A 44,896-nucleotide genomic window follows, 5' to 3' on the forward strand; every position below is an offset into this window, starting at 1 on the left:
ACATCTTTATGACTATACTTATGAAACTTACATTAGAAAATAAATAAAAAACATCCTCTTTTTAGGGAGGATGTTTTTAAATAATTGATTTTTGAAGCCTAACTCGCTCAAGAAGAATTTTGTTTAAAAAATAACAAATGTCGAGAAACATTTGTAAAACTGAATAACATTTAATGTTATTTGAGACCTAAATCTCAAACGCCTTTAATAACAAATACCACTAAGATATTAAAGGCAGAAAATTAAAATTTCCAAAAACAAATTTAATCCTAAGAACGTATTTTGCACTTAATATTAGTATTTCCCCCCAAGAACAATACTTTACAAGACTCTTTCATGAACAAATGAATTGCCAGCGCAAAAAAAGCAATCATCTGTTTAAGTCATAGCGACATTATCAATCATTAAAACTTTAATCATTTTTACTTAAACAAAGTTGCTCATAATAGCGCTATTAGACAATACCAAGATTTAGGGATTTTACCAAAATACCTAGATTTAGGGATAGCAAAATCTGCTTTAAAATAAATCTGGCTAAACATTTATTTTACAAATTAAAAAACTCAATTACAGTTAAACTAGATTGTTTATATTTGCCTAAATAAAAAAAATGTCTGAAAAAATAACTCCGTATAAAGACTCTTCTTTAGGTAAAAAAGAGCAAGTAACCCAAATGTTCGACACCATTTCTGGGAATTACGATAATTTGAATCGCGTAATCTCTTTTGGAATTGACATTAAATGGCGTAAAAAAGTATTAAAATTAGTATCAGACAAAAAACCAAAAGTTATTCTTGATATTGCAACAGGAACTGGTGATTTAGCCATTTTACTTTCACAAACTAATGCCGAAAAAATTATTGGTCTTGATATTTCTGCCGGAATGCTGGAAGTAGGAAAAAAGAAAGTAGAAGAAAAAAAACTTTCGAATGTTATCGAACTCGTTTTAGGAGATTCTGAAAACATGCCTTTTGAAGACAATTATTTTGATGCTATTACAGTTGGTTTTGGTGTAAGAAATTTTGAAAACCTAGAAAAAGGTTTTGGAGAAATCTTAAGGGTTTTAAAACCAAACGGAATTTTTGTTATTTTAGAAACTTCTGTTCCAGATAAATTTCCTTATAAACAAGGATACAATTTTTACAGCAAAAATATACTTCCGTTAATCGGAAAATTATTCTCTAAAGATAATGATGCGTATGGCTATTTATCTGAATCAGCCGCCGCTTTTCCTTATGGAGAAGCCTTAAACAATATTTTAAGAAAAACTGGGTTTATAGATGTTGTGGCAATGCCTCAAACTTTTGGTGTCGCAACAATTTATTCTGCATCTAAAAAATAGTATGAAAAAAATTGTAATCTTATTTTTATTGGTCTTAACGACAAAAGGACATTCGCAATTTGCTAAAAATATGTTTAGCAAAGATCCTATCATTAATCTTGAAAACTGGCAGAAACAGCGTATTTACTTTGGCTATTATTTAGGCTTTAATAGTTTTGACTTTAAATTTGATTACAAAACTCCTCCGGGAGAAAACTATATTCAGGTTAAAAAAACTACTGGGTTTAATGTGGGCGTTGTGGCCGATTTAAGACTTCAGGAATATATCAATCTTCGTTTTGAACCAGGTTTGTACTATACTAAACGTGATCTTTTTTTTCCTGGTATTGGAAACACCGAAAGTGATTATTTAAGAGAAGTAAATAGTACATACATTCACTTCCCGTTATTATTGAAGTTTTCTGCAAAACGTACAGGAAACATACGCCCGTACTTAGTTGGCGGTATGTCTACAACTTTAAATTTATCAAGTAACGCAAAATCTCAAGACGATAACTTTGAGCAGAAATTTAGAGTAAAACAATGGACTGCGGCCTATGAATTAGGTTTAGGAATTGATATTTTCACTGAATACTTTATCTTCTCTCCTTCTGTTAGAGGAATGTTTGGCATAACCGACGAACTTATTAGAGACAATACTCCAGACAGCCCTTGGACAGGAAACATCGATTCAATGAAATCTAGAGCGATTTTAATAAATTTCACTTTTCATTAAAACAAAATATCAACTATTTCGTTTAAATTCACTAAGAATAATTGCGGTTGCAGTAGCTACATTTAAACTTTCGGTTTTTTGAAGCTCTCCAAATCTAGGAATTGTGAGACGGTTGGTTATGATTTTTTCAATTTCTTCTGAAATACCATTAGCTTCATTACCCATAATAATGATGCCACTCTGAGGTAATTTGGATTGATAAATATTTTCTCCGTCCATAAAAGTTCCAAAAACTGGCAGTTTAGTTTGAGCAAGAAAAAGTTTTAAATCAACATAGCTTACATTTACTCTGGTAATAGACCCCATTGTAGCTTGTACCACTTTCGGATTATAAATATCTACTGTTTCTTTAGAACAGACAATCTGCTTAATACCAAACCAATCACACAGACGTAAAATAGTTCCTAGATTTCCAGGATCTCTAATATCGTCTAAGGCTAAAATTAAACCCGAATCGACTATTTTCTTTTCGGCTGGAATTTTAAAAACCGCCAAACAAGAATTTGGAGTCGACAAAGCACTTATTTTTTTCAGTTCTTGATCATTAATAAGAGTACGTTTTGAAGCGTGAACTGTTTCAAAATCATTTAATGTGGTGTATAAATGTTCTAATTCAAAATTGGATTGCAGCAATTCTTGAATTACTTTTACTCCTTCAGCAAAAAATAATTGATTGGCAAAACGCTGCTTTTTTTGATGTAAGCCTGAGATAAGCTTTATTTGGTTTTTACTAACCATAAAATAATGTACTTTTGAATTAAATATTAAAAAACACTTGAAAAAGAATTCCACAAAAATAATAGCATTTCTTCTAATTGCAATATTAATTTGCGCTTGTAATGCCGTAAAAAGAGTTCCTGATGGAAAAAACCTTCTTGTAAAAAATAATATTCTAGTTAACGGAAAATCGACAAACGATGAAACAGCTTCTAATCAAATGTACCAAAAACCAAATGGTAAATTATTGGGTTACAAGCTTCGATTAAACCTGTACAATTTAGCCAATTTAAATCCAGATTCTACTTATCAGGCCAAATTTAAAAACAATCCAGGAAAGTATGAGCGTATGTCAAAAATATTCTCAGCAAAACAAGTAGATCGTCTTGGACAATCTTTCTATTATAAAGGAATTCATGAATTTCTAAAAAACACTGGAGAACCACCAGTAATAATAGATACTTCTAAAACTAAAAAATCATTACTACGCTTAAAATACTATTATTTTAATAGTGGCTATTTTAATGTTAAAACAGATTACACTATTGATACAGTCGGAACAAAAAGAGCCGCAATTAATTATAACATCACTACAGGGCCAGCTTACAAATTAGATACTATTAAAACTAAAATAATGACTCCTGCACTGGACTCATTATACAGAACTAATAATGAGCCTTCGCTATTAAAATCTGGTAATCAATACAAAACCACAGATTTTGAAGAAGAAAAAAATCGTATTACAACATACTTTAGAAATCACGGCGCCTACTATTTTCAGCCTACTTATGTAACTTTTGACATTGACACGATTGGTAAAAAAGCCAAAGCCGATGTAACTTTAATTATAAACAACAATACAATTCAAGAGAGAGATTCTAGCCGCACAGAACCTTTTAAATTGTATAAAATTAGCGACGTAAACATTTACACAGATTATTCTGCTGCAAATGCCAAGAAAAAACCAACAGACAGTGTAACGTATAATAATTTTAATTTATACAGCTACAAGACTTTAAAATACAAACCACGCGCTATTACCGATGCTATTTTCATTACGAAAGGAAGTACTTTTGCCGATTTCAGAACTACCCTTTCTTCTCGATATTTAAATAATTTAAGGATTTTCAACTATCCATCAATTCAATACGAAGTAGACAAAAGAGATTCTACAGCGCAATCTCTTATTGCCAATGTTTATTTGACTCCGAGAAAAAAATACAGTTTTGGAGCCACTCTTGACGTAACGCATTCTAACATTCAGGATTTCGGGATTGGAGCCAGTGTTTCTGAAACTATTCGAAATGTATTTAACCGTGCAGAAACTTTAGAAATTTCAGCGCGTTTAAACGTTGGATCATCCAGAGACATGGCAAATCCGAACAATAATTTCTTTAATGTCTCTGAGTATGGTTTGGATATGAAATTGAATTTTCCTAGAATTCTACTCCCGTTTGGAACAGAAAAGATTATTCCCAAGAGTATGATTCCCTACACCTCTATAACATCTGGTTTTTCGAAACAGCGAAATATTGGTTTGGATAAAGAAAATTTCACAGGTGGTATCTCATACAACTGGACACCAAAACGTCATAATACAGCAAAATTTGAGTTGCTAAATGCACAGTTTGTCCGTAACTTAAATCCAGACAATTATTTTAATGTATATACTTCTTCTTACGATGATTTGAATTTTATCGGGAAAGATTACAATCAAACCCTTAGCAACTGGGGAGAGACACCAGAGGAACAAGCTAGAAAAAATCTTACAATTCCAAAAGGGACTACAGGATTTACAAATGATGTATTGACAGGAAAAACAGCTTTAACTCCAGACAACTCGCAATATCAAGAAGTTGAAAGTATTGAGGAAAGAAGAGTTCGTTTGACCGAAAATGATTTTATTCTAGCAACAAGTTTTTCTTTTACCAAAACAACCAAAAAAGATCTAGCAGATAATAATTTCTATCAATTTAGAACCAAAATTGAATCTGCTGGAACATTATTATCATTAATTTCTGAAGTCGGAAATCTTCAAAAAAACGCAAAAGGAAATTACGAGATTTTTAATCTTGAATATTCAGAGTATATAAAAACTGAATTTGACTATATTAAACACTGGGATTTTGGGAAAGAGAAAGTTTTAGCAGTTAGAAGCTTCTTTGGAATTGCAATTCCGTTTGGAAATTCAAACTATATTCCGTTTTCACGAAGTTATTATGGCGGAGGTTCCAATGACAACCGTGCTTGGCAGCCTTACGCTTTAGGACCTGGAAGCACCAATGCAGTAAACGACTTTAATGAGGCCAATATGAAAATTGCGGCGAGTGCCGAATTCCGCTTCAAAGTTTTCGGAGATGTTAAAGGAGCATTCTTTGCAGACGCCGGAAATATCTGGAATGTGCTCGATAATGTCATAGATCCGAAAGCAAGATTCGACAACTTAAACGATTTAGCTGAAATTGCTTTAGGTACAGGATTCGGTTTAAGATACGATTTAAGCTTTTTTGTGATTCGTTTAGATTTAGGCTTTAAGACTTATAATCCAGCACATGAGAAGGGAGACCGATGGTTTAAAGAATACAATTTTGGGCATTCAGTTTTAAATTTTGGTATAAATTATCCTTTCTAATGCTAATTAATTCTTATTTTTGCAACCTAAAAACTAAAAACAACTATAAAAAAAATTAAAATGGCACACAACATTAAACCAGGAGTAGCTACAGGAGATCAAGTACAAGAGATCTTTAATTATGCGAAAGAGAAGGGTTTTGCTCTTCCAGCAGTAAACGTTACTGGATCAAGCACAATTAATGGAGTTCTTGAAACTGCAGCGAAACTTAACGCGCCAGTTATCATTCAATTTTCTAACGGTGGAGCACAATTCAACGCTGGAAAAGGATTATCTAATGCAGGTGAAAAAGCAGCAATCGCGGGAGGAATCGCAGGAGCAAAACATATTCATACTTTGGCAGAAGCTTACGGTGCAACTGTAATCTTACATACTGACCACTGTGCAAAAAAACTTTTACCTTGGATTGATGGTTTATTAGATGCTTCTGAAAAACATTTTGCAGAAACAGGAAAACCATTATTCAGCTCTCACATGATCGATTTGTCTGAGGAGCCAATCGAAGAAAACATCGAGATCTGTAAAGAATACTTAGCTAGAATGAGCAAAATGGGTATGACATTAGAAATCGAACTTGGTATTACAGGTGGTGAAGAAGATGGTGTTGATAACTCTGATGTTGACAGCTCAAAATTATACACTCAGCCAGAAGAAGTAGCTTACGCTTACGAAGAATTATCTAAAGTAAGCCCTAAATTTACTATTGCTGCTGCTTTCGGAAACGTTCACGGTGTTTACAAACCAGGAAACGTAAAATTAACTCCAAAAATCTTAAAAAATTCTCAAGATTTCGTACAAAACAAATTCAACACAGGACACAATCCAGTTGATTTCGTTTTCCACGGAGGTTCAGGTTCTACACTTGAAGAAATCAGAGAAGGAATTAGCTACGGAGTTATCAAAATGAACATCGATACAGATTTACAATTTGCATATACTGAAGGAATCCGTGATTACATGGTTAAAAACCTTGACTATTTGAAATCTCAAATTGGAAATCCAGAAGGTCCAGATGCTCCAAACAAAAAATATTATGACCCAAGAAGATGGGTACGTGAAAGTGAAGTAACATTCAACGCAAGACTTGAACAAGCTTTTGCTGATTTGAATAACGTAAATACGTTGTAATTAACAATTAACAATTGACAATTGATAATTAATCTTATCAATTGTCAATTATCAATTATCAATTAAAAATATGGCTTGGTTTAAAAGACAAGAAAAAGGGATTACGACCGCGACAGAAGATAAGATGGACGTTCCGAAAGGATTGTGGTACAAATCTCCTACTGGAAAAATTATTGATGCTGACGAATTAGCGAGAAATTTATTCGTTAGCCCTGAAGATGATTTTCATGTTCGAATTGGAAGCGCAACCTATTTTGAAATTTTATTCGACAACAACGAATTTGTTGAGTTAGACAAAAACATGACTTCTAAAGACCCTCTGCACTTTGTGGATACAAAAAAATATGCAGACAGATTGAAAGATGTAATGGAAAAAACTCATCTTAAAGACGCTGTACGTACGGGAGTAGGAAAATCTAAAGGAAGAGAACTTGTAATCTGCTGTATGGATTTTGCTTTTATCGGTGGATCTATGGGAGCAGTTGTAGGTGAGAAAATCGCAAGAGGAATTGATCACGCCATCAAAAACAAACTTCCTTTTGTAATGATTTCTAAATCTGGTGGAGCTCGTATGATGGAAGCTGCTTATTCTTTAATGCAATTAGCAAAAACATCCGTAAAACTAGCTCAATTAGCTGAAGCTAAATTACCTTATATCTCTCTTTGTACAGATCCAACAACTGGAGGAACAACTGCATCTTACGCAATGTTAGGAGATATCAACATCTCTGAGCCAGGCGCTTTGATTGGTTTTGCTGGTCCTCGTGTTGTTCGTGACACTACAGGAAAAGATTTACCAGAAGGTTTCCAAACTGCTGAGTTTCTTTTAGAGCACGGTTTCTTGGACTTTATCACGCCTAGAAAAGAATTGAAAGATAAGATCAACTTATATATCGATTTGATTCAAAATAATGATATTAGATAGTTTTAAAACTACTTAAAATAGAAATCCCAAGAAATTGCTTCTTGGGATTTTTTATATCTTTATTTTAAATCTGATTTTTATGATGAGAATTTTTATTGGTTTTATGATTTGTATCCTTTTTTGGAACTGCACCAAGAAAGAAACTAAAATTGAAAAAAACATTCCCTATATAATTTCGCAAGAAAACAAACCAATAATACGAAACAATGACACTGTTCCACCTCCTCCACCTATACCTGGCTGGTTGTTTTACGGAACAAATACTTTTATTATCAACTCAGATTCTACGGCTTATTATTTGCAAAATAAAGGCATAGGAATGATCTGTGGAACACCAAATACAGACACAATTCCATACTTCGCTGATTTAGATCCAAGAGATCTAATTGAAATTTCAAATAAAAATATTTATGATTTTATTAAATTGAATTATAAAGATGATTTTAGAAATGCAACTTTCATCGCATCTCAATCTGACACTTTAAATTCTAAAATATTTTTTGATTTAAATAAATCTTTAAATTACTTTAAGAAAGATAGAGATTTTATCGTTATTAGAAGAACAACACAGGAAGAAGACACGATTATTTATTATAAGAGAAATAATAAATATTACAATTCTGCCGATATTAAATGGGATAAAACAAGAATTAAATTTCCTGAACTTGTCAAATTTGTAAAAAAACCAAATAATTAGCACATATAGTTCCTACAGGATTTTTATATTTTTAGACCCTAAATTATTACCCAGCCTTTTTCAAATCCTTCTTCAATTCTTTTTCAGCGATTTTAAAAACTAATTTTTCACGCCAGATTGCATAACGTTCTCTAAAAACAACTTTAATAGCACTGTCAACTGCGCCATGCATAAATAAACTCCAAACGCTAGCCATTTTTCGAGAAATCGACGAATCCCAAGCACGAAGTGTGAGCGAAAAAGAACCATCTATATAACGCATCCAATGCCACATTCCTGTTGGCATGAATAAAGTATCTCCGTGCTCCAGAAAAACTTCATAACCTTCTACTCCTCTTAATGCTGGAAATTTTTCAAAATCGGGATTGGCGACATCATAATCTTCTAAAGCATAAGTTGTATTAGGAAGACAATACAATCTTTTTTTCCATTTGTTATCAAATAAGATAATATGTTTTCGTCCACCAAAATGAGTGTGAAAAAGATGCGGCAAATCGATATCATAATGCAGAAAAGTAATTGCCTTAGAACCGCCAAAAAACATGGCTGGCATACTTTCTATAAAACCGCCCATTAATTCTTTCGGAACTTTTACATCATCAATTAATTCGGGTCTATGCTTGAAAAGATTGAAGAAAAAAATACGCAATTGGGTTGGTTCGCGCTTTATCAAATCCAGATATTCCCCAAATTTCATACTCGCAATCGAAGCATTGATTACTTTTTTTGGATCTGCCTTAGAATTATCCACAAGTTTAACCTCTATATCTCCAGCAATCTGCTTGAGATACTCTGTTGACCATTTTTCCCTTGCTGGCCAATCTTTTGTAAGCCCCTTTATGATTAAAGGTTTTCTTTTATCTAGGTAATTCTTTTTAAAATCTTCCTTGGAAATCGACTCAACAGTATCAACAGATTTAAGATTAAAGCTCATTTATGTGGCGTTTTAATTTGTTGTCTATCAAATGTATCTAATTATTTCCACTCAACAAAATTTACAATTAAATAACACAAAAACAACATTTTACATTCCTGTTCGAATGGCTTCAACAGGGTCTAGATTTGCCGCCGAAATGGCAGGAAGAATTCCGGAAACGAGACCAATAAAAGCAGCCAAACCGGTTCCTAAAAGAATATTTCCTAAACTTAAAACAAATTCAAAGTCTAGCAGTTTTGTCAGAGCAAAAGCAATTCCCCACACCATGAGAAGACCAATAATCCCTCCAATAACCGACAAAATAACAGCTTCAAACAAAAACTGGAATAAGATAAATTTATTTTTTGCTCCCAGTGATTTCTGAATTCCGATAAGATTTGTTCTTTCTTTAACTGAAACAAACATAATATTCGCAATTCCAAAACCACCAACTAAAAGAGAAAATCCGCTGATAATCCAGCCTACAACATTCATCTGCCCCAAAATTCCATCAATAAAATCAGTAAAGCCAGAAAGCACATTAATAAAGAAATTATCCATTTCTCCTGCTTTCATTCCACGTATTGCTCTAAGTTTTTGAGCTATTTCCGCTTTATAAGCATCCATATCTACACCTTTTACGGGTTTTAAAACAATTACTGGCGTCATAGAATCGCTATCTCCGTACATTCTTCTTAAAAAATTGGCTGGAAGATAAACCGAAGTATCATTACTATCTCCAAAAAAACCGGCTCCTTGTTTTGCCATTACGCCAATTACAGTAAATCGCTGTCCGTATAAACGAATATTTTTCCCGATCGGATCGCTTGAACCAAAAAGTCCATCAGCTATATCATATCCTAAAACAATAACAGGAGTTCCCGAGTTTGATTCAGATTCATTGTAAAATCTTCCTTTATCAAAACTCAATCCGTCAATATCGACCATTTCGCTTGACGATGGAATAATATTTACATCGCTGACTGTTTTAGAATCGTATTTTAAACTTTCTCTATTTACAAAAAGTTGATATGCTACTTGATCGGTATTATTCATTGAGTTTTTCAGACCGATATACTCGTCATATTTTACATTTGGAAATTGTTCTCTCTTCCATTGTGGAATTTCAGACGGTCCAAAGCAGTATTTCATTAAATAAATTGTATTTTTATCTAAACTGCTCAAATCTTTTGAGATTTTTTTGTCTAAAGAGTCAACAGCAGCCAAAACAGCGATAATCGAAAAAATACCGATTGTTACACCTAATAGCGATAATAAAGTGCGCAATTTATTATTTCGCAAAGCATTGATGGCAAAGCTCAGACTTTCCTTTAATAATCTCAGATAAACGATCATATTTTTGTATTTTTCAATAAAGTAAAATTCAATAATTTAAATTCAAAAACCTAATAAAAGTTAACTTACTCATCAGTAGATTTTTTTAGCATTTTGTTACACTAATTTTTTTTAATATAATATATAAAAAAACTACTTTTGCAGTCTCAAAATCATAACTACACAATGAGCACAACAAAAAAAATACAATCGGCATTAATTTCTGTTTTTTCTAAAGATGGATTAGAACCAATTGTTAGAAAATTACACGAACAAAATGTAACACTTTATTCAACTGGAGGAACTGAAGATTTCATCAAAAACCTTGGTATTCCAGTAGTTCCTGTTGAAGACATTACTTCTTTCCCTGAAATTCTTGGAGGAAGAGTAAAAACTTTACACCCAAAAATCTTTGGAGGTATTTTAAATCGTCAGGATAATGAAAGCGATGTTCAGCAAATGAAGGAATTTGACATTCCTCAAATTGATTTGGTAATTGTTGATTTATATCCTTTTGAAAAAACAGTTGCTTCTGGAGCAAGCGAACAAGATATTATTGAAAAAATCGATATTGGCGGAATTTCATTAATTCGTGCTGGAGCGAAAAATTTCAAAGACACTGTAATTGTGGCTTCTGTAAACGAGTACAGTTTACTTTTAGATTTGATTACAGAGCAAGATGGAGCAACAACTTTGGAGAACAGAAGATTGTTGGCTACTAAAGCATTCCACGTTTCATCTCACTACGATGGAGCTATTTTTAATTATTTCAATACAGACGAGACTATTTACAAAGAAAGTATTGCAAACGGTCAAGTTTTAAGATACGGTGAAAACCCTCACCAAAAAGGATTCTTCTTTGGAGATTTTGATGCAATGTTCAAAAAACTTCATGGAAAAGAATTATCATACAACAATTTACTTGATGTTGATGCTGCAGTTAATTTAATTGCTGAGTTTAAAACTGACGGACCAACTTTCGCGATTTTAAAACACAACAATGCTTGCGGATTGGCTTCAAGAAAAACAATCAGTGAGGCTTATTTAGCAGCTTTAGCTTGTGATCCTACTTCAGCTTTTGGCGGAGTGTTAATTTCTAACACTAAAATTGATTTAGAAACTGCACAAGAAATCAACAAATTATTCTGCGAAGTTGTAATTGCTCCAGCTTATGATGATGAGGCTGTTACGGTATTACAAGAGAAGAAAAACAGAATTATATTAGTTCAAAATGAAGTTGAATTACCAGCTCGTCAAGTAAGAACTTGTCTTAATGGTTTGTTAATTCAGGACAGAAATAATATTACAGATAATAAAGAGCATTTAAAAACCGTTACAATTACAGAACCTACTGCTCAAGAGATCGAAGATTTGATCTTTGCTTCTAAAATCTGCAAGAATACAAAATCAAACACTATTGTATTTGCTAAAAACGGAACATTGATTTCATCAGGTACAGGTCAGACTTCAAGAGTTGACGCTTTAATTCAAGCTGTTGACAAAGCAAAAGCTTTTGGATTTGATTTAAATGGAGCTTCGATGGCAAGTGATGCATTTTTCCCATTTCCGGATTGTGTAGAATTAGCTAAAAAAGCAGGAATAACAGCTGTAATTCAGCCAGGAGGTTCGATTAAAGACGAATTAAGTATAAATTATTGCAATGAAAATAATCTTGCAATGGTATTTACAGGAACTCGTCATTTTAAACATTAATTTGTTTAACTTTGTTCGATAAATAATTTATAACATTTTAAACCCCTAAAAAACTTATGGGATTTTTTGATTTCATGACCGAGGATATTGCGATAGACCTTGGAACCGCAAACACTTTAATCATTCATAATGATAAAGTTGTCATTGATAGTCCGTCTATCGTTGCACGTGATAGAGTATCAGGCAAAATCATTGCTGTTGGTAAGGAAGCCAATATGATGCAAGGTAAAACACATGAAAACATCAAAACTATAAGGCCTTTGAAAGATGGTGTAATCGCTGATTTCGATGCTTCGGAAAAAATGATCAATATGTTCATTAAAAGTATTCCTGCATTGAAAAAAAGAATGTTTACCCCAGCTTTACGTATGGTTGTATGTATTCCTTCTGGTATTACTGAAGTGGAGATGAGAGCGGTGAAGGAATCTTGTGAGAGAGTAAACGGAAAAGAAGTTTACTTGATTCATGAGCCAATGGCAGCGGCAATTGGTATTGGTATTGACATTATGCAACCAAAAGGAAACATGATTGTGGATATTGGAGGTGGTACAACAGAAATTGCTGTTATCGCATTAGGCGGAATTGTATGTGACAAATCTGTAAAAATTGCAGGTGACGTTTTCACAAATGATATCGTTTATTATATGCGTACACAACACAACTTATTTGTTGGAGAAAGTACTGCTGAAAAAATTAAAATTCAAATCGGAGCGGCAATAGAAGATTTAGATGGCCCACCAGAAGATATGTCAGTTCAAGGTAGAGATTTGCTTACTGGTAAACCAAAACAAGTAGATGTTTCTTACCGTGAAATTGCAAAAGCTTTAGACAAATCTATTCAGCGTATTGAAGATGCGGTAATGGAAACATTATCTCAGACTCCGCCTGAATTAGCAGCAGATATCTACAATACTGGTATCTATTTAGCTGGTGGTGGATCTATGTTAAGAGGTCTTGACAAACGTATTTCTCAAAAAACAGATTTACCTGTTTACATTGCCGAAGATCCTTTAAGAGCTGTTGTTCGCGGTACAGGAATGGCCCTTAAAAACATTGCTAAATTTAAAAGTATCTTAATTAAATAAGATCAAAAAATAACAATCAATTTACTTTTATAAGGGTCAAATTTATACTTTTTGACCCTTGTAAAAACTGAAACTTTTAAGCATATCCTGAAACAAAATAACCAGACAAGAAATGCAGCAAATATTTAATTTCATTATAAGAAACAGTAATCGATTGCTGTTTTTGCTGCTTTTAGGTATATCGTTAGGACTCACGATTCAATCTCATTCTTATCACAGAAGCAAAATAATCAGCTCGGCAAATTTCTTAAGCGGAGGTGTTTATGAAAAAATCAATCGTGTTAATGAGTACATGAATTTAAGAGCTGAAAACGACGAACTTGTACTTGAGAACGCAAGATTAAAAAGTCTTTTATTTAATAAAGAAGACACATCTAAATTACCTTTACCAGATACCATTAAAGGTGTAAAACCTGCTGATATCATCGTATCAAAAGTAATCCATAACACATACAGCACACACGAAAACTTTCTTACTTTAAATTCTGGATCCAATGATGGCGTAAAACCAGATATGGGAGTAATAAACAGTTTAGGAATTGTTGGTATTGTAGATGACACATCACCAAGATATTCTACCGTTGTGAGTATTTTGAACATGAAATCTCAGATTAATGCCAAGTTAAAAAAATCAAATCATTTTGGTTCTTTGACATGGGATGGAAAAAGTACTGGATTTGTACAGCTAAGAGACGTTCCAAGATTAGCTTCAGTTAGAAAAGGAGATACAATTGTAACAGGAGGACAGTCTGTAATTTTCCCTGAAGGGATTAATATCGGAACTGTTGAAACAATTTACAAAGAAACCCAAACAAGTTTTTATGTTATAAAAGTTAAGCTATTTAACGATATGACAAACTTAGGACACGTCTATATTATCAAGAGTAAGGACAGAGAGGAACTTATTAATTTAGAAAACAAAGAAAAAAATGAATAGCGCTCTGTTAGTCAATATTTTTCGATTTATTATGTTACTGGCAATTCAGATTGTTATTTTCAACAATATGAATTTCTTAGGATATATAAGTCCCTTTCCGTATATCTTGTATATCATTCTTTACCCTGTAAACAGCAATAAAGCAGGATTAATTATTTCTAGTTTTTTCTTGGGACTAATAATGGATATGTTCTGTAATTCTGGCGGAATACACGCAACTGCCTGTGTTATTTTAGCCTATTACAGGCCTTACATTTTTAAATTTTCTTTTGGTTTAAGTTATGAGTATCAAACCATTAAACTAAATGATTCTTTAACACCAGAACGATTTTCATTTATACTGGTCTCGGTTTTAATGCACCATATTGTATTATTTGTTTTGGAAGCATTTCAGTTCAAATTCATCTGGGACATTTTGCTCCGAACATTATTTAGTTCTATCTTTACTATAATCACCTCAATAATAATAATTTATCTTATTAAGCCCAATAAACGATGAGAAAAGTCTTGCTGCCCACTATAATTATTATTGCAGCGTCTTTGCTAGTGATTAGGATTTTTTACTTGCAGATTATTGATGATTCTTTTAAACTGAAATCGGAAAATAATGCGATAAAAAAAGTATATGACTATCCTGAAAGAGGTTATATTTATGATCGTAACGGAAAACTTCTTGTTGCGAATCAGGCTTCTTATGACATCATGGTTATTCCAAGAGATATAAAAAAGGATTTAAACATTGCCGAATTTTGTGCCCTTTTAAATATTACTGAAGAAGAATATCATAAACGTATTGAAAAAGCAAAAGTCTACAGCCCAAGACTTCCTTCTGTATTTTTATCTCAGCTGAATAAAAATGAATTTGCCGCTTTTCAGGAAAAAATCAGAAAATATGATGGTTTTTACTTCCAGAAAAGATCACTTCGCGATTACGAAGTAGATTACGGAGCCAATATTTTTGGTTTTATTACACAGGTGAACGAAAAACAGATCGAAAAAAATCCTTACTACAATAGTGGTGATTTAATTGGTAAACAAGGTGTAGAACAAAGCTATGAAGAAATTTTACGAGGAATAAAAGGGGTAAAATACATTCAGAAAGATAAATACAACCGAGAAATTGGCCCATATAAAGAAGGGAAATACGACACCATTGCCGTAGCTGGGGAAGATATCAATTTAACTATCGATGCCGAACTTCAAAAATATGGAGAGGAATTGATGATTAACAAAAGAGGAGGTATTGTCGCAATTGAACCTAAATCTGGAGAAATTCTAGCATTGGTTACTGCCCCTTCTTATGATCCAGGTATTTTGGTAGGACGCCAAAGATCTAAAAATTACACACTTTTATATCACGATTCTATTGCAAAACCTTTATATGACAGAGGACTTTTAGCAGAGTACCCTCCAGGTTCTCCATTCAAAATCCTGACTGGTTTAGTTGCATTGCAAGAAGGCGTAATAAATGAACAAACTACTTTTATGTGTCATCATGGATTTAGTTATGGTGGAGGCCGATTCATGAAATGCCACGGTTTTGGTCCACATCAATTGCATAACGGAATTTACAACTCTTGTAATACTTATTTCGGACAAGCCTATATGCTTACGATCAACAAGTACAAAGATCCCGGTCAAGCTGTTGATGTTTGGAGCAGTCACGTAAAAAGTTTTGGATTAGGCCAATTTATGGGATATGATTTACCTATTGGAAAACGAGGAAATATTCCAACTTCTAAAACTTATAAAAGAATTTACCCTAACGGAGGATGGAGAAGCTCAACCATTGTATCGAATGCAATTGGTCAGGGAGAGGTTTTAATGACTCCTATTCAATTAGCCAACATGATGGCCACCGTTGCAAATCAGGGTTATTATTATACTCCTCACATCATTAAAAAAATTGAGGGAGAAAAAATAGACGAAAAGTTCACGACAAAGCACGTGACTACGATTGATCAAAAATATTTCCCGCCGGTTATCAGCGGACTATTTGACGTTTACAACAAAGGTACAGCTTACAGTCTTAGAGTAGAAGGAATCGATATTTGCGGAAAAACAGGTACTGCCGAGAACTTTGCCAAAATAAACGGTAAAAGAACCCAGCTTAAAGACCACTCTATATTTGTTGCTTTTGCCCCAAAAGACAATCCGAAAATTGCTATTGCAGTTATGATTGAAAATGGAGGTTTTGGAGCAACAGTAGCAGGTCCGATTGCGAGTTTAATGATTGAAAAATATCTAAGAAAAAAAATCACAAGAACAGATCTAGAAGTAAGAGTATTAAACAAAAGCTTACTTTCGGAATATGCTAAAGTAGGCGGAATAAGTGATGCTCTTAAAATTGAATCTGTCCCAAAAGATTCTGTTTTACAAGCAAAAATTTTAAAACCAAAAGCACCAGTTACAACGGCACCAAAAACTGAAGTTAAAAAAACAGCGGTAGACACAACTAAGAAAAACTAAGAAAGATTATTTCAAATGAAAAATCAAAGTGTAAAAAATAATATTGATTGGATAAGTGTCTTTATCTACATTGCGCTGGTAACTTTAGGTTGGCTTAATATTTATTCGTCTTCTTTATTATCAACCGATGGAACCTATCAAAAACAGCTGATTTTTATCTGCTGTACTATTCCATTGATATTTGTTGTGCTTTTTGTTGATGGTAAATTTTACGAAAAATATGCCAGTATTATATTTGGAGTTTCCTTATTGTCTCTCGCTGGATTATTTCTCTTTGGAAAAACCATTGCAGGACAGCGATGCTGGTATGCCATAGGAAGCTTCACTTTACAGCCATCTGAGTTTGCAAAAGCGGCCACTTCTTTGGCATTGGCCAAATACTTAAGTGATACACAAATCAACTTAAAAGAAACCAATAGACAAATCCAAGCTTTGGCTATTATGCTTTTGCCTGTAATATTGATTTTACCACAACCAGACCCCGGAAGTGCTTTAATTTATAGCGCATTTATCCTTGTTTTATATAGAGAAGGCTTGCCTTCTTGGTATGTATGGACAGCATTTATCACCATTGTCCTTTTCGTTCTTACTTTAGTTTTAGAGCCGTACGCTGTTATTGGAATGGCTTTTATCGTGTTGGCCATTATACATTTTAAAGGAAGAGTGGTTGACAGAAATATTATTTTAAGCGGTATTTTACTGGTCTTAATTTCTGGATTTGTTTTCTCTGTTGATTACGTATTTGACAATGTTTTTAAACAGCACCACAGAGATCGTTTCAATATTTTACTAGGTAAAACTGTAGATATGAAAGGGATTGGATACAATACCAACCAATCTGAAATTGCCATTGGATCTGGAGGATGGATCGGGAAAGGCTTTCTTGAAGGCACACAAACCAAAGGAGGATTTGTTCCTGAGCAACATACCGATTATATTTTTACAACGGTTGGTGAAGAATGGGGTTTTGCAGGTTCTTTTGTTGTTATTCTACTTTTTGTTAGTTTATTACTTAGAGTAATTTACTTAGCAGAAAGACAGAAGACAAAATTCAGCCGGGTTTACGGATATTGTGTTGCCGCAATTCTCTTCATACATTTCTTTGTAAACATTGCCATGGTAATTGGAATTTTCCCAACAATCGGGGTTCCTCTGCCCTTCTTTTCGTATGGAGGTTCTGGACTCTGGGGATTTACAATTTTGCTGTTTATTTTCCTTAAAATGGATGCCAATAAAGTGAATGAATGGTAATGTTTAAAATATTCAATTTCTAAATCGCAAATTTCAATTCGAAATATAAAATAAGTTAAACTAAAGCTGTAATTGTTTTTCAAAAACTAATTACAGCTTTTTTTTTATTCCATCGCTTTCAAGTTTTGCCGATCATCGAATCAAATGGATTGAATATCTTCTCTTATGTAGTCACAGTTAAAATATTTAGCCATATCAAAAATAGCACACAATTAAGTCATTGAAGATAGACTTGGTTAAAACAAAAAAGTCCGAAGCAAAACTTCGGACTTTCTTATTTTTATCTTAATTATATTTCTTCACTAGGTCTCTTTTTCAAAAGTTTCAATATAACTGGGAAAGTAGAGATTATAATGATAATGATAATTATATATTCAATATGTTTCTTTAAATCTATTCCTTGTTTTAAGAAAACACCGTATAAATAATGTCCTGCGAAGATTAATATAAATGACCAAAGGAAAGAACTCAAAACATTATAAAACATAAACTTCTTTTTGTCCATCGAAACGATTCCGGCAACGATTGGAGCAAAAGTTCTAAAAATTGGCAGGAAACGCGCATAAATGATTGCTTTTCCTCCATATTTTTCAAAAAAGTCTTTTGATTGAAGCAGGTATTTTTTCTTAAACCAGAAGGTATCTTCTTTTTTAAACAAATAATAACCGCTTTTTGCACCAAACCAATAACCAGTCATATTACCTAAAACACCCATTATAGCAACAGCTGTTGCAAGCAGAAATACATTTAGAAAATCATTCGGAATATAGGCAACATTTTCAATTAGATCACGACTGTAAATACCCGCTAAGAAAAGCAAACTATCTCCAGGCAGAAAAAAACCTGCAAAAAGTCCTGTCTCAGCAAAAACTATAAACAGAACAATAAACAACCCAATCTGAAAACCTCCGACGCTTAAAGTAATATAAAATTCAGGGTTTAGTAATTGAGTCCATTCAAAATTATTCATAAATGTGATTGGTTATTTTTTATAGTTTGTGAAAGTAACAATAATTTACCTTAACCACAATAAAATGCAGTATTTTAAACATAAATTAACTATTAAAAAAAGCCCAAACTAGTTGTTCGGGCTTCTCTAATTATTATTCTCTTACATACTTGCAACAGCTGTGTAAGTTGTCATAATCTTCAGTAGTCGATTTAACTTCCTTAGTATCATGACCTGCCTTTGCTATTGCTTTATTTAAATCTGAAGGAGAACATTTCTCTTCGTTTAAAATAACCGAAAGCTGGTGCGAACCAACATCCCAAGTCGCTGTTTTTACTCCCGGAACGCCGTAAGCTGCTTTTTCAATTCGTTTCTTGCATTGTTCACAGTTTCCGTTTACCTCTGTAGTGTATTTTAAATTCTTATTCTTTTTAGTTTGAGCCTGAGCTGAAAACCCCAGAAAAACCATCATTGCGATTAAAACTATTTTATTCATTGTATTTAATTTTATTGTTATTGAAATTGATTTTTGATATTGTTATTTGATATTGTTATTTGATTTTAAATCTAAGTCCTGCATAATACATTTGTCCAAAAATTGGCGCGTATGCAATCGATGCATCAAAATTAGGCCCAAAAGGATCATTTGCTCCTAAAATTGCTTTTTCTTGTTTATAATTTCCAATATTTTCTCCTCCTACATACACTTCAAAAACTGGCGAAAATACGCGGGTAACTTGTGCATTCATTACCGCATAAGATGGTGAAAAATCAGGAAACTGATCTCCTGCAGGATTTGTTGCAGTATAAGGCAACTGCTGTTTTCCTGACCAATTATAGGTAAAATCAAATCTCCATTGTTTGTCGTTATTCATCGTAGTTTCGTATTCTAGATTTCCTAAGAAACGATGTTTTGCCTGTAACGGACGCTGAAATGTTCCTCTCAAATAATCAGTCTGAATATCATAATATTTGTAGGCTGTTCTTAAATTTAAATTATGAATCAATTCGTAATTAAACTCGAGTTGAAGACTGTTTGCAAAAGAACTTCCTTTCAAATCGTAAAACAATACTTGTTGCGGACTTTGCATCACATCTACAACTGCCTGATTTTGAAAATCGGTTCTATAAAGATCAAAACCTGCGTCGGCATTTCTGTTGAAAAGACGGAATTTCTGCGAAAAACTCACACCATAATTCCATGCAATTTCTGGATTTAATCCGTACACTTTTCCATTCGAATCTAAAATCGAAAAAGTTCTTGAACTAGCAAAAAGCTGCTGATTCTCGGCAAAGATATTAGCAGAACGCTTTCCTCTTCCTGCAGAAAAACGAACTACTCCATTCTTCCAAGGATTATATCTCATGTGCAATCTTGGCGTAACAAAAAGTCCCAATCGGTTATGATTGTCAACTCTTCCTCCTAAAATCAAACTGAAATTATCTGTATTATCGTAAGTATATTCAAAGAAAGCCCCAACAGAATTATCAATTCTGCTTACGTCGGTTACGTTTACAAATTCCTGATACTGGTCGTAAGTAAAATTCAGACCCGTTGAAAACTTATGCATCGTATTATTGATGATCGAATTGAAAATCAAATTAGAATAAAAACTATTTTGCTTAATATCGTATTGATTCAAACCATAATAAGAATCCTGTTTATGACTATTAAATGCATTTTGAAAACCAATACTTTGGAATGGCATGTCTTTAAATACATATCCGATTTTTGTAGAAACATCAAAACGCTCTGTATTGATTTCTGAACCCCAATAGTTAGTTGTACCGCGATCACGATCTTTATCAAAATTAACTTCTCCGGTTTGTTTTTTATCATTCATATATCTGAAATTGATAAAACTTACCAAACCACTTTCTGGATTGTAATATTGATAACGATTTAAAACATTAATTTGTTTCCCTAACGGATTATCTAAAAAACCATCTTTGTTCATATCGTTTTTTGCTACACGGGCATTTCCATGAACAAATAAACTGGTTGCCCATTTATCTGATAACTTTTTATTGAAATGTGTGTTCAATTCAAAACGAGAATCGGTTGAACCATAAGCGTTCAGAAAGAAAGGAATATCATTTAACGGTTTTAAAAGTTCTGTATTAATCTGACCCGAAATGCTTTCATAACCGTTTACAACACTCCCCGCACCTTTTGTAATTTGAACACTTTCAATCCATGTTCCTGGTGTAAATGATAAACCATAAGCTTGAGAAGCTCCGCGAACAGAAGGAATATTTTCTTCTGTGATCATCAAGTACGGACTTGTAAGTCCCAGCATTTTAATTTGCTTGGTTCCTGTTAAAGCATCGGAAAAATTAACATCGATTGACGGATTGGTCTCAAAACTTTCTGCCAGATTACAGCAAGCCGCTTTAAGCAGTTCTTTACTTGTAATTACAGATGTATTGGCTGTTACTGTAAAGGATTTTTTAATCCCTTTTTGCTTTTTAGTAATTTTTACTTCTTGCAGATCTTCTTGTGAAAAGGCAGAAATAGAAAGTAAAAACGCTGCAAAAAGCATTATATTTTTTTGCATAAAAAATGATTTTAATGTTTAAATAGAATTACATTTTTGATGTTTTTACAAGAACAAAAACAATCAAAATGTAAACACAAAGTCTTAATCAAGACCTGCATTTCATCTTAACATTAAAATCAGGAATAGAAAATATACTGATAGTATAATTTAAATAAGGGGGGTGCATTTGCATCAGCATAATACGAGAGAACTTCTTTCTTTTTAAACGTTGGAATTTCTAAAAAGACTAAAGGTTTATAATCTTGTACAACAGCTGGAAAAGCAAATTGAAAAAAGAAGAATTTGATGGTCGCGTTGTCTGATTTCTTTTCGAAATGAACAACTTTATCTTTACAGCAAGAGTTTTCTTTTTCTTTAGAACCGCAACATTTCTTTTCAACAACTGGTTCTGCCGTAGTTTTTAAAGAAACTGAAGCAATTTCTCCGCCACAATAGTGCACATCAAAAGCAAACCCAATATTGGAAACCAATAAAAGGAACGCTAAAAACAGACCTGTACACTTTTTCAAATTCATACTGCAAAGCTATTTAAAAACCGCATAAAAAAAACCTAAACAAATGTTATTTTTTAGTTTTTTGAAGCTGATAGTAAAATCCAGGAATAAATAATAGCACTAAAATGGGCTGAATTAAAAATCGACGTACATAAAAAAGAAGCCAATTGCAGTCTGGAAAATATTCAAGAATAATATAAAATGCGATTAAAAACAAGACTAAAAATAAACCGTAAACAAATAGACTAAACTTAAAAATATCACGATCTTGAAATAAGGCAAAAATTAGCCAAAGAGATAGAGCCGAATTTAAACAATAACGAAAAAAAAGTCCCGCGAAAAGTTTTAGATCTTCTACTGGAGGATGTGGAATGGAATGAAAATCGGCATTAAAATATATCAGAAATGGATCATAAAACAATTTCCTTTCAAATGTTCTAATTAAAGCCAAACCTATTACAACAACAATTGCAGTAAGGATTTTAAATCTATTCTCTTTTAAATTATTTAGCATACTTTGAAAATCTATTGATCCAGAAAATCCATAAAATAAAAACATATCCGTAAATCATCAAAGGAAAGAAAGTTCCATGCAGAAAACTGGTATATTGCGAAAAGTGGTACACAAGTACAATTAAAAGTGAAATTCTAACAATATTTAAAATATAAATAGATATAAGTCCAAAGATTATAAATAATAGCGTCTTTTTTAAATTTCCCGAAAAAGCGGCTACAAACGACACAAAAAGTATCATCACACTTACAGCATTACAGCCTTCGGTTATGTGCGCTATAAATCTGCCATTTAAAATAATGTCTTGCCAAGGATTTTGTGAATTTTTCTGAATTAATACATCGTACCCAAAAAGCTTTAGCAATTGTTCTGAGTTTTTGCCAGAAATCATCGTTATAGCATCAAGATCTTCTGCTTGATAGCTGTTTAAATAAAATTTATAAAGCAGTGTAAAAACAATATAAGTCAGAAAAAAGATGCTTATAAAAATCAGAAATGGCCTAAACTGGACTAAATATTTTTTCAAGAGATTTTTTTTTCAAATTTATATATTTTTTGAGTTTAGCTTTAAATACTTTTGTATAAAATTTAATATCATGACATTTCAAGAATTACAACCAAAAATAAGTGCAATTGTCGCTGACAATGAAACAAATAGAGACGAAAAATTATTAGCAGTTTGCAAGCTATTAAACGAGAATATAGAATATTACAATTGGGTTGGCTTTTATTTTGCTAATCACGATACTAAAACTTTGCATCTAGGTCCATATGTTGGTGCAGAAACAGACCATACAGTTATTCCGTTTGGTAAAGGAATCTGCGGTCAAGTTGCCGAAAGCAATGCCAATTTTGTAGTCCCTGACGTTAAAGCACAAGACAATTATATTGCCTGCAGTTTAACAGTTAAATCTGAAATCGTAGTTCCGCTTTTTGTAAATGGAGTAAATATTGGCCAAATCGATATTGACAGTCATGTTATTGATCCATTTACAGAGACCGACGAAAGATTTTTGGAATTTGTAAATCAAGAGGTTGCTAAATTATTCTAAAAAAATTATCTTTAAGAATAAAAATTAGAACTGAATGAAAGGAAACAGCTTACTCTTTTTGCTTCTGATTATTTCAGTTCAACTTTCTGCGCAAATTAACATGATTTCTAAAAAAATCTTTTTAGACTCGTTAAATCGCGAATGCACGCCCGACAATTATAGTTACACAAGAGTAATTACAAATTACTCTCAAAAAAGCATTCGCTACGTGGTAACAGATTTCTATAAAAATGGAAGAAAGAAAATGACAGGCAATACTCTCGATCGTGATGTTTTAAAAAAAGACGGAGAGTTTATCTATTATTATAAAAACGGAGCTAAAGAAACTGTTGTAAACTATACTGATGATCATAAAAATGGCAAAGAGATTAGTTGGTATGAAAATCAAAGCAAAAAGTGTGAAAAACAAAATATCTGGGATTCTAAAACAAAAAAACAGCAAACCTTAGTTCTGAACTGTTGGGATCAAAATAAAAATCAGATCGTAACGGACGGAAATGGTGAGTTTGAAGAAACTGATAAATTTATCACACAAAAAGGCAATATCAAAGACGGATTGAAACAAGGCATTTGGGAAGGAAGCGATAGTCTGCGAAAAATTACATTTGTTGATAATTATGATCGTGGAGTTCTAATCTCTGGCGTAAGTATAGATGAAAAGAATATCAAATTTTCTTATTCTTCTTTAAGCGAAAAACAAGCAGGTAAAAAAGTTCAGAAAATAAAATAACAATAGTTGCTCACGAAGTATAAAATGCTATTTTTACTACAAAAAAGCTGATGAAAAAAAACTTCTTCTTAATTCTTATTTCTTTAACCTCGCTTACTACTTCTGCACAGAAAAATTCATCTAGAGCTGTTTATCTAGACTCTTTGTATCGTGAAACAACAGAAGAAAATCATAAATATAAAAGAGTAATCGAAGATTATTTTTTAAACAAAGACAGTTATAAGGTAATAGAATTATACAAGTCTGGGGCAAAAAAAATGGTAGGAACAACCTTAAATAAAGATATCATTAAAAAAGATGGCACTTTTATTTACTTCTACGAAAATGGCACTAAAGAAGCTATTATAACTTATTCTGATGGCTGGAAAACGGGCAAAGAGTATAAATGGTATGACAATGGGAATTCTAAATTTGAAAAGGAAAACATCTATGACCCTAAAGCCAAAACTTTAAAAACACTCCTTATAAGATTTTGGAATAAAGAAAATCAACTTACTGTAATTGATGGAAACGGAGAATGTGATGATAATGATGAAGATTTTCAGGAAAAAGGAAAAATAAAAGACGGATTAAAACAAGACGTTTGGTATGGCAAGGATTTAATAAACAAAGTTAGATATACTGAGACTTACAACAAAGGAAAACTGGTTTCTGGAATAAGCACTGACAAAGACAGCCTAAAATATTCCTATTCAAAAATATTTGAAAAACCAACTCCTGAAGTAGGCATGGATAATTTTTATAAAAATATTGCTCTTTACTACAAAACTCCAGATGAAGCCCTTAAAAACAAGGTGCAAGGTCAAATTTATGTTACTTTTGTTGTTGACGAAATAGGCAAAATTACAAAACCAACAATATTAAAAGATTTAGGATACGGAACAGGCGTAGAAGCTGTAAAAGCTTTATACTCTTCTGGAAACTGGATTCCTGGAAAAATTAGGGGAATAAAAAGATCCACCCTTTTCTCTATACCTATAACAATAAGAGGTAAATAATGTAGATTTGAAAGCATCTATATCACTAAAAAAGAATTTATCACCCTTTATTTTAAGATTCTTTTATTTTTGTTTGATTCTTTTGATTTTTTAATCTAATTTTGCACCCGTCTTACAAAAGTTGTATGACATACATAAAAATCATTAAATAATATTGGAATGTATTTAACTAAAGAAAAGAAAGAAGAAATCTTCGCACAACACGGTGGTGCAACAAACACAGGAAGCGCAGAAGGTCAAATCGCATTGTTCACTTACAGAATTTCTCACTTAACTGAACACTTGAAAAAAAATCGTCACGATTACAACACTGAGCGTTCTCTTGTACTATTAGTAGGTAAAAGAAGAGCGTTACTTGATTACTTGAAAAAGAAAGAAATTAACAGATATCGTGAGATTATCAAAGTATTGAATATCAGAAAATAATCAATATAGAAAAGAGGTGCGAAAGTGCCTCTTTTTGTTTTTACATTACTGCTGTTTATAATAAGCATATTACAAGAAAAAAAGTTTGGTTTTTCATTGGGTTTTAGATAACAACAACTACACACAACAACAACTACAACACAACTAAAACCCATTGTATAATCAATAAGGAAAAAATTTATGATTCCACAATTATTTGTAGAAAAGATCGATTTAGGTGATGGCAGAAGCATCACAATCGAGACAGGACGTTTAGCTAAACAAGCTGACGGTTCTGTAGTAGTTAGAATGGGCGACACTATGATTCTTGCAACTGCAGTTTCAGCTCGCACATCAAACCCAGGCGTTGATTTTTTACCGTTAACGGTAGATTACCGCGAAAAATTTGCAGCAGCAGGTCGTTTCCCAGGAGGTTTCTTTAAAAGAGAAGCACGTCCAAGCGACAGCGAAGTATTGACAATGAGATTAGTTGACCGTGTATTGCGTCCGCTTTTCCCAGACGATTACCATGCTGAAACACAAGTTATGATTCAGTTAATGTCTCACGACGAAGAAGTTATGCCAGACGCTTTAGCTGGTTTAGCCGCTTCTGCAGCATTAGCAGTTTCAGATATTCCATTTTACAACTTAATTTCTGAAGTTCGTGTTGCACGTATCGACGGAAAATTAGTAATCAACCCAAGCAGAGAAGAATTAGAAAAATCTGACATCGATATGATGATTGGTGCTTCTATGGATTCTGTAGCAATGGTTGAAGGTGAGATGAAAGAAATCTCAGAAGCTGAAATGATCGAAGCAATTAAATTTGCTCACGAGGCTATCAAAGTTCAAATTCAAGCTCAATATCGTTTACAGGAAGCTTTTGGTAAAAAAGAAATTCGTACTTACGAAGGTGAGAAAGAAAATGAAGAAATTTACAAAAAAGTAAAAGCCGCAGCATACGATAAAATCTATGCTATTGCAAAAGTTGGTTCAGCTAAACACGAAAGAGGCGCTGCATTTGCTGAAGTAAAAGAAGAAGTTAAAGCTTTGTTTACTGAAGAAGAATTAGCTGCTGATGGAGATTTAGTTTCAAAATATTTCTACAAAACAAACAAAGAAGCTGTTCGTAATGTAGTTTTAGAATTAGGTGTTCGTTTAGATGGTAGAAAAACTACAGACATCAGACCAATCTGGTGTGAAACTGATTATTTACCAAGAGTTCACGGATCTTCTTTATTTACACGTGGAGAAACTCAAGCTTTGGCTACAGTAACTTTAGGAACTTCTAGAGAAGCAAACCAAATCGATTCTCCATCTGAACAAGGTGAAGAGAAATTCTACTTACACTATAACTTCCCTCCTTTCTCTACTGGTGAAGCAAAACCACTAAGAGGAACTTCAAGAAGAGAAGTTGGTCACGGTAACTTGGCTCAAAGAGCTTTAAAAAATATGATTCCTGCAGATTGTCCTTATACAATCCGTGTTGTTTCTGAGGTTTTAGAATCTAACGGTTCTTCTTCTATGGCAACGGTTTGTGCTGGAACAATGGCTTTGATGGATGCTGGAGTTCAAATGGTAAAACCAGTTTCTGGAATTGCTATGGGATTGATTACTGACGGAGAGAAATTTGCTGTATTGTCTGATATCTTAGGTGACGAAGATCACTTAGGAGATATGGACTTTAAAGTAACTGGAACTGCTGACGGTATCACAGCTTGTCAAATGGACATCAAAATTGATGGTTTGCGTTATGACATTATGGAGCAAGCTTTGGCTCAAGCACGTGATGGACGTATGCATATTTTAGGAAAATTAACTGAAACTATTGCAACTCCAAGAGCTGACGTAAAAGCGCACGCACCAAAAATCATTACCAGAACTATTCCTGGAAACTTTATTGGAGCATTAATTGGTCCTGGTGGAAAAGTAATTCAAGAATTACAAAAAGCTACTGGAACAACTATTGTTATCAACGAAGTTGACGAGCAAGGAGTTGTTGAAATCTTAGGAACTGATCCAGAAGGTATCAAAACAGTATTGGCTAAAATTGATGCATTGACTTTCAAACCTCAAATGGGAGAAGCTTATGAAGTTAAAGTAATCAAAATGCTAGATTTTGGAGCCGTAGTAGAATATACTGCTGCACCAGGAAATGAAGTATTGCTTCACGTATCTGAGCTTGCTTGGGAACGTACTGAAAATGTTGCCGATGTAGTTAAAATGGGAGATGTTTTCCAAGTGAAATACTTAGGAGTTGACCCTAAAACTAAAAAAGAAAAAGTGTCTAAAAAAGCACTTGTTCCAAGACCTCCACGTGAGGAGAAAAAAGAGTAATCAGATCTTAGTTTACTAAAGGTTTATTCATAAAAAACCCCAATTCATTTATTTGAATTGGGGTTTTTAAGTTTTACAGCTACTTCCTAATCTAAAATCAAAAGGTTAAAACACTAGTCTACAACGTTTTCAGAAAACGCATTATAGGTTAAATAATGTTGTTGGTTTAAAAATCAATGTTGTTGGTTTAATTTATTTTTTAAAGGACTGTCGTTAACATAGTTTTATATAGAAAATAGCCACACAAAAACTAAAATATTGATGAAAAAAGGTATTGCAAGGTCAAGAATTAATAACACAATATTATTTATTACCATCTCTTTTAAATTCAAACTATATTGTAAAAACCAACCATCGAAAATTATACCTCCCCCAACAATAGTTTTCATCCTTTTATTGCTTTCAATCAACAGCTTTTCTCAAACCAATGAAAAAAAAGAAGTTTCCAATTATTTTGACAAAATTGTTGGCGAAGAGATTTTAAATATCAATAACGGCAAAATTCATATTGATCCTTATAATTTAAAAAACAGCCATAATTATTATTTAAATAAAAACTTTATTAAAGGATCTGTTTTTTATGACAACCAGTTTTATGAAAATGTCCTCATAAAGTATGACATATACAAAGATCAACTTGTTAAATCGTTTGCAAATAATACCGCATTCGGTATAACTCTGATAAATGAAAAAACAGATTACTTTTTCATTGAAGATAAAAAATTCATCAATATTGATACTAAATACAAATTCCCAAAAGCTATTACTGGCTTTTTTGAAGAAAAGTATTTAGGCAAAAAAATCTCCTTATATATTAAGCACTTTAAAACTGCAAAAGAAATTATAATTGAAACTACTTTGTATACAGAATTCAAAGAATTGAGTGGTTATCAGGTTCTTTATAATTCAAAATTTGCACCTGTAAATACACAAAAAGAAATCCTCGCAATATTTCCTGACCTAAAAAAAGAAATAAAAGATTATTACAAAAAAAATAAACTTTTAGAAGAGACAGCCCCAAACCTATTTAAAGCAGATTTACTAAAATTTATTGATAACAATTTATAAGCTCTATTTCTAAATCTAAATGAAAAAACACTTTCTCTTCTGTTTATTTTTGTTACTGCCACTCTTTCTTTTTTCTCAGGAAAAAAATGTTTCTGTAGCATATTCAAACGTAACACGAAAAAAAGCTATCGAAATAATTGAAAAAAACACATCTTTTCATTTCTATTTCGAAGACCAATGGCTATCTAAAGATGAACTTATTTCGGGCGAATTTAAGAATACATCTATTACAGTAATTTTAGATGCTGTTTTTAATAACACGACCATAAATTATATTATTGACAACAATAATATAATTCTGAGCAATGGCCTATTAATATCAAACCCGATTACTGAAAATTATTTCAAAAACACTGACAATAAAACTGTTAGCAAAATCAGCACTTTGCAAGTTGTTCCAATTTATAATAAACAGTATCTAAATGATTCTAAGAAAGATTCAGACTCTATAATTTCTTTAGGAAAACAGTCTTTAATAAACACATCTCAAACTTATACCTTATCAGGCTACATTAAAGACAGAATTTCAGGAAAACCAGAATACAATATCACCATCAAAGTAAAAGATAAAGACATAAGCACCACAACTGATGCAAATGGCTATTATAGCTTTAGAGTTCCTGCAGGAATCAATATAATTGAGACACAATCATTAAATCATCAATCAAAGACCAAAAAAATTGTGCTTTATAATAATGGAAAGGTTGATTTTAATTTAGATGAAAATGTAAATGCACTTAAAGAGGTTGTTATCGAAAATAAAAGAACAAAAAATACAGCTTCGGCAGTTGCTGGTCTTACAAGCATTAATGTTGAAAACATCAAAAATGTTCCTTTAATTCTAGGTGAAAGAGATATTTTTAAAGTTGCGACAACACTTCCGGGAATAAAAACGGCAGGAGAAGGTTCTGCAGGATTTAATGTGCGTGGAGGAAAAGATGACCAAAACTTGTTTTTACTTGACAACGCTTCTCTCTACAATCCATCTCACTTTTTGGGTTTCTTTTCTTCTGTAAATCCATTTACAACCAAAACAGCCGATATCTACAAAGGAAGTATTCCTGCTGAGTTTGGAGGACGTCTTTCTTCTGTTTTTGATATCAAATCTAAAAGCGGAAATACCGAAAAAATTTCTGGCGAAGCAGGAATTGGCCCAGTAATGAGCAATGTAACACTCGAACTTCCGATAGTAAAAGGAAAATCAAGCATGTTATTTGGTGGCAGAGCGAGTTATTCTGATTGGATTCTAAAAACTATCAAAGAACCTGAATTAGACAATAGTCAAGCTTCTTTTTATGATTTGCTTTTAAAATACAATCACCAAATCTCAAAAAAAGATGATCTGGAAACTTCCTTATATTATAGTCATGACAAATACAGTATTAATTCAGATTCTATCTACAAATACAGCAATTTATTAGCAACCGTAAAATGGGATCATGATTTCAATCTAAAAAACAAATCTTCGTTAATTGTTACCAATAGCCAATATAAATTTAACATCGACTGCGATTCTCAACCAGAAAAATCATTTGATTACGGCTATAAAATCAATGAAACTCAGTTTGTTTTTAAAATGAAGTCCAATCTTAATGAAAAACACATATTTAATTATGGCATTAGCAGTAAATTATACAATGTCGAGCCTGGCTTTCTCAAACCAACAGGCGGCAATTCTCTAATTAAAGATATTACACTTGAAAAAGAAAAAGCTTTAGAGTCGGCTTTATTTTTTACCGAAAATTATAAAGTCAACGATAAGTTTTTAATAAATTTAGGTTTGCGCTATTCTTTCTATTCTGCACTTGGCCCTGCCACGCAAAACATCTACCAAGATGACCAACCTAAATCTGATAGAACCGTTATTGATACCAAGACCTATTCTAATAATGAGTCTGTAAAAACTTATGGTGGCTTTGAACCTAGAGTTTCAGCTCGATATTTTATACTTCCAGATCTATCTATAAAAGCAAGTTTTGACAGAACATATCAATATATGCATTTACTGTCTACAAACACTACTCAATCTCCAATGGATGTGTGGAAACTTTCAGATTTAAATACTGAGCCACAATCTTCTAATCAATTCTCGTTAGGAGTTTTCAAAAATATAATTGAAAAATCATTAGAACTAAGCGTCGAAGGTTATTATAAACGCTCTAAAAATATTCTGGATTACAAAGTCGGTGCTGAATTATTTTTGAACCAAAACATCGAAACTGAACTTCTTCAAGGAGAAGGAAAAGCTTATGGAATTGAATTTTTAATCAAGAAAGAAAAAGGAAATTTTAATGGATGGTTAAGCTATACTTATTCGAGAGCTTTAATAAAATTGGATAGCAGATTTGACGCTGAAAAAATAAACAATGGAGATTATTTTCCTACGAATTATGACAAACCGCATGATTTTAGTGCTATTCTAAATTACAAATTCACAAAAAGGTATAGCTTATCAACTAACTTTGTTTACCAAACCGGCAGACCTGTCACCTTCCCTATTGGATCTTACGACTTAACAGGAGAGCAATTTACTTTATACAGCAATCGCAACCAATATAGAATTCCAGACTATTATAGATTAGATATAGGGCTTAATTTTGAAGGAAATCACAAGATAAAAAAACTCGCTCATAGCTTTTGGAACCTTTCAGTTTATAATGTTCTTGGACGAAACAACCCTTACAATGTGTATTTTGTTACTGAAGATAAAAAAATCAAGGCTTATAAAACCTCTATTTTTTCTGTTCCAATTCCAACAATCACTTACAATATCAAGTTTTAATTCATTTATCTCATGCATATGAATTTATCAATAATCAAAAAAAAATCGTTGGCCATTTTTGCATTTGCTTTTTTATCAAGTTGCACAGAACAATATGTATATCAAAATCAAGATTTTGAAGACGCAATGAGCGTTGAAGCCACATTAACAAATGAATTAAAACATCAGGAAATAAACATCTCACGCACAAGACTGGTTAACGATACAATAAAAAAACCAGAATCTGGAGCTAACGTTACTGTTGTTGATAGCGATGGAAATGTATTTAATTTTGACGAAAAAGATGGAAAATATATTTCTGTAAATGAGTTTAAAGCAGAACCAAATAAAAACTATCAATTAAAAATAACAACCAGTTCTGGAAAATCGTATGTCTCTTCAACAGAAATTTTGCCTACAGAAAATAGTATTGATCTAGAAACAGAGATTGCAGACAAAGATGGAGCTCGAGGGGTTCAGGTTAACGTTAAAAGTTTTGATCCAACCAATACGTCCAAATATTATCGATATGAATATGAAGAGACGTACAAAATAATAACTCCTTACAATATTCAAACACGTCTCAAATTAGTCCAAAAAAGCGATTACTCCTATAGCTTCGAAAAAGTTCCTGCTGAGCCAAACACTCAAATTTGCTACACAACTAAGCATTCTACAGGAATAAGGCAAACCAATACCGTAAATTTAACTGAAGATCGTGTAAAATACCCTGTCCGTTTTATTAACAACACAGATTATATGCTAACAAATCGTTATAGCATAATGGTTTCTCAATACACGCAAAATCAATCTGCTTATGATTATTATTACAAATCAAAAAAAATGATTGATTCTGGAGAATTACTATCTCCAAATCAGCCAGGATATGTTGTTGGAAACATAAAATCAACAACAGATTTACATGAAAAAGTAATAGGTTATTTTGAAGTCGCATCTGTCTCTAAAAAAAGAATCTTTTTTAACTTCAACGACTTTTTCCCCTTAGAAAAGCCTGTTAAATATTTTCAAACTTGCGATGCGAGACCATATGGTTTTGCTGAAATAGAACGACAAAATTATCTCTTACTTAGTACACATGTTTATATAGCAGATGGGCCTGGAGGAATTATCCCCACCAGTTTCATAATGGTTGAAAAAAAATGTGGCGATTGCACAACATTTTCGTCTAACGTAATACCTTCATTTTGGGAAAATTAAACATCAAATTAGCTTTTCTACTGCTATTAGTAAATTTTACTTTTAAAAGCAGCGCTCAAAACAATACTGTTTTGCGCACAGAATCATTATTAGTTAAAACGAATACCTCGGTAATTATAACCGGTGAAACTCTATATTACCAATTCTACTGTTTAAGTAAGACGAATGTTTTTTCTGACATTAGTGAAATTGCATATGTAGAAGTAATTAATGATAAGAAAGAAAGTGTCTTTAAAAATAAAATTAGTCTGAAAAACGGAATCGGATCTGGCGATTATTTTATTCCAACCATATTAAAAACTGGAAACTATAAACTTATTGCTTACACAAACTGGATGTTAAACAATAGTGCAAATAACTTTTTTGAAAAAGATTTTACCATTATAAATCCATTTCAAGAAAACATCAATATGGCCATTGATAGTTCTTATAACAAAGTTGACGTTTCTCAAGATGAAGCCAAAAACACATCTGAAAATATTCTCTTAAGTCTTGACAAAGAAAAATATTCTAAAAGAGAAAAAGCTTCTCTTGTAATACCAAAAACATTAGATCGAGGAAATTACTTTCTAAATATTAGGAAAATAGATCATATGTCTACAGACACAAATGGCGAAACAAGTAGTGCTAATATAAATTTAAACCAAGAAATAAAGGTACTTCCAGAAACAAGAGGCGAAGTTATAACTGGCTATATAATTGCAAAAGCTGCAAATTCTAGTTTAGATTCTAAAATAGTTACATTATCTGTCTCTGGAAAAAATTTCATTTTCAAAACAAGCAAAACAGATCGCAACGGAAAATTCATTTTTTTAATAGATAAACAAACCAATACATCGGACTGTTATGTGCAGTTATCAGAACTTGATAAAGAAAATTACACTATTGTAATAGATAAAAATCCAAGTCCAGATTTATCAAATTTAGTTTTCTCCAAAAAGACCTTTATTTCAGCTAAATATTTAAAAACGATTCAGGAGCGTTCTCTAGCAACGCAGGTCGAAAACGTTTATTTTTCACAGAAAAAAGACAGTCTTATTGAAACTGAAAATACCGATTTCTTTTTTCAACCTACCGAAAAAAAATATAATCTTGATGATTTTGAAAGATTTAGAACGTTTAAAGAAACAATAATAGAAATTGTTATCGAACTTAACTTTAAAGATTATAATCAAGTGCCTTCACTGTATTTAAGAGACATCAGATACAATATCACACAATCTCCCGAACCGTGTCTTGTTTTGGTTGATGGATTACAAATTCAGGATATAAATGCACTATTAAATTACAACACTTATCAAATTGAAAGTATTAGCGTTGTAGATAGACCTTATTGTTATGGGCCTAAAATATTTAATGGAATAGTCAGTGTCATTACAAAAAACAAAGATTTTGCTACGATTTATACCGACAAAAATGTTTTAAAAACAACGATTTTAAGACCCGAACCTGCAAAAGTATATTTTGAACCAAAATACGATACATCAAGTAACCTTAGTCGAATTCCGGATTATAGATATCAATTAGTTTGGAAACCCAATATTGTTTTTAAAGATAGCGACATGACAATTCCTTTTTATACATCTGATATTTCTGGAGATTATCAGATCAGTTTAGAAGGAATTACCGAAACGGGAAAGTATGTTCATTTTTATAAAACATTCAAAACTGAATAAGTTCTCAGATCTCGCTGCGCTAAAAGTCTACTATGCCCCCCAGATCTTTGCCGAACTGGGGTTTCAGATTATAGAAGCAAACATTATATTTTAAATTTAAGTTGATTCGATTAAAGATCACTGTTGTCGGCTTTTCAACCCAATTCCTAACTTTTCTTCTAAAATATACTATAAATATAGTTTCAAATCAATTCATAAAATTTTTATTACATTTTAACAATATTACGTGATTTTTATAACATTTTTTTAATACTTTTGAAATTCACCAATCCAAAAACAAAAATTACGTTTCCTTTGAAAAATTACAATAAAAAAATCATTTATCTTTCGATATTTGCAAGCCTTTTAAACATATCGTACGCGCACTCCCAAACCACTGAAAAATCCTCACTTTACGATTACTTCGATGAGGCGGTTGGAAAAGACAATCTAAACATCAATAACGGAATCATTCATAGTGAATCTTTCCGCCCCTTAGAAGGTAAAAACAGATATTACATTGATGAGTTCAATCTTGGAGACATAAGTTTCGAAGGTCAGATTTATTCAAATGTTAATCTTAAATACGATATTCTTGTCGATCAAGTCATTTACAAACAGAATGGCTCTTCAGAAAATGTACCTATCAACCTAATTACCGATAAGGTCGATTACTTCTTTATTAAAAACAAAAAATTTGTCAACCTAAAAGAAGAATCAGTAAAATTCCCTTCTATAATAAAAGGTATTTATGAGGAGACATACATTGGAGACAATGTCTCTCTTTATATCAAGCATACCAAAGAAAAAGTAAAGTCTTTTCAAGCAGATATTATCTACTATAATTTCATTTATAAAATAGGCTATATTTTAAAATACAACAACTATTTCTATAAGGTCGAAACAGAAAAGGATTTCAAGAAAATTTTTCCAAATTTTAAGAAAGAAATCAACAATATTTATAGTACCGATAAAAATTTAGAACGTTCCAACAAGCCCCAATTCATGGAAAATCTAACGAAACAAATCAATGGTCTTTTAAAAAAAAGTTCTAATTAAATGAAAAAAATTACTCTTATTCTATTTCTAATTGCCTTTCAACAAATCATATATTCTCAAGTAATCAGTGACAAAATATCTGTTGATTTTAAAAATGCCAATATAAAAACTGCTATTCAAGACATTGAAAAAGTGTCTTATTATAAATTTTATTTTGATGAAAAATGGTTTGAAAATGATAGCACATCTATAACCAAACAATATAAAGAGGTTAAAATTGGTGAAGTCCTTGAAGACGTTTTTCAAAATACGAGCTTTAATTTTTATATTTCTGAAAACAAGGTCATAGTAACTAATAACAGTATTATCTACAGTCAATTGCCAGATGATTATTTTGGGATTCCGCTAGAAAGAGATGAAAACGGACAAATAACTCCGATATTTTATCAACAATACGACTCGATAAAAAAGACAAACTCTCGAAATCCTAATAAAAACATTCGAGATCTTGTTCTTATTGGTAAAGAAGTAAAAAATCAAAAAAAGAAATCTACTTATACACTATCTGGATTTATAAAAGGCGGAAAAAACAATTCTGGCCTTGCCAATATTGTAGTAAAAATACCAAATTCCGAATTTTCTGCTGTAACAGACAAAAAAGGGTTCTATAGCTTGCAAGTTCCAGGAGGATTAAATGTAGTAGAAACCGAAAGTTTCTCCTATAATAAGGTCACTAAAAATATAATGGTTTATAATGATGGTACATTAAGTTTTTCTTTAACGGACAATATAAACCAACTGGATGAAGTACTTATTAAAACCAATAAAAGTAAAAGCGCAAAATCTGCTATAACAGGAGTAACAACAATTGATTCTGAAGGAATTAAAAACGTTCCTTTGGTGCTTGGAGAGCGCGATATCCTTAAAGTTGCTTTAACTATGCCTGGAATAAAAACTGCTGGTGAAGGTTCAGCAGGATTTAACGTTAGAGGAGGTAAAGAAGATCAAAATCTATTCTTGTTAGACCATGCTACTTTATATAATCCGTCACATTTCTTTGGCTTTTTTACAGCGCTAAATCCTTATACAACTAAAAAAGTAGACATTTATAAAGGAAGTATTCCTGCCGAATTTGGAGGAAGATTATCATCTGTTTTTGATATTTCATCAAAAAGCGGCAATGTCAACGAATTTCAAGGTGAAGGCGGTATTGGACCTGTGACCAGCAATTTAATGGTTTCAACGCCAATTGTAAAAGGAAAATCAAGCCTAGTTGCGGGAGGAAGAGCAACTTATTCAGATTATATTTTAAAAAGCCTTGACGATGAAAATTTAAAAAACAGCCAAGCTTCATTTTATGATTTAATTCTAAAATACAACCATAAAATAAATGCAAGTAACGATATTGAATCTACCTTATATTATAGTCACGATAAATTTAGCGTTTCTTCAGATTCTTTATACAAATACAGCAACAGATTAGCGTCTTTAAAATGGAATCATACTTTTAATGAAAAAAATAAAGGTTCTCTGATTGTTACTAATAGTGAATATAAATTCAATATTGATTATGAGTCTGAAGGAGTAAACAATTTTGATTTTGGCTATAAAATCAACGAAACTCAGGCAATGATCAAAATGAATTATTTGTACAACCAAAAGCACAAATTTAGTTATGGTATTTCAACAAAATTATATTCTGTTGATCCTGGATATTTAAATCCGAAAAATCCTGAAAGTATCTTGGTTCCTATTGATGTAGAAACAGAAAAAGGCTTAGAATCTGCCGCATATATTGGTGATAATTTCAAAATAAGCGATAAATTTCTTCTTGATTTCGGTTTGCGCTATTCCACTTTTGCTGCTTTAGGAAAATCTACTCAGAGAATTTATGAAGATAATCAGCCTATAAGCGATGCTACTGTAATTGACACCAAAACTTACGGCAACAATGAAGTGATTAAAAGGTATGGCGGGCTTGAACCGAGAGTCGCTGCAAGATATTTTATTACAGATGATTTTTCTGTAAGAGCAAGTTATGACAAAACATATCAATATATTCATTTACTATCTAACAACACCACACAATCGCCAACTGACATTTGGAAGCTTTCAGATTTAAACGTTAAACCAGAAAGTGCACAGCAAGTTTCTTTAGGTTTCTACAAAAATTTAAAAGATGGTGATGTTGAACTTAGTTTAGAAGGATACTATAAAAGATCTAAAAACATCTTGGATTACAAGGTTGGAGCTGAATTATTATTGAATGAAAATATTGAAACTGAACTTTTACAAGGTGAAGGAAAAGCTTATGGTGTCGAAGTTTTGTTAAAGAAACAAGTTGGAAAGTTAAATGGATGGCTTGGCTATACGTATTCAAGATCATTGATAAAACTTGACAGTCAATTTCAGCAGGAAAAGGTAAACAACGGAAAATACTTTCCTTCAAACTTTGATAAACCGCACGATTTCAGTGCCGTTTTAAACTATAAAATTACCAAACGTTATAGTTTTTCAAGTAATTTTACATATCAAACCGGAAGACCAATTACATATCCTATTGGAAAATACGATTATGGCAATGAGCAATACACCTTATATAGTGATCGTAACAAATTTAGAATCCCAGATTATTTCAGACTTGACGTTGGTCTAAATATCGAAGGAAATCATAAAATTAAAAAGTTAGCTCATAGTTTTTGGAATATTTCAGTGTATAATGTTTTAGGAAGAAACAATCCTTACTCCGTATTTTTTGTTACTGATAAAGGACAGATTAAAGCTTACAAAACATCTATTTTTTCTATTCCAATTCCTAGTATTACTTACAATTTCAAGTTCTAAAATCATGAAAAGTTTCATATATAAAATTAGTCTTTTATTCCTTCTTGTACTTGTGGCCAGCAGTTGTACAGAACAGTATGTTTTTCAGAACAATGATTTTGAAAGTGCTCTTGTTGTCGAAGGAACTATTACAAATGAAGTTAAAAATCAAACCATAAGACTTTCTCAAGTGTATCAACTTGAAGAAAGTGGCCCAAAAATGGAAAAAGGAGCAAATGTTTTTATTTCTGATGATCAGGGTAATGAATATCAGTTTGAAGAAAAAGATACTATATACGTATCTATAACTCCTTTTAAAGCAGAACCGGGAAGAAAATACCAATTAAAAATTAGAACAAGTGCGGGTAAAAACTATACCTCTGACGAACAGGTTCTAACTACCGAAACCAAAATTGACAATGTTACTGCAATTGCAACAACTGTGAATGGACAAAGAGGTGCACAGATTAATGTAAAAAGTTACGATCCGAGTAATACTTCAAAATACTACAGATACGAATATGCTGAAACGTACAAAATAGAAGCCCCATTATGGAGCCCTTTTGAAACATCTATACTAAATGTCCCTGCAGTTCCTGCAAACCCTGCTGAAGATTTTCCTGGTTCCCCAGCAAGAGAAGACATTGTAATAAGCCTTAGAAAAAAAGAAACCAGAACTTGTTATTCTACAAAAAAATCTAATGAGATCATTTTGAATAGCACAAATAATCTTGGTGAAGACAGAGTGAATTTCCCTGTACGATTTATTAGCAATCAAAACTACATAATCACCTATCGCTACAGTATTTTCGTAAAACAATATGTTCAAAATTTAGCAGCATACACTTATTATGAAACTTTAAAAAATTTATCGAGTTCAGGAGGTATCCTTTCTCCAAAACAACCTGGATTTTTCTATGGAAATATTAAGTCTGTAGAGAATCCATCTGAAAAAGTAATTGGCTTTTTTGAAGTGTCATCTGTGTCTTCAGAGAGGATTTTCTTTAATTACGCGGATTTATTTCCAAGAGAACCACTTCCTCCTTACTACGAAAGTGATTGTGCAGTTAGAGAATTCAGAGATTGTATAGGAGACCCGCCATGTAGCGGTGCTCAATTACGTTCTGGTATAAGCAGTCGCTATCTATCCTATTTATCTTCTGCTGGACTTGACTATTCTATGGTTAAAGCTCCATGTGGCGATTGTACAACGTTTTCATCTAATATTGTTCCTCCTTTTTGGGTAGAATAAATTTCAAAAAACATGAAATATTATATTAAATATAAAATATTAGTCCTATTTTTTCTGTCACTTATTTTTAATAGCTGCACAGAACAATATGCTTTTAAGAATGGTGATTTTGAAAGTGCACTAGTCGTTGAAGGCACGATTACAAATGAACTTAAAAATCAAACCATTAAAATTTCTAAAGTTTATCAACTGGAAGAAACAGGACCGAAATTTGAAACTGGCGCAAACGTCTATATCTTAGATGATCAGGGGACAGAATATCAATTTGAAGAAAAAGACACTGTTTATGCATCTATAACTCCATTCAAAGCAGAACCAGGAAGAAAATATCAATTAAAAATTAGAACAAAAGAAGCCAAAAATTATTCTTCGGATCAACAAACTTTAACGACAGAAACAAAAATTGATAATGTAACCGCAACTGTAGAAACGGTTAACGGACAAAGAGGTGTTCAAATAAACGTAAATAGTTATGACCCTACTAATACCTCAAAATATTATAGGTACGAATACACAGAAACTTATAAAATTATAGCTCCAATGTGGGATTCTCGGAAAGCAACAACAGAGGGAACTTCTATCATCATAAGTCCGAGAACAAAAGAAACAAGAACATGCTATTCTAGTAAAAAATCTGAAGAAATTATCTTGAATAGTACAAATAATCTCAGTGAAGACAGAGTTCATTTCCCTGTTCGTTTCATTAGTGACCAAAACTATATTATATCCCATCGATATACAATTTTCGTAAAGCAATATATCCAAACTTTAGCCTCTTATAGTTTTTACAAAACGATGAGAGATATATCCTCAACTTCAGGAAATATACTTTCCCCAAAACAACCAGGCTTCTTTTATGGAAATATAAAATCAGATGAAAATTCGGATGAGAAAGTTATTGGTTTTTTTGAAGTTTCTGCGGTTTCGTCTGAAAGAATTTATTTTAATTATGCTGATTTATTTCCTAAAGAGCCATTACCGCCATATTATGAAAGCAATTGTCTAATGCAGAAATTTAAAAATTGTGATGATGCAACGAACCCTGAATGTAACGGCGCTATCTTACGCTCGCGAATTAATACTTTCACACTAGCATACTTTTCTTCAAGCGAAGCTGAAAATCTTTATTTTATGGTAAATACTCCATGTGGAGACTGTACTTCATTTTCTTCTAATATCATTCCTCCTTTTTGGGTAGATTAATACAATTTTAAAATCTCATGAAACACTTTTCTATACATAACCAGAATAATTTTTCAATTAGAATCAAACAATTACTGTTTTTGATGTTTTTGTTTATTCAAATCGAATTTGCTTGCGCCCAGAGTTTGCAAAACAAAAATTCATTACCAAATATTACCGATCAGGAAACTATTTTTATCCATTCAAACACAACAACTTTTTTGACTGGCGAGACATTATATTTCAAATTATACTGTCTAAATCCATTAAATAACAAAACTAGCCAAATAAGCAAAATTGCTTATGTTGAATTGATTGACAGTGAAAAAAAACCACTCCAAAAAAACAAAATATACCTTGACAAAGGAATTGGAACTGGAGATTATTTTATACCTACAACCTTAAAAACAGGAAATTACAAAATTGTAGCATATACAAAATGGATGCTCAATAATGTTAATTCTCAAAAATATGAAATTGATATTTTTATTATTAATCCATTTCAGACTCAAGAACCAAATGACAATATTACATTTGACATAACCAATCCTGGAAAATCGAATACAGCTATCCAAACCACAAATTCAAACTCTGGAAATGATAAAAGAATCGATTTATTATTTGATAAAGAAAGCTATTATACAAGAGAAAAGGTAGACTTAAAATTAAAGCATCTAACTGAAACAATTGAAAAAGGGAATTACTCTGTTTCGATTCGAAAAACAGACCAAATCCCGACATTAAAACAATTAAGTCCATCAGAGTTTGCAAAAAAAACTGCTGAAAACTATGTTAATACTCCAAACAGTTTTAATTATATTCCAGAAATTAGATCAGAATTAATTACTGGAAATCTAACTTCAAGTACTAATAAAAACGTAGCCAACAAATCGATTGCGTTATCGCTACCAGGTAAGGAATATGTTTTAAAAATTGTAAAAACAAATGCTCAGGGAAAATTTGCATTTTTACTGGATCAATTTCCTAATTTTCCAAATGCAATTTTACAGGTACTTGATGAAAACCGAAACGATTATACTATCAATCTAGATCCGTTTCCAAAATTTGACGCTTCTTCATTACAGTTTTCATCAAAACTGAATTTATCACCAGAATTAAAAAATGACATTGAAGAAAGATCAACAGCAAGTCAAATTCAAAATGCCTATTATCAAATCAAGAAAGATAGTTTGGTTACAGAGGCTGTTATGAATCCCTTTTTTACTACAATCGAAAAATCATATGTTTTAGATGATTACACACGATTCCCAACTTTAAAAGAAAACATTGTAGAGATTATTGTAGAACTTTATTATAGAAAAAACAACGGAAAATATCAGCTCTTTATAAGAAACAATCAAAAAGATTTGCAAATTTTTGGGCCACCATTGGTACTTGTTGACGGGCTTTTAATTCAAGATCCAAGTGATCTTTTTGAGTATAACATGGCAAATGTCAATAAAGTTAGTTTAATTACAGAACCTTATGTATATGGTCCAAATTTATATGGTGGGTTAATTAGTTTCGAAACCAAAAACAATGAATTTTCAGAGAATTATGCGAAGAAGTATCTAAAAACAATGGAACTTCAGCGTCCTAATCCTGAAAAAGTTTATAATAATCCTGATTATTCATCTGGAAATAAATTACAGAGAATTCCTGATTACAGATATCAATTATTATGGAAACCAGATATTAATCTAAACACAAAAGAAGAAAATTTGTCATTTTACACTTCTGATATTAAAGGAAATTTTGAGGTCGTTCTAGAAGGTTTTACTGAAAATGGACACCCAGTTTACGTTTCAAAAAATATTACAGTAAAATAATTACAGTAAAAAAACAAATAAATAAAAGCCTTGATTACATTGTAAATCAAGGTTTTTATAATTTCAGGCAACTAAAATTTTTTAATTTTAAAAAAATAAAATAATTTTTTGTAACTTTTTCGATACTCCTTACGTATAACCATTTGTACACTTTAAAAATAGGGAGACAACAACATGAGACAACTTAAAATCACCAAGCAGGTAACTAATCGTGAAACTGCATCGTTAGATAAATATCTACAAGAAATTGGAAAAGTTGACCTAATTACCGCTGATGAAGAGGTAGAATTAGCACAAAGAATAAAGGCTGGTGATCAAAGAGCTTTAGAAAAACTAACAAAAGCCAACCTACGTTTCGTAGTATCTGTGGCTAAACAATATCAAAACCAAGGATTAACTCTTCCTGACTTAATTAATGAAGGAAACTTAGGTTTAATTAAAGCGGCTCAACGTTTTGATGAAACTCGTGGTTTCAAATTCATTTCTTACGCTGTATGGTGGATTCGTCAATCGATTCTTCAAGCTCTAGCTGAACAGTCTCGTATTGTACGTTTGCCATTAAACAAAATTGGTTCTATCAATAAAATCAACAAAATGTATGCTTTATTAGAGCAATCTAACGAGCGTCCACCTTCTGCTGAAGAAATTGCAAAAGAACTTGACATGACTGTAAACGACGTAAAAGAGTCTATGAAAAACTCTGGACGTCACCTATCAATGGATGCTCCTCTTGTTGAAGGAGAAGATTCTAACCTTTATGACGTATTGCGTTCTGGTGAATCTCCAAATCCAGATAGAGAATTAATTCACGAATCTCTTCGTACTGAAATAGAGCGTTCTTTAGAAACATTAACTCCTAGAGAGGCAGATGTTGTTCGTTTGTATTTTGGTCTTGGCGATCAGCACCCAATGACTCTTGAAGAAATTGGAGAAACTTTCGACCTTACTCGTGAGCGTGTTCGTCAGATTAAAGAAAAAGCAATCCGTAGATTGAAACACACTTCTAGAAGTAAAATCCTTAAAACTTATTTAGGATAAGACAATATTTGTTTCAGGTTTAAAGTTTCAGGTTGCTTTTGTAACTTGAATCATGAAACTTGAAACCTTTGTACCGCAAACAACAGTTTGATTGACTGTTCGTTTTTTGATTGATGATTGAAACTCCGGCTGATTACCGGAGTTTTTTATTTTTAAAGTTTTTTACCGCAAAGCACGCTAAGAATTACGCAAAGTTCACAAAGAAAAAAAGAAACAGCCACAGATTAAAGGATTTACACAGATTATAAAATCATTTTAATCCCTTTAATCTGTGGCAAAAAACTTAGTGCAATTTGCGCAATTCTTAGCGTGCTTTGCGGTTAAATTATAATCAACAGTATAAAAACTTTATCTTTGCAATAAAACAACACACAATGAAAAATACACTTATTGCTCCTTCAGTTCTTGCTGCCGATTTTGGTAATTTACAGCGTGATTCAGAAATGCTTAACAACAGTCAGGCAGATTGGTTTCATATCGATATTATGGATGGAGTTTTTGTTCCGAATATCTCATTTGGAATGCCAGTTTTAGAAGCAATTTCAAAACATGCCAAAAAATATATCGATGTACATTTAATGATTATCGATCCAGATCGATACATTAAAACTTTTGCCGATTTAGGAGCAAATGGATTAACTGTACATTATGAAGCCTGCACACATTTGCACAGAACACTTCAGGCAATAAAAGCAGAAGGGATGAAAGCAGGTGTAGCTATGAATCCGCACACAAATGTTGATTTATTAGAAGATACCATCAACGACATCGATGTGGTTTGCATAATGAGCGTAAATCCAGGATTTGGAGGACAATCGTTCATCGAAAACACTTACGACAAGGTAAAGAAACTAAAAGCACTTATTACTCGTAAAAGCGCTTCAACATTAATCGAAATTGATGGCGGTGTAACAAGCAAAAATGCAAAACAATTAGTAGAAGCTGGAGCAGATGTTTTAGTGGCTGGAAGTTTTGTTTTTAAAGCTGAAAATCCGACAGAAACCATAGCAGATTTAAAAAGCCTTACTACTTTTTAAATTCTCAAAAACAAAAAAAAAAAGTCCAAAAGAATTTTTGGACTTTTTTTTATTATATGTCTCGTCCTAAAATAAGTTGACACTAAATTGACTTATTATGAAAAACAAAGTAACAAATGCATCTAAGCGCTC

At 32.2% G+C, this 44,896-nt stretch carries 38 protein-coding genes (1 of these 38 cut by a window edge); 29 read left to right on the top strand and 9 right to left on the bottom strand.

The window, feature by feature from the left end; translation table 11 throughout:
* The 3 genes from AAYQ05_RS15905 to porT form a co-directional block, all read left to right on the top strand.
* A protein-coding gene (locus tag AAYQ05_RS15905) for a dihydrofolate reductase (protein ID WP_343544388.1) crosses the window boundary here: on the top strand, positions 1-43 show its 3' end. It extends 440 nt beyond the left edge of the window; 43 of the gene's 483 nt are visible here — the last part of the coding sequence; its start codon lies off the left edge, out of view; the stop codon is at positions 41-43.
* Positions 44-610: 567 nt separating this feature from the next.
* Complete coding sequence (gene ubiE, locus AAYQ05_RS15910; protein WP_281634699.1) at positions 611-1,342, top strand: bifunctional demethylmenaquinone methyltransferase/2-methoxy-6-polyprenyl-1,4-benzoquinol methylase UbiE; 732 nt, start codon at positions 611-613, stop codon at positions 1,340-1,342.
* Between the two features lies 1 nt (position 1,343).
* Complete coding sequence (gene porT, locus AAYQ05_RS15915) at positions 1,344-2,057, top strand: type IX secretion/gliding motility protein PorT/SprT (RefSeq protein WP_281634698.1); 714 nt, start codon at positions 1,344-1,346, stop codon at positions 2,055-2,057.
* A gap of 9 nt (positions 2,058-2,066) precedes the next feature.
* On the opposite strand, the gene AAYQ05_RS15920 is transcribed toward porT, so the two are convergent.
* Positions 2,067-2,795, bottom strand: a complete 729-nt coding sequence (locus tag AAYQ05_RS15920; RefSeq protein WP_281634697.1) for an RNA methyltransferase — start codon at positions 2,793-2,795, stop codon at positions 2,067-2,069.
* Positions 2,796-2,832: 37 nt separating this feature from the next.
* On the opposite strand from AAYQ05_RS15920, the gene tamL reads away from it, so the two are divergent.
* The 4 genes from tamL (at position 2,833) to AAYQ05_RS15940 (ending at position 8,156) form a co-directional block, all read left to right on the top strand.
* The gene (gene tamL, locus AAYQ05_RS15925; protein WP_343544389.1) at positions 2,833-5,406 is read left to right on the top strand and encodes a translocation and assembly module lipoprotein TamL; all 2,574 of its coding nucleotides are present in this window, start codon (positions 2,833-2,835) and stop codon (positions 5,404-5,406) included.
* Positions 5,407-5,466: 60 nt separating this feature from the next.
* On the top strand, positions 5,467-6,534 hold the full coding sequence (gene fbaA / locus AAYQ05_RS15930) for a class II fructose-bisphosphate aldolase (RefSeq protein ID WP_012023542.1): 1,068 nt from the start codon (positions 5,467-5,469) through the stop codon (positions 6,532-6,534).
* 70 nt (positions 6,535-6,604) lie between these two features.
* The gene (gene accD / locus AAYQ05_RS15935; protein WP_111367748.1) at positions 6,605-7,459 is read left to right on the top strand and encodes an acetyl-CoA carboxylase, carboxyltransferase subunit beta; all 855 of its coding nucleotides are present in this window, start codon (positions 6,605-6,607) and stop codon (positions 7,457-7,459) included.
* Between the two features lie 79 nt (positions 7,460-7,538).
* Entirely contained in the window at positions 7,539-8,156 is a 618-nt protein-coding gene (locus AAYQ05_RS15940; RefSeq protein ID WP_343544390.1) for a hypothetical protein, read from the top strand.
* Positions 8,157-8,202: 46 nt separating this feature from the next.
* On the opposite strand, the gene AAYQ05_RS15945 is transcribed toward AAYQ05_RS15940, so the two are convergent.
* Positions 8,203-9,090, bottom strand: coding sequence for a cupin-like domain-containing protein (locus AAYQ05_RS15945; protein ID WP_343544391.1), 888 nt, complete (start codon positions 9,088-9,090; stop codon positions 8,203-8,205).
* Between the two features lie 90 nt (positions 9,091-9,180).
* The gene (locus tag AAYQ05_RS15950) at positions 9,181-10,428 is read right to left on the bottom strand and encodes an ABC transporter permease (protein WP_343544392.1); all 1,248 of its coding nucleotides are present in this window, start codon (positions 10,426-10,428) and stop codon (positions 9,181-9,183) included.
* A gap of 165 nt (positions 10,429-10,593) precedes the next feature.
* Between AAYQ05_RS15950 and purH the strand changes: the two genes are divergently transcribed.
* The 6 genes from purH to rodA all read left to right on the top strand — a co-directional run bounded on the left by purH (position 10,594) and on the right by rodA (position 17,862).
* A complete protein-coding gene (gene purH / locus AAYQ05_RS15955) occupies positions 10,594-12,120 on the top strand; it encodes a bifunctional phosphoribosylaminoimidazolecarboxamide formyltransferase/IMP cyclohydrolase (protein ID WP_281634694.1) in 1,527 nt (508 codons plus the stop codon).
* A 56-nt stretch (positions 12,121-12,176) separates the two neighbouring features.
* Positions 12,177-13,205, top strand: coding sequence for a rod shape-determining protein (locus AAYQ05_RS15960; RefSeq protein WP_008466528.1), 1,029 nt, complete (start codon positions 12,177-12,179; stop codon positions 13,203-13,205).
* Between the two features lie 112 nt (positions 13,206-13,317).
* Positions 13,318-14,142 carry a rod shape-determining protein MreC gene (mreC, locus tag AAYQ05_RS15965; protein ID WP_281634693.1) on the top strand — a complete coding sequence of 275 codons (825 nt, stop codon included), beginning with the start codon at positions 13,318-13,320 and terminating at the stop codon, positions 14,140-14,142.
* Positions 14,135-14,641 carry a rod shape-determining protein MreD gene (locus AAYQ05_RS15970; RefSeq protein WP_111379478.1) on the top strand — a complete coding sequence of 169 codons (507 nt, stop codon included), beginning with the start codon at positions 14,135-14,137 and terminating at the stop codon, positions 14,639-14,641. Before mreC ends, AAYQ05_RS15970 begins: the two co-directional genes overlap by 8 nt.
* Complete coding sequence (gene mrdA, locus AAYQ05_RS15975) at positions 14,638-16,611, top strand: penicillin-binding protein 2 (protein WP_343544393.1); 1,974 nt, start codon at positions 14,638-14,640, stop codon at positions 16,609-16,611. The genes AAYQ05_RS15970 and mrdA overlap by 4 nt, the downstream gene beginning before the upstream one ends.
* A 15-nt stretch (positions 16,612-16,626) precedes the next feature.
* On the top strand, positions 16,627-17,862 hold the full coding sequence (gene rodA, locus AAYQ05_RS15980; protein ID WP_177211121.1) for a rod shape-determining protein RodA: 1,236 nt from the start codon (positions 16,627-16,629) through the stop codon (positions 17,860-17,862).
* A gap of 289 nt (positions 17,863-18,151) precedes the next feature.
* Here rodA and AAYQ05_RS15985 read toward each other — a convergent pair whose 3' ends face one another.
* From AAYQ05_RS15985 to xrtF, 6 genes are all read right to left on the bottom strand, one after another.
* Positions 18,152-18,832 (bottom strand): DedA family protein, encoded by a 681-nt coding sequence (locus AAYQ05_RS15985; RefSeq protein ID WP_343544394.1) that lies wholly within the window; start codon positions 18,830-18,832, stop codon positions 18,152-18,154.
* Positions 18,833-18,965: 133 nt separating this feature from the next.
* Positions 18,966-19,307 carry a heavy-metal-associated domain-containing protein gene (locus AAYQ05_RS15990; protein WP_281634689.1) on the bottom strand — a complete coding sequence of 114 codons (342 nt, stop codon included), beginning with the start codon at positions 19,305-19,307 and terminating at the stop codon, positions 18,966-18,968.
* 55 nt (positions 19,308-19,362) lie between these two features.
* A complete protein-coding gene (locus AAYQ05_RS15995) occupies positions 19,363-21,369 on the bottom strand; it encodes a TonB-dependent receptor plug domain-containing protein (RefSeq protein WP_343544395.1) in 2,007 nt (668 codons plus the stop codon).
* Between the two features lie 119 nt (positions 21,370-21,488).
* A complete protein-coding gene (locus AAYQ05_RS16000; RefSeq protein WP_343544396.1) occupies positions 21,489-21,887 on the bottom strand; it encodes an HYC_CC_PP family protein in 399 nt (132 codons plus the stop codon).
* A gap of 46 nt (positions 21,888-21,933) precedes the next feature.
* On the bottom strand, positions 21,934-22,380 hold the full coding sequence (locus AAYQ05_RS16005; RefSeq protein ID WP_445709719.1) for an exosortase F system-associated membrane protein: 447 nt from the start codon (positions 22,378-22,380) through the stop codon (positions 21,934-21,936).
* On the bottom strand, positions 22,370-22,906 hold the full coding sequence (gene xrtF, locus AAYQ05_RS16010; protein WP_281634686.1) for an exosortase family protein XrtF: 537 nt from the start codon (positions 22,904-22,906) through the stop codon (positions 22,370-22,372). The genes AAYQ05_RS16005 and xrtF overlap by 11 nt, the downstream gene beginning before the upstream one ends.
* A 70-nt stretch (positions 22,907-22,976) precedes the next feature.
* Between xrtF and AAYQ05_RS16015 the strand changes: the two genes are divergently transcribed.
* From AAYQ05_RS16015 to rpe, 16 genes are all read left to right on the top strand, one after another.
* The gene (locus tag AAYQ05_RS16015; RefSeq protein WP_343544398.1) at positions 22,977-23,432 is read left to right on the top strand and encodes an XrtF-associated fRMsr-like GAF protein; all 456 of its coding nucleotides are present in this window, start codon (positions 22,977-22,979) and stop codon (positions 23,430-23,432) included.
* Positions 23,433-23,466: 34 nt separating this feature from the next.
* The gene (locus AAYQ05_RS16020) at positions 23,467-24,162 is read left to right on the top strand and encodes a toxin-antitoxin system YwqK family antitoxin (RefSeq protein ID WP_343544399.1); all 696 of its coding nucleotides are present in this window, start codon (positions 23,467-23,469) and stop codon (positions 24,160-24,162) included.
* Between the two features lie 50 nt (positions 24,163-24,212).
* Complete coding sequence (locus AAYQ05_RS16025; protein WP_343544400.1) at positions 24,213-25,160, top strand: energy transducer TonB; 948 nt, start codon at positions 24,213-24,215, stop codon at positions 25,158-25,160.
* Between the two features lie 159 nt (positions 25,161-25,319).
* Positions 25,320-25,586, top strand: coding sequence for a 30S ribosomal protein S15 (rpsO, locus tag AAYQ05_RS16030; protein ID WP_007804772.1), 267 nt, complete (start codon positions 25,320-25,322; stop codon positions 25,584-25,586).
* A gap of 180 nt (positions 25,587-25,766) precedes the next feature.
* Positions 25,767-27,902, top strand: a complete 2,136-nt coding sequence (locus AAYQ05_RS16035) for a polyribonucleotide nucleotidyltransferase (RefSeq protein WP_343544401.1) — start codon at positions 25,767-25,769, stop codon at positions 27,900-27,902.
* Positions 27,903-28,163: 261 nt separating this feature from the next.
* A complete protein-coding gene (locus AAYQ05_RS16040; RefSeq protein WP_343544402.1) occupies positions 28,164-28,970 on the top strand; it encodes a hypothetical protein in 807 nt (268 codons plus the stop codon).
* Between the two features lie 19 nt (positions 28,971-28,989).
* Positions 28,990-31,752 carry a TonB-dependent receptor gene (locus AAYQ05_RS16045; RefSeq protein ID WP_343544403.1) on the top strand — a complete coding sequence of 921 codons (2,763 nt, stop codon included), beginning with the start codon at positions 28,990-28,992 and terminating at the stop codon, positions 31,750-31,752.
* Positions 31,753-31,770: 18 nt separating this feature from the next.
* The gene (locus tag AAYQ05_RS16050; RefSeq protein WP_343544404.1) at positions 31,771-32,949 is read left to right on the top strand and encodes a DUF4249 domain-containing protein; all 1,179 of its coding nucleotides are present in this window, start codon (positions 31,771-31,773) and stop codon (positions 32,947-32,949) included.
* A gap of 71 nt (positions 32,950-33,020) precedes the next feature.
* Positions 33,021-34,625, top strand: coding sequence for a hypothetical protein (locus AAYQ05_RS16055; protein ID WP_343544405.1), 1,605 nt, complete (start codon positions 33,021-33,023; stop codon positions 34,623-34,625).
* A gap of 294 nt (positions 34,626-34,919) precedes the next feature.
* The gene (locus tag AAYQ05_RS16060; RefSeq protein WP_343544406.1) at positions 34,920-35,663 is read left to right on the top strand and encodes a hypothetical protein; all 744 of its coding nucleotides are present in this window, start codon (positions 34,920-34,922) and stop codon (positions 35,661-35,663) included.
* On the top strand, positions 35,664-38,447 hold the full coding sequence (locus AAYQ05_RS16065; RefSeq protein ID WP_343544407.1) for a TonB-dependent receptor: 2,784 nt from the start codon (positions 35,664-35,666) through the stop codon (positions 38,445-38,447).
* Positions 38,448-38,451: 4 nt separating this feature from the next.
* Positions 38,452-39,678, top strand: a complete 1,227-nt coding sequence (locus AAYQ05_RS16070; protein WP_343544408.1) for a DUF4249 domain-containing protein — start codon at positions 38,452-38,454, stop codon at positions 39,676-39,678.
* A 12-nt stretch (positions 39,679-39,690) separates the two neighbouring features.
* A complete protein-coding gene (locus tag AAYQ05_RS16075; protein WP_281634674.1) occupies positions 39,691-40,881 on the top strand; it encodes a DUF4249 domain-containing protein in 1,191 nt (396 codons plus the stop codon).
* A 17-nt stretch (positions 40,882-40,898) separates the two neighbouring features.
* On the top strand, positions 40,899-42,689 hold the full coding sequence (locus tag AAYQ05_RS16080) for a hypothetical protein (protein WP_343544409.1): 1,791 nt from the start codon (positions 40,899-40,901) through the stop codon (positions 42,687-42,689).
* Positions 42,690-42,863: 174 nt separating this feature from the next.
* Complete coding sequence (locus tag AAYQ05_RS16085) at positions 42,864-43,727, top strand: sigma-70 family RNA polymerase sigma factor (RefSeq protein WP_007804760.1); 864 nt, start codon at positions 42,864-42,866, stop codon at positions 43,725-43,727.
* A 374-nt stretch (positions 43,728-44,101) separates the two neighbouring features.
* Positions 44,102-44,764, top strand: a complete 663-nt coding sequence (rpe, locus tag AAYQ05_RS16090; protein WP_343544410.1) for a ribulose-phosphate 3-epimerase — start codon at positions 44,102-44,104, stop codon at positions 44,762-44,764.
* The last annotated feature ends 132 nt before the right edge of the window (positions 44,765-44,896 follow it).

The sequence above is a fragment of the Flavobacterium movens genome, assembly GCF_039581425.1.
Taxonomy (GTDB): domain Bacteria; phylum Bacteroidota; class Bacteroidia; order Flavobacteriales; family Flavobacteriaceae; genus Flavobacterium; species Flavobacterium luteolum.

What these genes read in the sequence shown, in the direction of transcription:
- accD (WP_111367748.1), top strand. Translation starts at nt 6,605, where the DNA reads ATGGCTTGGTTTAAAAGACAAGAAAAAGGGATTACGACCGCGACAGAA.
- rodA (WP_177211121.1), top strand. Translation starts at nt 16,627, where the DNA reads ATGAAAAATCAAAGTGTAAAAAATAATATTGATTGGATAAGTGTCTTT.
- mrdA (WP_343544393.1), top strand. Translation starts at nt 14,638, where the DNA reads ATGAGAAAAGTCTTGCTGCCCACTATAATTATTATTGCAGCGTCTTTG.
- AAYQ05_RS15970 (WP_111379478.1), top strand. Translation starts at nt 14,135, where the DNA reads ATGAATAGCGCTCTGTTAGTCAATATTTTTCGATTTATTATGTTACTG.
- AAYQ05_RS15990 (WP_281634689.1), bottom strand. Translation starts at nt 19,307, where the DNA reads ATGAATAAAATAGTTTTAATCGCAATGATGGTTTTTCTGGGGTTTTCA.
- AAYQ05_RS15920 (WP_281634697.1), bottom strand. Translation starts at nt 2,795, where the DNA reads ATGGTTAGTAAAAACCAAATAAAGCTTATCTCAGGCTTACATCAAAAA.
- AAYQ05_RS15945 (WP_343544391.1), bottom strand. Translation starts at nt 9,090, where the DNA reads ATGAGCTTTAATCTTAAATCTGTTGATACTGTTGAGTCGATTTCCAAG.
- AAYQ05_RS16070 (WP_343544408.1), top strand. Translation starts at nt 38,452, where the DNA reads ATGAAAAGTTTCATATATAAAATTAGTCTTTTATTCCTTCTTGTACTT.
- rpe (WP_343544410.1), top strand. Translation starts at nt 44,102, where the DNA reads ATGAAAAATACACTTATTGCTCCTTCAGTTCTTGCTGCCGATTTTGGT.
- AAYQ05_RS16075 (WP_281634674.1), top strand. Translation starts at nt 39,691, where the DNA reads ATGAAATATTATATTAAATATAAAATATTAGTCCTATTTTTTCTGTCA.
- AAYQ05_RS16050 (WP_343544404.1), top strand. Translation starts at nt 31,771, where the DNA reads ATGAATTTATCAATAATCAAAAAAAAATCGTTGGCCATTTTTGCATTT.
- AAYQ05_RS16025 (WP_343544400.1), top strand. Translation starts at nt 24,213, where the DNA reads ATGAAAAAAAACTTCTTCTTAATTCTTATTTCTTTAACCTCGCTTACT.
- AAYQ05_RS15950 (WP_343544392.1), bottom strand. Translation starts at nt 10,428, where the DNA reads ATGATCGTTTATCTGAGATTATTAAAGGAAAGTCTGAGCTTTGCCATC.
- AAYQ05_RS16005 (WP_445709719.1), bottom strand. Translation starts at nt 22,380, where the DNA reads ATGCTAAATAATTTAAAAGAGAATAGATTTAAAATCCTTACTGCAATT.
- fbaA (WP_012023542.1), top strand. Translation starts at nt 5,467, where the DNA reads ATGGCACACAACATTAAACCAGGAGTAGCTACAGGAGATCAAGTACAA.
- AAYQ05_RS16015 (WP_343544398.1), top strand. Translation starts at nt 22,977, where the DNA reads ATGACATTTCAAGAATTACAACCAAAAATAAGTGCAATTGTCGCTGAC.
- AAYQ05_RS16000 (WP_343544396.1), bottom strand. Translation starts at nt 21,887, where the DNA reads ATGAATTTGAAAAAGTGTACAGGTCTGTTTTTAGCGTTCCTTTTATTG.
- AAYQ05_RS16065 (WP_343544407.1), top strand. Translation starts at nt 35,664, where the DNA reads ATGAAAAAAATTACTCTTATTCTATTTCTAATTGCCTTTCAACAAATC.
- AAYQ05_RS15960 (WP_008466528.1), top strand. Translation starts at nt 12,177, where the DNA reads ATGGGATTTTTTGATTTCATGACCGAGGATATTGCGATAGACCTTGGA.
- ubiE (WP_281634699.1), top strand. Translation starts at nt 611, where the DNA reads ATGTCTGAAAAAATAACTCCGTATAAAGACTCTTCTTTAGGTAAAAAA.
- purH (WP_281634694.1), top strand. Translation starts at nt 10,594, where the DNA reads ATGAGCACAACAAAAAAAATACAATCGGCATTAATTTCTGTTTTTTCT.
- AAYQ05_RS16020 (WP_343544399.1), top strand. Translation starts at nt 23,467, where the DNA reads ATGAAAGGAAACAGCTTACTCTTTTTGCTTCTGATTATTTCAGTTCAA.
- AAYQ05_RS15995 (WP_343544395.1), bottom strand. Translation starts at nt 21,369, where the DNA reads ATGCAAAAAAATATAATGCTTTTTGCAGCGTTTTTACTTTCTATTTCT.
- rpsO (WP_007804772.1), top strand. Translation starts at nt 25,320, where the DNA reads ATGTATTTAACTAAAGAAAAGAAAGAAGAAATCTTCGCACAACACGGT.
- AAYQ05_RS15985 (WP_343544394.1), bottom strand. Translation starts at nt 18,832, where the DNA reads ATGAATAATTTTGAATGGACTCAATTACTAAACCCTGAATTTTATATT.
- AAYQ05_RS16035 (WP_343544401.1), top strand. Translation starts at nt 25,767, where the DNA reads ATGATTCCACAATTATTTGTAGAAAAGATCGATTTAGGTGATGGCAGA.
- mreC (WP_281634693.1), top strand. Translation starts at nt 13,318, where the DNA reads ATGCAGCAAATATTTAATTTCATTATAAGAAACAGTAATCGATTGCTG.
- AAYQ05_RS16080 (WP_343544409.1), top strand. Translation starts at nt 40,899, where the DNA reads ATGAAACACTTTTCTATACATAACCAGAATAATTTTTCAATTAGAATC.
- AAYQ05_RS16085 (WP_007804760.1), top strand. Translation starts at nt 42,864, where the DNA reads ATGAGACAACTTAAAATCACCAAGCAGGTAACTAATCGTGAAACTGCA.
- AAYQ05_RS16045 (WP_343544403.1), top strand. Translation starts at nt 28,990, where the DNA reads ATGAAAAAACACTTTCTCTTCTGTTTATTTTTGTTACTGCCACTCTTT.
- porT (WP_281634698.1), top strand. Translation starts at nt 1,344, where the DNA reads ATGAAAAAAATTGTAATCTTATTTTTATTGGTCTTAACGACAAAAGGA.
- AAYQ05_RS16040 (WP_343544402.1), top strand. Translation starts at nt 28,164, where the DNA reads ATGAAAAAAGGTATTGCAAGGTCAAGAATTAATAACACAATATTATTT.
- AAYQ05_RS15940 (WP_343544390.1), top strand. Translation starts at nt 7,539, where the DNA reads ATGATGAGAATTTTTATTGGTTTTATGATTTGTATCCTTTTTTGGAAC.